This window comes from Streptomyces sp. NPDC127197 (assembly GCF_042672405.1).
Taxonomy (GTDB): Bacteria; Actinomycetota; Actinomycetes; order Streptomycetales; family Streptomycetaceae; genus Streptomyces; species Streptomyces flavusporus.
Genome location: NZ_JBHXVG010000015.1, coordinates 164,356 through 205,203 on the forward strand (window position 1 = coordinate 164,356; position 40,848 = coordinate 205,203).

Below are 40,848 nucleotides of genomic sequence, written 5' to 3' on the forward strand. Positions count from 1 at the left end.
GCCCGCCCCCCGTTGGTGGGGGGGGGGCCCGCGCACTTCTCCCACCCGGCCCCCCCCGCCCCCCCCCCCCCCCCCGGGGCCCCCCCCCCCCCCGGGGGGGGGGGGCCCCCCCCCCGGGCGGGCCCCCGGCCCCTGGAGATCGGTGACGAGCGATGCTCAGTCGGCGGTGTAGGCCGTCACGGAGCCGGAGGTCTTGAACTGATACCTGTACTTCACGTTGTCCTTTACGTCGCTCGCGATGACCTTCCACTGGTCCACATAGGCCACTTTGTAGCTGGACTGGCAGTAGTTGAGGGTGTCGTTGCTGTGGTAGAAGCACACGCGAACTTCGCGACTCGTGCCGCCGCCGTAGGTCATCTTCAGGTTGATGTCTTGGCAGGCCGACGAAGTCGTGAACACCTCGCTGAACGAGTGGTCGATGTACTTGGTGAACTTCACCGCCCCGCCATAGCAGGTCGCGGCACTCGCCGGACCTCCGGTGGCCACGCCGAGGCCAAGGCTGGCGGCGAGCAGTGCGACGGCGGAGACACAGGCTTTGGCGCCGGTAGCGACGGATCGCTTCATGAGTGGGATTCCCCCTGTAGACGTCGACTTGAACTGCGCAGACGCGTACCGACAGCAGGCAGTGGGTACGGGCCGCCGCTCAACTCTGACAGCGATCGAGACATAACGGGCCTGCAACTCTTGAGGTTGACTTTCTCTGCCCCAGCGTGCAGGCGAGGCGCCCGTCAGCTGTCGGCCTCTTCGCCCTCGGAGGCGTCGGCCGGCCTTCACTTCGGCATGGAACCCGGAGCCCCGACGCGGCCGCCCACCTCGTCGGCCGCCTACATCAACTCACCAAGCACAAGGCCGTCGACTAATCCGAGAGCATTATGCTGCTCGCGACTCAACTGATGACGTGCGAGGCGCCATTGAGCAGGCTGCTGGATGTTTTCGAGACCGTGGTTTCTCCAAGTTATCGCATCTTTGGGCTGGTTGACACGAGTGTCGATACGTATGCACCACATGCGGATCGCACGAATTGGCTCCTTTCCGCCCCTGGCATGGTCTATCTACAGGTGCCGCCCCAAGTAATCCGGGCGTCTGTGCGGTTGGAGAGTTGGTCAACCGTCCCTACGGCAAGCGATGCTCAGTGGTCCGGTGCGGAGGACGTGGAGGTGGAGCTTCCCGGCGGCGACCTCGCGCTGGAAACCATCGACGGGGGGCAGAAAGAAGTCCCCTTGATCCTGCCCTCGTCCGGCCTGTACGGGATGCGCTGGCAGTGGATATTCAATCGTGCAGGCGGGCCTTTCACCTCTCCGTTGGCGGGACGCCGGGAACCCTTGCCCATGCCGCCGGGGCACGAAGAGAAACTGAATGGCGCAGATCAATACTGCCTGGTCCAGATCTGGCGCACAGCCGCCAGTGAAGAGACTGAGTGAAAGAAATGCGGGGCCGGTCTGGTGGGCCGGCCCCGCATGATGACCATCTCAGACCAGATGTCCCGGTCAGTCGCCGATGACGACCATGAACGGGTCATGGCTCAGGATCCGGTCATTGTCGTACCAGGCGCCGAGACGCCGCCCGGCTGCTTGATTCTCGTCCGAGTCGATGTAGCGGACGGAGGAGTCGTCGCGGTACGGATCACCCTCGTACTGGTAGCGCGCGGCCCCCTGGTAACTGGAGGCGAAGGGGAATTCGTCGCAGTCGCGCTGTTCTCCCGCCGTGGGTCGACCCGGGACGGCGGCGTTGTTGCACGTGGAGGAGACGACGGAGCGGTTGGCGTCGTAGCGTGCCTGCTCGCTCGGCCCGAAGCCCGGTACGAGGCGGTGCATCGGGTTCAAGGCACTCCCGCCGGGCAGCTTCTTGTCGCTCTTCGTCGGGTAAGTGCTGCCCAGGTCGTCAAGAGCGTCGCCGATGTGGTCCGCGACCGCGGCTACTCCGATGTACGGCTCCACGGGAGCAGTGGGGTCGGACGTGTCGCTCCTGTCGTAACGCAGGGCGGGCGTGGCATCGGGAAAACAGAACCCGCCTTTGCTCGTACGTTGTAAGCGGCGCTGTCGAAGCGAATTTCCCCCTGCTCGCCCTCGGAGGGTATGACCTGGGAGTAGCCAGGGATCGTGAACTTGAGGATCGGGGTGAACAGGCCCGTGGCGATCTGATCGCCATGGGCGACATCGGGCAGCTTGGGCGCCAGTGACCATAGGTCGAACTTTGTGTCGCCGTTGTACTTCCACTGGCTGGGCGAATCACTGCGGCCGGTATAGACGCCAGGCTGGCAGGCGTCCTCGGCGATCAGTAGCAGTGCGGCGGCTGCCGCGAGCCGGTTGCGTCTTCTGCGTCTTGGCGCGGTGGGTTGGGTGGATGGATAAACGAAGTGCCGTGTCCTTCCCGCTAGATCGAACCCAAACTCCTGTGCGAAAACCGCACGGGCGGCAGAACTCTAGGCAGGAAGATCAACACCCATGGAGCTGATTTCAGTACGCGCGGATTCCGTTCAACTTCCCTGGCGGCAGGCGTCCTTGGTGGCAGGGGAATGTGCATGCCCAAACGTCGGATGGATCACAGCGGGCGCTCAGGGCGACGGGTCGCGGGACGCACCGCAGCGAGACGAAACGGTGCCGACACGGATACGGCCCCCATACCGCTGTGGCTGAAAACCGACCTTTCGGAGAAGTCGCCGGGTTCTGAGAGGGCGTCAAGTCCGTTTCTGGTAGATGCCGCGTCCGGGTGGGATGAGGAACCCTTGGCGGGTGAGGCGTCCGAGGCGGCTTCGAGTGACGTTCAGGGCCGGGTCGTCGGTCGGCATGCCGAGGAGTTCGTGTAGTTCGCGGACCCGGAATGCCTGGTCGGCGTGCTGGTTGAAGGCGTTCAGGATGGCCTGGTAGGCGGTGGTCGTCTCGGGCGGATCGGGTTCGTCTCCGGTAGGCGCGAGTTCGGCGATGACCTTCCGGGTGGTGGCCAGGTCGGCGAGGCGCGCTTCGGTCTCGGTGAGGGCGGCGGTGAGGTGCTCGATCCGGCCGCGTAGTTCGCCGGTCCGGGCGTTGGCCCCGTCCTGCCGGGCCTGGAGGTTTTTGAGGAGTTCGGTGATGTTCACGCGGCTACCACAAGACCGGCAAGATCAGCATCAAGACCGTCTACGCGGTCAACTTGATCCGCGACCACTGGAAAGTCGAGGCCCTGCACCATGTCAGGGATGTGACGTTCGTCGAGGATGCTTCCCAGCTGCGGACAGGCACCGCACGGCGCGCCATGGCCACTTGGCGTCATCTCGCCATCGGCGCCCTCCGCCTGGCCGGCAAGACGAACATCGCCCCCGCACTGCGGCACAACGCCCCCACACCCGCCGACCGCTCGCCCTGCTCGGACTCACATGATCCCGAACTGGACATCACAAGACTTTGCCGAAAGCCCTGGTCCGTGCGCCATTCAACTACGGGTGAAGTTCTGTTTGACGCCGGACCGCCTCCACGAGATGCGCCGGAATTGCCGTGGTGGGATTCTGATGGTACGGGGTTTACATCGACGCCCTCACCAGCGACGCGGTGCCCGCCCATCGAGGTGGGCTCTGATTTCCGCGAGGTTCGAAGATGAAGCTTGCACATGCCATGACGGCTGCAGTTCTGCTGACCCCCATCTCGTTCGCGGACATGACCAGCCCGCTGCCGCGGCTGCGCCGGCTCCCGCCATCCCGCCGACGGCCAAGTGCACGCTGGAGCTGGCGGCAGGAGGCGGATCGGTCACGGCAAACGGGACGGGATTCACCGGCGGCGCGCAGCTCCAGGTCGGAAAGCCGGATGGGACTCCGGGGACCACGGTGATCGCGGACGCCGCGGGGAATGCGACGGTACCGGAGCTCACCCCGCCGACTCCGCCGGCGAGCTGCTTTCTCAGAGAATCGGTGAACAACGAGGTGAAGCAGGACGTGCGTTGCTCGACGCTCAACCTGTCCCGGAGATGGAGGAGCTCCCCGAGCTCCCGGAGCAGGTGCCCGGAGAGCCGGGCCAGTCCGAGCAGGAGTAGGCCCGTGCGGAATTCCGGCAGGGGCAAAAGGACGGGTTCGCCCTCGGCCGGGAGCTGTGCGCGGCCGCCGGGCCGAAGAAGGGCGTCGCCGCCCTGGACCCGAACTACGAACGCGGCTTCGAGTCCGGGAAAGAGCGCGCTCGACCTCTTCTGCGACTAAAGGCGCGGACTTCCGCCGCTCGGGCATGGCTTCCCGCCCGTGCTGAAGCCGCCGCTGAGCCGGCAACGCGCCACGGGCGAATGACGGACACCCCACGTGGCGCTTCGGTCGAGGCGGCCGCCCTCAAAGAATCGAGAGACCGATGAAGAAGATCGCAGCGACTGTCGCTTCGGCCATTGCGCTGACCGGAGGTGTTTCCATTATCCCGGCTGCGTCGGCTTCTGCTGCCCCGAGCGCGACGTGCTCGGTAAGACCGGCGGGGAACGGCACCGTCTCAGTTGTGGGTTCGGGGTTTCCAGGTGGTGGGCCCTACGAAGTGGTAAACCGCAACGGTGCCACGGCTTCTTCCCGTTTCGCGGCTGACGGGAGTATCGACCACGCAAGCCTCCCGCCCGGCGATTATGCAGTTATGTATGACCTCGACACCACAGCTAAGCGTGCTGATTGCTCCCCGGCGGCCACCAAACCTGGTGAGACGAAGCCCGGAGAGCCGGGCCAGTCCGAGCAGGAGCAGGCCCGTGCGGAATTCCGGCAGGGGCAAAAGGACGGGTTCGCCCTCGGCCGGGAGCTGTGCGAAGCCGCCGCGCCGAAGAAGGGCGTCGCCGCCCTCGACCCGAACTACGAACGCGGCTTCGAGTCCGGGAAGAAGAGCGCAATCGACCAATTCTGCAACTAAGACGCGGACTATCGAAACACCGCAGCCAGTGCAAAACTGCATCCTCGCCGCTTTAGGGGAAACCATGAACAGAAAATGCACGGCCAGGCGAAGCGTCGCGCTGATCGCGCCAGCGCTGTTCGCCTCCCTGGCGCTCCCGCCGGCTTTCGCTGCACCGAGCCCGGCGGCTCATACCTCCGCGTCGGCCGCCGTCACGCAGGGCGACGGCGGCGATTTCGAAAGGGGATTCCGCGCGGGTTTCAAGTTTGGGAAGGAGCAGATCCCGAAGGCCTGTACGACCGAGGTTCCACTCAAGATCCTCACACCCAGCAAGGCCGAACGGGACGGCTTCATCGCGGGCTTCAACAACGCACTGGCCGCCTTCTGCCCTAAGGGAGCCAAGCCGGGAGAGCCCTCCGGGAGGGGGTCCGATGTTGCAAGGGCGTCCACCGCCGGCTTCCAGGCCGGGAAGGCGCGGATCCCGGAGGCTTGCAAGACGAGGACCCCGCCCAAGTTCCTCACCCCCAACCCGGCCGCACGAGACGCCTTCATCGCGGGCTTCAACAACGCGCTGAACGAATTCTGCCCGAAGAGCCGATGACCGGTTGGAACTGACGCGCCTCAGAGCGCCCCAGCGTGTGCGGACGGGCCTTCGGAAGCTCCAGGACAGCTATGTGGAGCTGTACAAGTCGACGGAGCTGTTGCGCGTGTACTCCCGGTCCTGGTACCCGGGCTGCTGCAGACCGAGGGGTATGCGCGGGCGTTGCTCAGCAGTAACGCCCGGCTCCTCGGCGTCCCCGACGACGCGGCCGAGGCGGCAGCGGCGCGCGTGCAGCGTTCGCAGATCATCCACGAGCCGGGGCACCGCTTCGTGCTGCTCATTGAGGAGGCAGTGCTCTACTACCAACTCGGCGACGCGGATGCGATGGCCGCACAGCTGGGCTACCTGCTCACTGCCGGCGCTCTACCGTCGGTCTCCTCCGGCATCATCCCGACATCGACGCAAGAGCGGGCACTGTGGCCGCAGGAGACGTTTGACGTGCACGACGACACGCTTGTGTCCATCGAACTGATCTCCGCCGAGGTGAACATCACGCAGCCCTCCGAGATCGCCCTGCACATCAGGGCCTTCGAGCAGCTGCGAGGCATGGCCGTGTACGGCGCCGAGGCCCGGGCCTTGATCGTGCGAGCGATAGAGGCACTGGGCTGACGGTCAGCCCGGCTGACAAGGAGCACCTGATGAACCCCCTCCGCCCCCACCTCGCCGCCGAACTCCGCGCGCGTATGTCCGAGGACCAACGCATTCGCACGCTGCCGCTCGCGGAGCGGCCACCGGACTACATCGATCAGTGGCGCGCCATCGACGCCGACAACACGTCCGCGCTGTGTCGCATCGTCGACGAACACGGGTGGCCCGGGGACCCGAAGGGCGGTTGAATATGCACCCCGTCGAAGATCCGGAGCACCTCGACGCCCGCCGTGCTGCCGTCGGCCTCGAACCCTGGACTGAGAACGAGGCCCGGATCCACGCGATGTACGACCACGGCAAGCTAGATGAATGAGTCCGATGTTTGTGCTGGCCGCGACCATGGCGAAGGGCGCCCGTTGGCTCGTGTGTGACGACAAACCTGGACGCCCTTCTGGCCGCACTGTACGTGTTCATCGACGACCACGTGGCGCCTTGTCGCCGGATCGGGCGACCCCCGAAACTGACGGATGCCGAACTGCTGTGCCTGGCGGTCGCCCAAGTCCTGCTCGGCTTCCCCTCCGCACGGCACTGGATCCGCTTCGCCCACGCCAGGCTCGGGCACCTCTTCCGCTACCTGCCCCAGCAGTCCGCTTACAACAAGCGTCTCAACGCCGCCGGGCCGCTGATCAGCCAGGTGATCGAGGCCCTGGCCCGACAGGTGCCGACCTGGCACGACGACCTGCGGCTGATCGACTCCACCCCGCTGCCGTGCGCGGCCTCCCTCGAGACTGTCAAACGCTCCGAGCTGGCCGGGCACGCCGGATACGGCTACTGCCGCAGCCATTCCCGCTTCTTCTGGGGATTCCGCCTCTACCTGCTGACCACCGCCGAGGGCATGCCGGTGTCCTGGTGCCTGGCCAACCCGAAACTGGGTGAGCGGGAGGTGATGACGGCCCTGCTGGAACGCGACCACCACCTGGTCCGCACCGGTCAGGTGATCCTCGCCGACAAGGGCTTCGCCGGGAGGGAGTTCGAGGCGTTCCTGACCGAGCGCCTGGGTGTTCACCTGGTGCGGCCGGACCGGAAGGACGAACCTGTCCGGCACGGCCGCCTCGCCCGCGTCCGCCAGTGGATCGAGGCCGTCATCGACACACTCAAGGGACAGCTCAGCCTGGAACAACACGGCGGCAGAACCCTGCCCGGAGTGTTCGCCCGAACCGGCCAACGACTCCTCGCCCTTGCAGCCGGCATCTGGCACAACTGGACCACCGGCGCCAAGATCAAAAGATCCCTGATCGCCTATGACCACTGAGAACATCGGACTCATTCATCTAGGGGCACCGGTCGCCAGTGGCCGCCCGAGCCGCGCGAGCTTCTGCGCCTCGCCCTCGCCCGGCCTGTGCGGCTCTACTGCCGGCGCGCGTATTCTTGTGCGGCTCGCAGAGGCCTTGCAGCACACGGATCTTATGCGGCTCGCAGACTCCGCGTGGCTTCCTCACCCCAGCGGTGCGCACAGTCTGTGGGGCTCGATCAGTGCGGACGCGCACACTCTGTGCGGCTTGATCGGTACGGACGCGCACACTCTGTGCGGGGCGCAGAATCCGTGCGGCTTCGTCACTCCCTTCGGCACGCGCCACCTGTGCAGGTCCCCACTCCCTGCGGCACGCAGAGTCTGTGCAGTTTGCGGTCAGAGCCGCGTCGTGGGGCAGGCCGGGCCGCCGGGCGCCAGGAAGCGGGCACCGACACCGTTCTCGGCCCCAGGTAGGAGCCCGTCCGACCTGGTCGTTCGCCTGGCGGCGCCGTCGTACGGATATAGCAACTGCCGGAGGTCCGACAGCAGTCAGAGCAGGTGACTACGCCCCGAGTCGTCGCGTTTGAGGACGGGAACAGGTCCCGGGATCACCTCGTCCGCCAGCGGCTCGAAGGCCGGCCACTGCCGGATCCCGCGCCACAGTGACATCGAGGGCGAGCCGGACTCGGGTCGGACCAGAGGCAGTTGACCGAGGACGAGCAACGCCGGGTCGCCTACACGACGGCCTTCTTCCAGCACGACCTCAACGGCGACACTGGCCAGGACGCGGCCCTGACCGGCAGGAAGCGCCCCACGTGGGCCCGACGTGGTCAAGGCCCACTACGCTGCGCCGGTCGCGTAAGGGCACATCTGTCCTCCTGTTCTCCTCAGCGGCACGGATTTTTTTGTTGCCTGCCTGTAAGAAGCCGACCGCCGCAGCCATTCCTTGGTGAATGAGCCGAGACGAGGAGAGGCGTGTGAGCCAAGCCCAACGCTTCCGGGAGGTCTACGAGGAGTGCTATCCGCGCGTACTCGCCTATGCCACGAGCCGGGTGGGCCGGCAGGTCGGTGAGGACATCACCAGCGAAACGTTCACCGTCGCCTGGCGGCGGATGCGGCACCTCCCGGAGCCCGCGCTGCCCTGGCTCCTGGGGGTGGCCCGCAATCTGGTGCGAGAGTTATGTCGCCGGGACAGCCGCCAGTACGCCCTGGCCGTCGAGGAAGCACAGCGCATCAACTCCGGCGGCCGGACCGACGTGGGCGACGTGGCCGTGGACGTCACCGACCGCGACGCCGCTCTGCAGGCGCTGGCAGGGCTGTCCGACGCCGACCGGGAACTGCTGACCCTGATCGCCTGGCACGGGCTGAGCCCCAAGCAGGCCGCACGAGTGCTGGGTTGCACCACCGCGACGCTGACCGTCCGGTTGCACCGGGCCCGCCGCCGTCTGGAACAGGCGCTGGCGGCCGTGTCCGTACCGATGGCCCAGAAACGGCAGCACCCGGTCCGTGCGCCCGCCACCCGCACAGGCAGCGCCGCCGGATGATCACGGCTGAGCCCGCTCAGCCGACCGACCGGAAGGAATACTCACATGAAGAAGCCGTACCAACGGGCCCGATCGCGCGACGTCATGACGGTGCTCGCAAACGCCCGGCCCGCCGAACTGGACCCGTCCCGCTTGGCGGGTACCCGACGGCAGCGCGAGGACCTGGCCCGGATCACGTTCGATGCGCCGGACGGAGCCAGCAGACGCATCCTGATGCGACCGCGTGCCTGGCTCGTGCCGCTCGGTGCCGTCGCGGTCCTCGCGACGTCCGCGGTCGTCGTGGGCGTTCCCGCCCAGCAGGAACCGCACGCAGGCGCGGGCGCATCGGCGCCGTCCGCAGGAACGACCGATCCGGGCGGCCGCCTCGAACTGCTCAGCGTGGCGGAGAAGGTGGAGGCTGCCGCCGCCGACGAGGGAACGTACTGGCAGGTGACCACGCGGACCGAGAACGTGGACGTCGTCGGCGAGCCGGGTCAGCGCTACTCCGTGCACTCGACCGGGACCAGCAAGTGGTCGGTGGGCGTGCACCCGGGAACCAAAAGCCTGATGGTCAGCAATCTGGACGCCAAAACCGGGCCCCGCACCGCGGAGGACAAGGCCCGCTGGCGGGCCGCAGGTTCCCCACGCACCGCGAAGTCCGTGAACGTGCCGGGCGGACGGAAGGCGCTGGGGTACCAGATGGGCACCCGCCAGCCGCTCGTCATGCGGACCGACTTCGACGGCAAGATCTACGCCCTCGGCCCAAAGAACGTCTCCTACCAAGATCTGCGTGAACTCCCCACCGGGCACACGGAGCTGCGTCGGCTGCTGGAGCGGTTGTACGAGCAGGCCGGCAGTGCCGAGACGGGCGCCGGCCGCACGGGCTACGTGTTCCAACAGGCCGTCAACCTCGTCACCATGCCGGTACAGCCTGCCGTACGAGCTGCCGCGTACCAGGTGATCGCACAGCTGCCGGGCATCCGCGCGCTGGGGTCCACCACCGACCCGCTGGGTCGCGAGGGCATCGGTTTCGCGCTCGCCACCAAGTGGCGGACGCCGCTGGGAAGCGTGGAGGAGCAGATCGTCGTGAACCCGTCCACCGCCGCGCTGCTCTCCAGGCAGAGCGTCCTGGCGGAACCGTCGGCCGAGTCGCAAGAAGCGGGGCTGAAGGCGGGCACGGCGATGAACTACGAGGCAACGACCCGAATGGGCTGGGCCGAGAAGCAGATCACGGTGCCGCAGAACGCGCGGCGCTGAATCCGGATGAGGCGAGACCCGGCACGCCCGAACTCCCTCTCCCTCTCCCTTTCCCGGCCCAGGACACCGATGCCTTGGGCCGGTGACGGAACACACCGCAAAGGAACGGATAGATGACAGCGTCCGCACGACTGCTGGGCTCACGCAGGGTCCGTATCGCCACCTCGATCGCGGCCTGTGCCCTCGCCCTCACCCCGTGGGCCGCCCAGGCGCAGACCGCGACCCAGGCCGCCCCCTCCGGGACACCCTGGAAGCTCGCCATGCCGCTGGCCCAGGCTCAGTCGAGCGACTTCTTCGATGTCGAGGCGACGAGCAGGACCGACGCGTGGGTGGTGGGCAGGACCATCGACGAATCCTGGACGGCGACCCCGCTGGTCAGGCACTGGGACGGTACCCGGTGGAGCGACGTACCGCCCGTGAGGACGGACGGCAGGCCCGCGCAGTTGGACGCGGTGGCCGCCTCGGGCCCGAACGACGTCTGGGTCGCCGGAACGTACAACGACGCCTTGGGGAGTACCACCTCCTCCGCGCGTATCCCGGACCACCTCGCGGGCCTTGTGGGGGACCGGCTCCGCAGCGGCGCCGCCCTCCCCGCGACGGCCAGCCCGATCGTGCTCCAGCACTGGAACGGCACCCGGTGGACACGGTTCACGCGTCCGGCGCCCGCCGAGGGCTGGATCCGCTTCGTCGCAAGACTGACCTCCATGGGCCCGGACTCCGTGTGGCTGACCACCTTGGACTGGAACCCGGCCACGAACGAGTACGCCGGGCAGCTGGAGCACTGGGACGGCGACACGTGGCGGAAGACGGCCCTGCCCCCGGCACCGGACGGCAGCCGGGTCGAGCCCTGGGCCATCACCGGCACCGGCCCCGACGACGTGTGGGTCACCGCCCGGGCCGACAACAACGGCACCGCGACACCCCTGCTCTACCACTTCGACGGCCGGCGCTGGACGGTGAAGACCGTTCCCACCCCCTCCGAGGCCGACGGCGGCTGGGTTGCCAACCACGCCGTGACCACGGAACGCGGAGATGTCCTCGTCTTCGGCAAGCCCAACCAGATGGGCACGCCGAGCAGTCTGCTGGCCACCCGGTGGGACGGCCACGAGTGGCACCCGGTACCCGTCCCCGGCGTCGACGAGGTGAACGCCGCGGGCACCGACGGCTCGGGAGCCGTGTGGGTCGCGGGCTGGCCCGTGGGCAACCCGCACACGGTGCTCTCCCGCTGGAACGGCACCGCCTGGACCGAGGAGCAGCTTCCCGCGGACCTCACCTCGACGAGCGAGGGCAGCTCGGTCTTCAACCTCGAGGGCATACCCGGCACGCGCGCCATGCTGGCGGCGGGGAACGCCGCATGCGACAGCACGACAGGCGCCTGCGGCCTGCTCGCATCGCGCGGCGTGCGCTGACGGACAAGCCGACACGCACGCACGCGACCAACGCAAGGCCTGTGGCCCGCTTCCGGAGGAGGCGGGCCACAGGCGGTCGTACGTTGTCTACAGCCTCCTGCGGATGTGGGCCGTGGACGGCGCGTGGGAGCGGGTGTTCACCGCGCTGATGGCCCAGGCGGATGCTTCGGCGGCGATCCCCGTCCCGACGGATCAGTGGGGCCACCGGCTGCGTCGGGGCAGCTGCGGCGGCAGGCCACCTGCCTTCGACCGCGAGGCCTATGAGCAGCGCAACACCGTCGAGCGGTGCATCAACCGCTTGAAGCAGTGGCGCAGCCCAGCGGGCTGCATCGCCACCCGCTACGAGAAACGGCGACCATCTGCCTGGCCGGACTCCACGTCGCGGGCATCTTCCTCTGGTCAGCCCGGTGATCCAAACGAAGCCGCCTAGATGAATGAGTCCGATGTTTGTGCTGGCCGCGACCATGGCGAAGGGCGCCCGTTGGCTCGTGTGTGACGACAAACCTGGACGCCCTTCTGGCCGCACTGTACGTGTTCATCGACGACCACGTGGCGCCTTGTCGCCGGATCGGGCGACCCCCGAAACTGACGGATGCCGAACTGCTGTGCCTGGCGGTCGCCCAAGTCCTGCTCGGCTTCCCCTCCGCACGGCACTGGATCCGCTTCGCCCACGCCAGGCTCGGGCACCTCTTCCGCTACCTGCCCCAGCAGTCCGCTTACAACAAGCGTCTCAACGCCGCCGGGCCGCTGATCAGCCAGGTGATCGAGGCCCTGGCCCGACAGGTGCCGACCTGGCACGACGACCTGCGGCTGATCGACTCCACCCCGCTGCCGTGCGCGGCCTCCCGCGAGACTGTCAAACGCTCCGAGCTGGCCGGGCACGCCGGATACGGCTACTGCCGCAGCCATTCCCGCTTCTTCTGGGGATTCCGCTTTGTCGAACATCCAGAAGTCCTGGACGCCCGCCAGAGGGTTTTCCCGGTCGGTCACGTCCATGATTCGGATGTCGTCGCCCGCCCAAACATGGGGGCGGTAGTACATGAACTCGTATTGAAGGTACGTGGTGAGGGGACGGGTGACGATGTGTACTCGTCCCTTGCTCTTGCCTTCGCGGCGCACCCTCTTGAGATCCTCGGTGTACGCATTCGAGTGCGTGTGAGGGTCGATACGTTCGCCGGACAGATAGGCCCGGATCTCCTCTTCTTCCTGAGGAACCCGGTACTCGGGCAGCGTTTCGAGCCGCCACGCCTCGTGCTGGAATTCTCGGAACTTCGCCCGCCAGGCTTCACCATCCAAGAGCACGAACGGCCTCCTTGAGTACCGATTCCGGGATCTCTACCAGGTTCTCGCACCTCGAGCCGCGGAGCCTGCTCCAGGTCCTGCCGTAGTACTTCAAGGGCCTGCTCCACTCCGAGTGCCTTTCCCCGATCGGCTGGCCCTGACCGCAACGGCCGCGATTACGCCGGTCACTGGTCCTGGGCCTCCCGCTTCAGCTGAACCGTGAGATGGATGCCTTCCTGCACTGCAATGTCGAAGTCAGGATTCTGGTAGAGACGGATTCTGCCCCAGTAGTCGACGATCACCGCAGCCACCGCGTTCAGGTCCGTCTCCGTCGACGTTTCCAGCGCATGCTGAAGATCCGCTTCGAAGAACTTACGGTAGCTGGGGAAGCCGTGCCCGGACCGCAGAGCCGCTCGAATGTCGCCGATCGCCCTCAATGACAACAGTGCAGGAACGGGCGTTTGCGCGTGCTGTGCGCTCACGATCTGCTCCTTGATCCTCTGTCCTACGGGCAGTGTCCTACAGATTCCACAGCCAGGATGCATCTTCCTTCAGCGTGCCGGATGCGCTGGGCCAAGGCCGCTGGGCAGGGCCGCCACGAAGGAACGCCAAGCCCTGCTTCCCACGGTTACCACCGGCCCTCCCGACAGCTTGGTGTCGCGCACGACGGCGCCATGCTCCATCAGCCGACACTCGACGCACTCCCCGCCGGCACCGTTGCTGTAGGACGACGTGAACCACACCAGACGGCTGGAACTACTGGGCTCTGCAATGCTCACCTTGCGTATTCCTTCAAGACCGTTTCGATCAACTGTGTCGAACGCTGAGGGCTCAGGGCCGCGGCGCGGAGGCCGTCGAACGCTCGGGTGTACTCACGAACATGATGCTCGCCCTCCAAGTAGACAGCATCGGTGATGCCGTCCCGGTAGACGACGTCGGGATCCTCAGGGGCGGGAAAGCCCAGCATGGTGAATGAGCCCGTGGCGGGATAGGTGCCCGAGTCGAAGGGGAGGACCTGCAGGGTCACGGTCGGCAACTGGGCTGTGTCCAGTACGTGTTCAAGCTGTTCGCGCATCAACGCGCGGTCCCCGATGACGTTGCGTAGAGTGCCCTCATTCACGATGAACCAGGCTTCGGGTGCATCGGGCCGCTGCAGCATGGCTTGACGCTCCAGGCGCACCTGTACAGCCCTGTCGATGTCCTCAGCAGACATGTGCGCACCGGTCTTGTGGAGCTCGGCGGCGTAGGCGCGGGTCTGCATGAGGCCGGGCACCAACTCGCACTGGTACTGCCTGAAGGTGGACGCATCCTGCTCCAGGCCGATGTAGATGTTGAACCACTCCGGAACGCCTGAGCCGTGGACCTGCCACCAGCCCCGTACCTTGGCCTGCCGGGCGAGCGACTTGAGGAACTCCCGCAGTTCGTCGCTGGTTCCGTAGAAGCGGCACAGGGCATCGATGTCGGACGGTTGTACCCGGCCGCTGCCCGTTTCCATGCGGTTGACCTTGGAGCCGCTCCAGTCCAGGGCCTCGCCGACCTGGGCGCAGGTGAGCGCGCTCTGCTCGCGGAGCTTCTTCAGTTCGATCGACAGGCGGCGCCGGCGTGCCGTGGGTGATCCGGCCATATCAACCCCGTTTCGAATAGCGGGCGTTCAGTCTCGTGCCAAGAGGTGTGCTTGCCAATCACTCGGAAGTGGGAATCCCGCCGTGCACATTGCACGAAGGGATGCGTAGGTCGCACTCTGATGGGGACGCAACTCAACGTGATGCCGCATAACTCTGCGTGGCTCATGGGGTGTCATCGCGACGAGAGGGGTTTTCATGGGCCAGGAAACGTGCGTGATGCGCAAGCCGTGGGACCTTGCCTTCACGGCCGAACCGACGGAGGTGGCCGGCCTGCGCCGGGTCATGCGGTTGCACCTGGGCATCTGGGGGCTGCACGGCGTCGCCGACGAAGCCCAGCTCTGCGTCAGCGAGTTGGTGTCCAACGTCATCACGCACGTCGGCCCGGGAACCCCGGCCACCCTCGCGGTCTCGATGAACGGCGTGCATCTGCGCATTGAGGTTCACGACCCCGACACCCGCGCCCTGCCCACCCTCCTCGACGCGAACGTCGACTCGGAGGGCGGCCGGGGCATGGCCCTCGTCGACGCGGTCGCCGAACGGTGGGGCGTCGAACTCGGCCCTGACCGCAAGGTCACGTGGTGTGAGCTGGCGACGGGCCTCGCTTCGCCGGACGGTCACGTGGAGGGTCCCGGCGTGCGGCGGGCGGAGGCACTGCTGGACTTCTATGCCGAGGTCGAGCCTCTTCTTCTTCTTCGACCCGGTGGGGGCAGGTTGAAGAGAGCCGTGGCCGAAGAGTCGGTGATCTCGGCGATCACGGACTTCCTTCATTGGCTTCATGTGCACGGATGCGACGTGGACGAAGCCTTGGACCGTGCTCAGACCCGCTACGACGCCGAACTGAACAGCTACGGCGAAGGGGTTGCCTCACGGGTCGAGCAGCTGATGGAAGAAACCCCGTGAGGCGTCCTCGGGCGTACCGGCCAGGAGAACTCGATCGAGGAGGCCGTTGTTCTGCTCGCAGCTGGTCTCGAGGAGTAGAACACAGTTGCCGTGTAGATCAGCGGGCCGGGGACTGGAGGCGTCAAGTGCCGGCAGTGGAGGGCACCGATCTGTGTCGGTGCTCCACTGCCAGCCGGATGTCACTGCTCCAGTATGTCCGCGAAGAAGCCCAGGTGAGGATCGTCCGGGGTGCCGACGAGCAGTGCGCGGTCGAGCAGGATGTTGTTGTGCTCGCAGCTCGTCTCGGGGAGCATCGCGCAGGCATGGCACGCGGCCAGGTTCGCGCCTCCGGTACCGGAAGACCGTGCCTCGATGCACAGAGGGTCGGCAGAGCACCAGGTGGCGCGCCTCAGTGCCGAGCGAAGCGCCTCGGCGAGGCGGTCGGGCTCACCCTGTGCCACCACGCCGCCGAGACTGCCAGCGGAGTCGCTCGTCGCCGTGTAGATCAGGAAACCGGCCATGGTGGCGTCCGTGTAAAGGCGCTCGCGCAGGGCCGCGGCCGGGTAACCGGCGTCCAGACTCCACTCGTTGATCAGCACGTGCGCCAGCGTGTGCAACAGCACCATGCGGGGCGTTGCGGGCGAGGAGGGCACCTCCGCAGGATCGGTGGCACGTTCCCTCAGCATGCGGTCGTGGTTGGTCCGCATGCGCTCGACGCGGGCCGCGACTGCGACCGACTCGGCCCAGTCGTCCAGCCGGTTCTCGTCGAGGCGTACGAAGACGCCCTCGCCGTGCACCTCCATCGCCGGGAGCCAGTCGGTCGGCGTCAGGGACAGGGCGGCCTCGTGGCCCTCGGAACTCGACTCCGGATCCGCGATGCGGGTGAACGCCTTGAGCGCCCGCACCTCGCGCAGGCGCTTGACCAGCATCGGCCTGCCGACGCCGAACGGATCGAGGACGGCGGGGTCCGAGGTCGGCGGCTCACAGATGAACTGCTCCTCCCGCCCCTTGTCCCGCAGAGCGTTGCCGGAACAGAGCCGCTCGTACTCCTGGCGGCGCAGCGCCTGGTAGCGGCTCACCGCACCAGCGTCCGAGTCGCTCTCCTGGGCAGGGTCCTCCTCCTGCTCGGCCGCCAGCAGCTCCATGACGGCGTCGACCGAGATCGAGTCGTCGCCCCGGAACGCCCCCTTGAGGTAGATCTCGATCTCCGTGCGGGACGAGTACGAACGCAGGTTCTCCCAGTGCTCCGAGAGCTTGTCGGCGAGGCCGTCGCTCCACGGGGGGATGGACAGGGCGGACTTCAGCACCGGCTGCCAGACCGCCGACGAACCGCGCTGGAGCGTACGGGGCGCCTGCGTGCAGAACTCGGCGGGTGCGTCCCTGAGCCAGGGCCGCCTGCCCTCGCAGCGCACGCCGAGGTCGGTCAGGGCCGAGCGGCGGAAGGCACCCTCCATCGACACCTCCGGCACGCCGCACGTGCACGAGACGAGGACGGAGCGCAGAGAGGCGCTCTGACCGGAGAAGCGCATGCTCATCTGCCCACCGCAGTGCCCGGTCGTGCCTTCCTCGCGGTTCTTGCGGTGCAGCCACTTCCAGTAGGGGAAATCGTCGAGGTGCCCGTCCTCGCAGGCCATTACGAATCGGGACGGCACGAGCGGCTCGTCGTCGCATTCCGTACAGACGTTCTTGCCCGGGGGCGGATTGAAGCTCCGCACGTGCTGCAAGGACTGGCACTTCGGGCAGGAGTGCCACAGCGGGAAACGCCGGACACGTACTCCGTCCTTGCTTGTGTCTTCGGAGGCCGGGGGCAGCCGGAAGTGGTTGACACCGAGGACTCGGGCGAGACGGTGCTCGTGGATGATCGGTGCTTCGTCGAGAGACCAGCTTCGGTGGGCGTCGTCGATGCCGGAGACGATGAACGACTCGTTGTCGACCGCGATCAGCGATCCGACGCCGTAGGTGGTGATCATCTGAGAGCGGCGGACCGACCCGCGGCGGGGAAAGGCGAGACGGGGAACGGCCGAGTCGCCGTCGGTGCGACGGCGGCGTCGCGGCGGGGGCGGGGTCATCGGGAAGCCTCCAGAAAGAGCGCGGACTCGGCGTCGACGTCGCGCAGGCTCCACAGGGTGGACCAGGCGTCGGCGTCCTCGGACTCGTCGTCGAACGGTTTGAGCAGGGCGGGAGCGGGGTTGCCACGAACCGGCTCGTACAGCAGGCCGCCGTACGCGTTTGCCTTCGCCTGCCACCACTCGACGAATTCGTCGAAGGCGTCGGAGGTGGCTTCCCGCTCTTCGGGGGCGACCTGGAGGACACGGCTCGTGAGCAACGGCTTGATCTCGGTGTTCAGGCGGTCCACATACGTGTCGATCCGACCAGCAGCGTCGTTCTCCCGGGCCTCGGGGATGAGGATGCGGGTCAGGGCCACGACCACGGCGTGCAGACCGCGGTCGCGTGACCTGGCGGAGAAAGGTGTCACGGATGTCGACTCCACCTCGCGGTAGAGCGCGGAATGGAAATGCAGGAAGTTCTCGTAGTGCGAACGGTCCCGGGAGCGGACGGCATTGAGCATCACGGCGACCAGGCCCGGATGGGCGCGGCCCACGCGGCTGGTGGCCTGGATGTACTCGGCCGTGGTCTGGGGTTGGCCCATCACGGCCATCAGACCGAGGCGGTCGACGTCGACGCCGACGGCGATCATATTGGTGGCCAGGAGGACATCGCGGACGTCGGGATCCGGGTACCGCATCTCGATCTCCTTGAGCCGGGCGGGGATCAGGCTTGCGTCGACCCGGCTCGTCAGCTCCGAGTAACGGTTGGAGACACGCACCTCTGTGCCGTCGCGGTCGGCGAGGAGCCGCAGATAGTCCTCGACGTCGTCGTTCACCTGGAGCTCGGCGGCCGACAGCAGGCGGAGACTGTTGAAGTAGCCAACCAACGTCCAGTACGCGTCCCGGACCTTGTCACTCGTCTTCGCGCACATGGCCTGGTGGAGCAGGGCCGCGTACGTGCGGATGAGAAGGGTCGACTGGCTGGTGCCAGGGGCGAGCAGACCCACGTAGCGGCGACTGGCCTTTGTCTTGCGGTCGGTCTCCACGGCGAACCAGGAGTCCCGCGCGTCCAGACCGGCCGGCGGAAACTGGCGTACGTCCCGGTCGAAGAGATTCCGTCCCTGATCGGCCGCGCGACGGATGGTCGCTGTGGAGGCGATCACCTTCGGCTGATCGGCAAGGGCGTCGACGGCCGTCTCGTACAAGCCGGTCAGGGTGCCCAACGGGCCGGAGATCAGGTGGAGTTCGTCCTGGACGATCAACTCGGGCGGCGGAGTCGCGTCACCACGCCGATCCCGGTTGAACAGCGATGCGGTCTGCTTGCGCCACGGCATGGAGGCGAACTTGTCGACCGTGGCGATGACCAGGGTCGGGCGGGCCTTGTAGACGGTCTGGTCCACCAGGTGCACCGGCAGGCCGGAGGTGAAGTTACAGTCGGGGCCGGGGCAGCGCACGTCCATACGGACGTCGTCCTCGTCCACCGTGTAGTTGTGGGCGTCCAGTGCCGTGCCGCACCAGGGGCAGGCGTGGAGCTGTACCGGGTTCTCCGTTTGCAGGCTCTGCCCTCCGCGCAGCTTGAGCAGCTTCTCCGCGGCCGTCTTCAGGTCGTTCGGCGTGGCCGACTTGCCGACCCACATGCCGATCGAGATGCCCTCGTCGCCCAGCCGCTCGGGAGCGGCCCGGCGCATCAGCTCCATTGCGCAGATCAGGATCGTGGCACGCTCGAACTGCTGGAGGGTGAGCAGGCGCAGCGTGTAGCGCATGAGCACGGTGACGCCTCCGCCGTCGGCCTCACGGCGCAGCCGGCGCAGGAACGTGGTGAAGGCGATCAGACCGAGATAGGCCTCGGTCTTGCCGCCGCCGGTGGGGAACCACAGCAGGTCCGAGATCTTGCGGTCGGGGTGGTTCGGATCGTCGATGCCGCGCAGGCACAGGAGCATGAACGCGATCTGGAACGGTCGCCAGCGCTGAGCCGACAGATCGGGCGTGCCGGCACGGCCACCCTTCACCCAGGCGCTGCGCGCACGCTGCTCCGCCATGGCCCGGTTGGCCAGCCGGAAGGCCTCCATCACCTCGGGCTTGTCCGCCAGGACCCGAATTCCCTCGCGCATTCGACCGAGGGCCTCGCGGCAGGTGTCGAGCTGCGTGTGCGCGGCCTCCTCGTAGGTGGTTCCGGCGAGAGTGGCGGCTTCAGACGCCTTGGCCTCGATCCACTGCTCGTAACCGAGGGCCAGTCCCCGCAACGCGCCGAGCACCTCGGCGTCGGGGCGCTCGGCGAGGCCGAGCATGCCGAGCGCCGAGCTGTCGATCTCCGGGTTGGAGTCGGTCAGCAGCACCTCGTGCGTGGGCAGGAACTCGGAGCGGATCTCGTTGATCGCGGCACGCTCTATGTCGGTCAGACCGACCTGCGGTGGCGTCCAGTCCCAGTGGGCGGAGCAGCCGTGACCCACCGCGAAGGTGGGAGCATGACGGTACAGCAAGCGGCTCGTGGCCAGTTCCGAGTCGGCAGCGGACAGAGCAGGCGGGCGTTCGACGAAGGCGGACGCGCCGTTGGCGGCCCTGACCTGGAGACTGGGCTGGAAAAGAGCGAAGGCATCCTGCAGTTCCCGTTCGCCCACGACATTTGCGTTGATCAGAGTGACCGTGACGGTGACTGTGCCGGAGGACACGCTGGCAGGTCGTACGAGGACATGCAGCTTCACCTCGTCGGGGACGAGATCCTGTTCGTGAACCCCGGGCTGTGTGACGTCGACCGGTATGTCCGGTAGCTCCAGTTCCCTGCGCCGCCAATGCTCGCGCTGGTCACTTGTGGTCCTGGCCTCCGCTCGCCGGGCGTCCACCCGGTGGCCCTGGGCGTCCACGGGGTCGTACACAGCGGCTCGCGCGGAGATCACGATCTCAGGGCTGATCTCGGGGGCCACGGCGAAGGTGAGGCCCATGGTCGACGGGCGGCGGTCACCGGATGCCGGCGGCTCGACGGCGCCTCCCGACTCCTCGGGGCTGTCGTTGCCGAGCAGCGGCGCCTCGTCGAGGCCCTCTTCCTCTGCTGCGTCCTCCTTCAGCCGCCGACGGGCCTCGCGGTCGGCGGCCCTCGGGAACAGCACACCGATGGGGTAGCGGGTGATCGGTGCGTCCTGGGTGAGGACCTCGACCGGGTCGTCGCCCGCCTCGACGTCCGGTCCGAGAAGCTCGCGGCGCAACCGGGCCACCAGTTCCTCACGGACCCGGTAGTGCTCGTCGTGCGGGGTTGTCCCGTGCGTCATCCTTGTTCCTCCCCGGCGCGTCCGCCGCGTCGATACTTTCCGATTCCGGTGATTCGAGGGGCGATCCACACCCCGTTGCCGCCGAGTCCCGCGTTGGCACCGGCTGCCGTGCTTCCTGCGACCGTCTCCAGCGTCTCCACCCGCAGACCGACGATCTCGGCGGGCCAGGCGATCTCCCACGAGCGCGCGACCATCTCCACCGCGTGCAGGTCTCGGCGGAAGCGCTCGGAGGCCTCGCCGATGACTCGGTCGCGGTGGACTAGGTCGTACGACGGACTCTGGTTCGGCCCGACGGGGAGCGGATGACGCATCCGAAGTGTCACGGCGTCGCCCGGACGAGCGTGCTCCAACAGGTACGTCTGCGTCTCAGCCGCGGACACGTCCGCGTCGTGCGAGCCAGGAGGCTCCTCGCGATGGATGTCTCCGGGCATGGCCTGGATGCCGTAGCGCTCGTACTTCTTCCAACCGCCCAGATACCAACGGCTGGTGGGGCGATGGCGTCGTATGCGGGAGGTGTCCGGTCCTGTCACGTGGTACAGGTCCTCGCGGGCCCGCGTCATGGCCACGTAGAGAGCCCGCGCCTCGGCCGGCACATCGAGATTCACGTGCGTTTTCCGCAGCTCGGCGATGGAGGGGGGCGACAGCAGCAGCACGCGGTCGTACTCCAGGCCCTTGGCGCGGTGCACCGTCGAGACGACCAGCCGAGCCGTCTCCGGGTCGCCCAACTCATCGGGGAAACGCCCCTCGGCCACCAGCCGCCCTACGGCGGCGACGTCGACGAGACCGCGGCCGGTGCGTCGGGTCGCGGCGCGCAACGACCGCCAGCACCGCTGGGGCTCCACGCCCGCCGGCAACGGTATCTCCGCGAGCAGCTCCAGGAAGCGCGCCTCGGTGAGCGTCAACGACTCAGCGCGGCGGAGCAGCTCGGCGACCCAGTACGGCACGGGCCGGTCCTGCAGTGAACGCTTCAGTGCGTGTTCCACCCCGTGCTTGTGCAGGAGTTCCGAGACGGCGAGCGCCTGACGGTTGTCGCGGGTCAGGACGGCGCAGGTGTCGGGGAAGGTCGTCAATGCCTTCAGCGCGAAGTCGCCGGCCAGGTCACCGAGGGTCGGCAGGTCGAGCAGCCGGTCGCGCAGCTCGGTGTGGAGCGTTGCGGCCGCGGTCTCCTGGCCGTTCGGGGAGTCGGCCAGGTTCTGTAGACGGGAGCCGAGGGCGAGAGCTGTGCGGGCTTCGAGGCTCCTCGCCCGGAAGTTCTTGGTCAGGCTGAGTTCGACGAGGTCGTCGTAGGACGTTCGCAGCCAGGCGAAGAACCGATCCGTCTCCCCTGCTCGCTCCGTCGGGTCGTCGATCTGGAAACCGTAGATGCCCTGGGCCGAGTCGCCGACCACGGTGAATCCGCACGAACGCTGGAATCGGTCGAGCAGAGTCTCCACCAGGTTCCGGCGGTCGCCCACCAAGTCCTGCGCCTCGTCGATCACTACATGCGAGGGAGCGCCGAGTTCACCGGCCTCCACCGCGCCCTTCTCGATCGCGTCCGTGGCAGCCCGGATGCGCTCGTCGAAGCTGTGGGCCGTCCACTCCTCGTCGGGGTAGGCCTGCACGAGCAACTGATACGCCCACGAGTCGAAGGTCTGGACGCGCACCCTGCGGGCGCGGTCGCCGTGTCGGGCGATCCGGTCCCGCAGCTCGCGGACGGCGGCACGGGAGAAACTCAGGACGAGAATCTCGCCGGCCTCCAGTGCCTCCTCGGGATCCTCGTGCCCCACCAGGGCGTCGAGGCGCCGTACGACGGTGTGGGTCTTGCCGGAACCGGCCCCCGCGGTGACCAGGAGGCGGGTGTCCCAGGGGAGGTCGACGACGGCCCGCTGCTCGTCGGTGAGCGGAGGGCTGTCGCCGTAGGCGTCGGTCACTTGCTGCTCCACAGGTGCTCGAACTGGGTGAAGGCCAGAGCGGTGTCGAAGTTCTGGATGTTGTCGCTGACGTTGAGGATCAGGCAGGTCTCCTCGCCACCGTTGAGAGGGCCGCGCAGGCCGCGCCCGATCATCTGCTGGTAAACGTTGGGGCTGTAGACGGGGCGGGCGACGACGACGGCTCGGGTGGCGGGGGCGTCGAAGCCCTGGGTGAGGACGCCGTAGTTGGTCAAGACACGGGTGCGGCGCTCCCGGAAGTCGTCGATACGTCGGCGACGGTCGTTGGCCGACGTGGTGGAGTCGACCGCGGAGGCGGTGATGTTCAGGTCGCGGAGCTTCGCCGCCAGGTACTTGGCATGGTCGACCGAGGTCGCGAACACCAGCACTGGCCAGTCCTCCGGCATGTCCGAGATCTCGGCCAGGATGCGGGCGTTGCGGTCGTGGTCGTCGGCCAGTCGCTGCTCAGCCGCCCTGGACAGGATGCTCAGCTGCTCGGCGCGTTGCTTCTCCTCACGGGTCAGCGTGATCGTGCCGCCTTGCAGGAGTCGGTGCTCGACCTGCGCCAACATGCCGAGTCGCTGCAGCTCGGCGTACGCGTCGCCGTCCGGGAACACACCATCGTCCAGACGCCGGCCACCGAATCGATTGATCAGGCGGCGCGTCTCCTCCTGGTTGGTGTTGCGGAACGGCGTCGCGGTGAGGCCAAGGAGGTGACGGTCGGTACGGGAGGCCGTCAGGCCCAGGTGCGCCAGGATCTCGGTGTAGCGGGGCGTGATGGCGGTGTGCGCCTCGTCGACGATGACCAGGGCGGCGTCACGCAGCCAGGCATAGGCGTCGGCGGCAAGACAGTTCGGCTGCTGGAGCTTGGCGTCCGTGGCGACGACCAGCTGCGGTCGGCCGGTGACGGGACCCGCCTCGTTCGTCGACCACAGCCGATTGATCGCCAGCGGCGTCTCGGCGCCGACCTTCTCCCAGACGAACTTCCAGCTCTGCACGGCCTGCTCGCACAACTCCTCGGTCTGAGCGATCCACAGGATCGGCCCGTCGAGGTGGCCCACCTGCTTCACCCAGCGGATCACCGCCTCGGCCGTGACACGGGTCTTGCCCGCGCCAGTCGGAAGGGAGAGCATGCCGCGCTGGGGGACGATCCGGTCCAGCATGGTGAAGACGTTGGCGGCCAGCCGCTCCTGGTAGTCGTGCAGACGAGGGAAGTACCGCGGCCCGTCCACGTCGATCCTCGGTTCCAACGACGGTGCCTGGAATCCGGCGAACGCGTCCGGGAAGCGGAGATCCGCCACGAACGCCACCGCAGTGGAGGCGCCCCTGAACGACGACGGGGCGTGGCTCGGGTAGAGGTTCTGCAGGTCACGGGCGTGGACCTGCAGGATGCTGTCTCCGTGCGCGTTGAACGCCATCTGCGCGATGCGATTGCCGTCGGGTTCGGCTCCGCCGTTCTCCGCGCGCTCACCGTCCATCAGGCCAGCCGGCAGACGCTCCCGCAGGGTCTCGGAGCCCAGCAGCAGCAGGAGCTTGGCCACCACGTCGTCGGCCTCACGCACGGCCTTCAGCGCGTTCTTGACCTTCTGATCCTGCTCCTGACGCTGCTGCGCCTCCAGAACCTGCCGGCAACCGGACTCTCCCATCCGCCAACGGAGTTCACGGTCGACCGCCATCAGGGCCTCGAGCACGTCGGCGGACTCGAGCACGAGGATCACGGACCCCTGCAAGCTGCTGTTCAGCGTCTTGGGACGCATGCCATTGGGGGTGCGTGTTACCTCTTCGAGAACCTTGCACCGCTGCAGCGTGTACTGGTCCACCTGCGAACCACGCATCTGCCGCAGCGTGGGGTACGCCTCCTTGAGCGGCACCGGCTCACCGGCGGGCTCGTACCGGGTCTCGCGGCTGATCACATCGGCGTACGGCAGCATCCCCCACTGCTTGACGAGCAGCGCGGCGTCCTCGGCCGACGCGGTCAGCAGGGCGGGCAGCCTCTCGGAACGCAGCGCCCGATACTCCTCCTGCGACGAGGCGACGGCGATCTCGCCGTCGGGGCGCGTGCCCCACTCGTTGCCGATGCGACACCGGGTGAGCGTGTCGTCGGGGAAGGACACCTCCAGGCGGGTCAGAAGCACGTAGGTGTTGCCGACGAAGACGTCGTCCTCGCTTCGCTGGAGCTTGTCCAGGAGTTGGTCCCAGAAGGAGTCGGGCACGTCCTCGACACTGGTGGCGAGACGAAGCTTGCGGGCCTTCTCGGCGCTGATCTGCGCGACCGGCAGCACGTCGTTGTACGCGGAAAGCTGGGGGCCGACCGACTCGGCGATGGGGCGGATGCCCTGCGAGGTCGGGACGAGGCCGTGCCGCTTGAGCATCCAGCGCATCGGCGAGGCCACCGCCCGACGGGTGCCGACCTGCGCCCCGACCTGCAGGGTCCAGTTGTCGACAAGGGCCTCCTCGGGCAACACCTTCAGGAAGTTGGCGCGGGCCTCCTGCGAGAGCTCGGGCAGCAGATGCAACGGTCCGCCGACCGCTGCGCCCTCCAGCTTCATCTTGGCGAGCGTCGGGCGGGACGCCTGGTTGGGCAGGGTCGCGCAGTACGCCTTGTGCATAGCCTCCCGGTACTGCTCGAACCACGGCTCCCCCTCGGGACGGTGTCCCCCCGTGGACCGGTCGCGCAGCCCCACCTCGCGGAAGAAGGCCATGTCGTCGGAGTGGAACCGGGTGTCCACGGCGATGGTGGGGTCCGACTCCGGCGTCACGACCGGGCCGGGCAGCAGGCAGTTCCGCATCGGTCGGCAGTGCCCGTCCGCGGTGCGCACGTACAGCGTCGACAGCGGGTCGGCCACCCGCTGGACCACCTCGTGCGACAGGTGGCTGCTGCCGGCCTGGTGGAACAGCTCCCAGAATCGGGTCCACTCCTGTGGGCCGTACGAGGTGAAGCCCTGCTCCAGGACGCTGACGAAGCGGCCCCGGACGTCGGCGTCGCGGATGCCGAGCATGGCGAGGGCGCTCGCGAGCGACGGATCGTCGGACAGAGCGGTGTCGACGTACACGAGGGACTCGCGCAGCCCGTCCTGGTCAGTGCGGCGGAACACCTTGCCGACGACCGGGGCCACCACGCCGTGCTCCTCGGTCAGCACGATCCGCGCGGTACGGGCCTCGTTCGCGTACGGCGAGGACGACTGGACCATGTCGGCGACGATGCGGATGGCGGTCGCGGACGCTTCGGCGGTGCCGTCGGTGACCAGGGCCTCCAACCACTCCCGCACCGAGGCACGTTCGCGCTTGGCGGCCTTGAGGATGTGCTCCACCTTGCCGGAGCGGAGGTCCGTGGCCTCGACGGACGGGTGCAGCCAGTTCGTGGGACGGCCGGGGTATGAGTTCCACAGGGTGAGCCAGCGGACCAGCGACTTGTTGTCCTTACCGAGCGACGGGTGGATGTTCAGGTCACGAGGCACCTGCAGCCGGCCGTCCTGGTCCGGCAGCGACGGACGATGGGCGGTGGCCTCCCAGATCCGTTCGGTGAGGTAGCGGTCTGCCCAACTGACGGTTTCCGACTCACGGGCTCGTCCGGGAAGGAGCGGGAGGTACGCGGCCGGGTCGTCTGTGGGGGCCAGCTTGGGCAGCGACTCGACCACCAGTCGGGCCGCGACCCGGATCATCTCCTGGTTGAACGGGGACGAGTCCAGCAGGTTCTGCCGGTCCTCGTTGGTCTTCCAGGCGCCGTTGAGTATTCCGCTCAGCGTCATCTCGTACTTGGTCGGGAAGAAGGACCAGAACCTTCCGCGCCCCTTGGGGGAGGACATGAGCCCGGTGGTGTCCTTCTCGTACTCGCGCACGGCCCACGAAATGTCGAGGGCGACACGGTCGTGCAGCTCGCCCGCGCTGGAACGGGCGGCGACGGTGGGCTCGTGGGTGAGAGTGAACACCCGCCATCGGTTGGCCGAGGGATGCCGGCCGGGGCGCTCCTCACGTACGGTGTGCAGGTCCTGGGCGCGTTCGACGGTGAGGGTTCGCCGCACGACAGGGCGCGGACGACGGTCCTCAAGGATCACCTTGGCCACGTGCGGTGAGAAGAGCTGAAACCCGACGGGGAACTCCTCCCGGCTACCGGCCGACTGCCCACCGTGCATGTCCTGCCCGAGTCGATCGGCAGCCCCGTCGAGCAGCGGAAGGCGCACGACGGTGGTGGCCCAGCTCAGGAGTTCGTCGAGTACGGGGTCGGCGGCGCGCTCGGCGGCTTCGTCCAACGGGCGGGCCATGCGCAGCACCGGAGCTTCGAACTCCTCGCCGAGACGGGCCGTGACCCCGGGGACGGAACGGATCTGCGCGTAGGCCCACTCGCGGTCGAAGCCGAAGGCGCCGTCACGGCTGAAGAACTGCGGGGTGTCGGTGACGACGAGCACGGACTTCACCCCCACCCCGAAGCGCCCGATCTGGCCGCCGCGCTTGCGAGACATGCTCATCCGGAGAATCGTCTCGGCGCCTTCCGGGGTGACGGGAGTTCCCTCGTTCGCGCAGTAGAGATGAGTGTCTGTGAGAACGACGTGGACGGAACCACCGGGCTCGGCGGCGATTTCGTCCGCGGCGTTCTGGACGAGCTCGAAGAGCTGCCGGTCACCGTATCCACCCTGGGTGATCCGTCTTTCTCCGTTCGCATGCTCCGGAATGAGGCCAGGATCGACGGCGTACGTCTTGAGAACGCGGGAGGACTGATCGACCACGGTCTTGAGCACGGGGGTCAGTTCGGGAGACACGGGACTCCGATCCTGGAGTGGTGGCCTGGTAGGAAGGAGCTATGACGACTGTTTGGGCCAAGCGAATTCGAAGTGACGTCATGTCAGGCAGCCTGACACCTGCGGGTGATGACACGGACGCGGCTGCAGTGACGATGGTTCCCGCGCAGACTGTCCCTGCGAGAAATAACCGATGGGTGCTGCTGTTCAACGCGGCCTGCACTTTCCGGTCGGTGAGTCAGCGAGAATTGCGCTGAGTGAACTGGGAAAGAGAATCGGACATGCGAAACCGATGTGCACGCCGATGCCTGCATGCCGTCGCGGAAGTTCAATGAGGAGAAGACGGCACACTTCTACCAGGGCGTCGGAGAAGTCATTCCTCCGAGGCGGGTGGGGCCGCGGAAAGGACGTTACCCGGCTGCGGCGAGGGTGCGCAAGGGAGTTCGAAGAACCGGTTCGGCGGAGATAAAATGGACGAAATGGGAGGAAGTTGGTGAATCCTGCCACAGGGTGAAGCCTGGTCGCTCCGGTTCCTGTCAAAGGTTGTTTGACAAGGGGTGCACTGTCAAAGGCGCGGGTATGGTGGGCTTGCTGTCCGACGCAAGTGGAGCACACCCGAGAGCAGGTGACCGTGGAAGCAGGCGAGGACTTCGGTCCATGGCTGGCGCGGCAGTTGAAGCTCGCCGACATGACGCAGACCGAGCTGGCCCAGGCCGTGGAGGTGACGCGCGCGGCGGTCTCGGCGTGGATCACCGGACGGGCCGCTCCCCGGCCCGAGACGATCGAACGTATCGCTCGGGCCCTGAACACCGATCTGGCCACGGTCCACACCCGCACCACCGACACTCAGGCCGGCCTCCCCGTCGGGTGGTACCACCGTCCCGGTCATGCTGACGGCGGCCGCGAGTTGGGCAACGCCGCAGCCTTCGCCTTCGACGCCGACGTGGAGGTGCTGGCTCGAGAGACCTGCCAGAACAGTCTCGACGAGCGCCTCACCACCAACGGGCAACCCGTGCGCGTGCGTTACACACTGCACGAGCTCACCGGCGAGACACTTGCGAGATTCCGAGAGGCCATCCAATGGGACGACCTCTTCCCGCACTACGAGGCCGCCGCAGCCCAGGAGCAGAAGGTCGGCCGGGTCATCAACGCGGGGCTGCGAGACATGTACGAGCATGACCGTCTCGTGCTGCTGCGAGTGGACGACTACAACGCCGCGGGCCTGACGGGCGACGACTACGACGACGGCCGCTTCGCGGCGGTGGTGAGGCGTCAGCTCGACAGTCACAAGTCCGGCAGCTCGGCAGGCGGTTCCTACGGCTTGGGCAAGGCCACGCTGTGGGCCACCAGTCGACTCGGCCTCGTACTCATGAACTCGACGCTGTCCGAACCGCATGAGGGCCGCACCGAGCGTCGCCTCATCGGACGCCTCGATCTGCCGTGGCGTCAGGTCCAGGGCAAGCCGTGGGCAGGGCCGGCATGGCTGGGGCGGCCTGACCCCGACTCACCGGGAGCTGCCGTGGCGCGGTCCTGGTGGGCGGACGAGGAGACCGTGGAAGCCCTTCACCTGGGGCGTGAGAGCGGTGAGCCCGGGACGTCGTTCCTCATCGTGGGGGCTCACGACGTGGCGAGCCTCGCGGACGACAGTTCCGCATCCGATGGCGACGAGGGTGAGGACGACGACAGCATCCAGCGGATGCATCGAAGGCTCGTGCGGGCCCTGGGCAAGAACTTCTGGGCCGCAATGACGGGCGGCGGCGACCAACTGCCGCTGCTGGAAGCTTCCGTGCGCACCCTGCGCAATGGTGAGGTGGTCCTTCCGGAGGAGCGCGTGGATCCCACGGTCACGCAGCCCTCCCGTACGCGCGCACTGAAGGCGTTTCTCGACGGCACGACCGTGGAGCAGCTCACGGAATCCGGGCAGGTCGTGGCGACCACCGTGCCCCTCAGCCTGCCCGCCAGGGGCGGCGCACGAGCCTCTCTGGGAGAGCACCGCGCCGTGCTCCTGGTGACGGATGCCGAAGACCCGGACGGCAAGCCCAATCGTGTCGTGGCGATGCGCGGCAACCGTATGACGGTGCGAGACGCCGCTGTTCCCGGCTTGCCGTTGTCCACCAACCCCTTCCAGGCTGTTCTGCTGGCAGGTGAGGCCGCAGGTACACAGGCCCCGTTCGCCGTCGAGGCCGAGGAGTTCCTACGCGCCGCCGAGCCCCCGGAGCACAACAAGTGGGGACAGACAGAAGAATTGACGCTCACTTACTCGCCCTCGGCGTACCGGCGGATCGCCTCCCTCACCCGGGAGACCAACGCGGCGATCAAGGAGCTGGTGGCTCGTCCCAAGAAGAGGCCCAAGGCGGGGGGAGGGCGCCTGGCCCCCAAGCTGACCGTCGGCACGGGAACGAAGAAGCGTCGGCTGTCGGCGGCGACGCTACCCGTCCTGGAAGAGCTGGACGCGCAGGTCCTCGAAGGCGGAGCCTGGCAGGTGATCGGTGAGATCAGGATTCCTGCCGGCGGCCACACCTGGCGGCTCGCCCCGGTGGCCAAGTTCGATGTGCGTTCCGGCCCGCGTCCCTCCATCGCGTGGGCCGAGATCGTGGGAGTGGACAACTGCCAGGTGGTGGATGGCACTCTGCGTTTCTCCGACGGAGCGCGCTCCGCGACATTCCGTGGCGTGACCGATCCCATGACACACGCCGTCAGGACCAGCCTGAGCGGTCTCGTCGTCGAACTGCGCACCGGTGAAGGGGAGTCGCTGTCGTGAAGGTGTTCCCGTACCCGCGCCTGCGCGGCACGGTCTCCCTACGAGTGGACGCGGCCAGGGTCAAGGCACCCGAGCAGCCTCGCGAGCAGCTCGACTCCCGTGCGCGCTCCGTGGTCGAGCGTGTCGTCGCGCTCGGCTTGGCGGAGACGGAGGACTGGGAGACCGCCACGCTGACCGTTTCGGCGACGATCCCTTCCAAGGCCACCGAGCCGGGCGGCCCGTGGTCCGATGTCGCGGTTGTCGCGGTGCTGACGGACCGGACAACCAACACCCGAGTCACGTCGAGGCTCGTCCCCGAGGCGGAAGGCGGCCGTGAATGGCGCGGTGAACTACAGGTGCTGCGTGCCGACCTCTTCGACCGGGCTACGCTGACGGTCCAGGTGGTCGCAAACGTCGACGGCGTACCTGGACGGATCATCGCGGAAGCGGCTGACGACTGGATCGTCGACGCGAGGAGTGACACCCCGACACGGGAGCAGAGCTTCGACATCAAGGAAGTCGGGTTCGCCAAGGGCCCGAGCTGGCTGCGGAACTTCACCGACGTCCCGTGGATCGTGAACGCGTCGGGGACACTGCCCACCGTGCACATCAACACCGACTTCGAGGGCATGACGGACGTCCTCAGCGCTGAGGGACGTGGCCCCGAGGGACTGGTCAACGAGCTGATGGTGTCCCAGATGGCCGCCGACGTGTGGATCGCCGTGTTCCATTCGGCCATCGGCGACCTGGAGGTCGAGGAGGACGGCACTCCACTGTTCCCGCACGGTTGGCAGGGTGAGGTGCTCAGGGAGATGCTTCCCGACGTCGTGCCCGACCGGACTCTCGAGGACGCCTTGCGTGAGGTGCACCGCCGTCGTGTGGGCGCGACGGGATGGACCGAACTGCAGCCGCGCATCCAGTACGCGGCGATGCGCAGGGCCGAGGTCCCCAGGGCGCTGTCGGAGACGGTACGCGGCCTGGACAAGCTCAAGCGTGAGGACGAAGTATGACGGAGAAGCCCGAGCACCTGCCCGAGTACCTGGCTCAGCTCGCCGACGAGAACGCGGCGCGGTTCATCACGGACGGGTTGCTGTCCGGCAAGGACAACGTCCCGGCGATCGCCCTCCACCAGGCTGCCGAGCCCCTGCCAGAGAGCCCTCGGACGCGGCTTCGTGCGATACGGGACCTGATCGACGACGCGATGTACACGTACCAGGACGACAGGCCGACGCAGGTGGACGCCTGGCTCGCTCCACGTCTGCATGCGATTCTTCGTCTCACGCGCGCGGAGGCCGCGGATCCCGCGCTGTGGAACTACCTGGCCCTCGGCGTCGCTCCCGACTTCGTGGTCTGGCGGCACCTTTCCGAATCGAAGAAAACCGTCAACGCCCGGTACTTCAAAGGCCCGTATCACAAGCAGGCTTTCGCCCGACTCTGGTGGTCGGCCGAACTGTTTCGGAACGGGCCCGACTATGAACCGGTCGTCATCGCCTGCGGTAACCAGGACATGTTGAACACGGTCCTGAGGTTGGACGTCATCGACCACCGGCCCACGGCGCAGGCGTTGGTCCGGCTTTTGAAACGGGACGTGGTGCGGACGGGACGTGATGCGAACGCGCTGGGCAAGGCCGTCAACACAGCGGGAGCGACCCTGATGTACGACGTCATCGCGCCGGACACGGAGCGGGATGCCGGGGCCGTGCAGAGATGGATCGACGAGGGGGAAGCGGGCCTCTCCGTGCACCACCGCCCTCTTCCAGTCGGTCCTGCCGAGGAGCCCGCCCCCGAAGAGTCGGTGGAGCGCCTGACGGACCACTTCGCGGAGCTGTTCGCGGACGCGCCGGTGCGGGGCAAGGAAGAGAGAGAGGAGACATCGGAGGAGGGCTGATCCGAACGGCCTCTCTACCGCTGGCGGGGAGGCCGCCAGGCCTTGAGTGCTTTGATCGCACGGTTCTTGCGGCTCTTGTCCAGTCCCAGCGCCGTGCACAGCACGTGGACGGCGAGGAGCGGCGGGATCGCGTTGCCGATCTGCTGCGCTACATCGGTGCCCCGCCAGGGGTACTCGGCCGGAAACGTCTGCAGCAGGCCGGCCTCGCGTAGCGTGAAACGGTCCTGCTCCGGACCCAGTTCAGGCTCGCCGTTCGCGTCGAAGCCCTTGAGGTCGTACACCTTGTTGCGGCGCACCTTGCCTGTGACGGTGGCGGCCGGCTGGTTGGAGGTGCGGAGTCCTCGTTTCTTTGGGTCTCCGCCCGATCCGTAGTTGGAGCGGACGACGAATTCGGTGGACCGTGAGTCCTCGAGGGCGTCGCCCATGGAGACCCAAGGCTGCTTCGGGATGGGAGCAGGGGCCGGCGTCTCGAATGGCAGGTCCTGCTGGAGGTCCCTCGTGGGCGTGCTTTCCTGGGCGGCGGAGAGGCGTTCCGCTCCCTTGCGGTAGCGCTGATGCGTCAGAGTCGGGAACTCGAGCCCCTGGCCTCTTTTTCCCGTGTATCGGGCGATCAGCACGGCGCGGCGACGTGTCTGCGGCACCCCGTAGTCCTCGGTGTGCAGGATGTGGCAGTCAGCGTCGTATCCAAGCTCGCGAAGGATGTCGCGGTACTTCGCCCAGACGGGCAGGACGGTGGGTACCTGTTCCAGTACCACCACCTCGTACGGATCGGCCTTGAGCTTCTTCTCGACGATCCACCGCAGGGGTTGGAGCACGAGACCGGTGCGCTCGTCTGTCCACGACAGCTCGTGGGCCCTCTGCTCGACGGTTGCCCAGGCCTTCTCCAGCCTTCCGACGGTCTCGCTCCGCCCCACGCGCTCGGCCAGATCCTTCACCTCTTCGAGGGCCTTGTGACCCTCGCGATTGCCCGCCACCGAGTAGGTCTGGCAAGGCGGGCCTCCGGTGAGGACTCTGGCTGTGGCGACCTCGGGGTCGAGCGGGTTCACCTTTGCCACGTCCGGTTCACTGGTGGTGCGTAGGCCCGCAGCGCGTCGGGTCGCCCGGGTCGATTCCTCCCATTCCACGCCGATCGTGGGCAAACCGAGCACCTCGGCCGCGATGTCCAGGCCGCCCGGTCCCGCAAAGAGGTCCACAATGTCGGGTTGGGTCTGGTTTGCGTCCGGATGAGGTGCTCGGGTCATGAGGTGGAAGTGTAGCCAGCGTCGGCTCGCAGGCACCGCCTGAGCCGTGCGGCTGGGTGCGAGCCTGCAGTTTCTGCTGTGACCTGGCGATTCTTCGTTCAGGAGCGAAGCGCCCGGGCGATGGCCCGGCCGAGCGCCTCGCCCACCGGAGGTGGGGAGGCGTGGCCGATCTGCCGGTAGCGGGCCGTCTTCTTTCCGGTGATCTGCCAGTCCTCCGGGAAGCTCTGGAGCAGGGCTGTCTGGTCGACTGTGAGCCGCACCATGCGGTCCTTGCCGAGCTCCGGTGCCCACACGAAGTCCGGTCCGGGGATCTCGTTGCCCAGCGAGTGGGCGTTCACCCCCAGCTTCTCCCACTTCCGTTTGGTTCCGGCTGGCCCCAGATCGGCGCCGCCGCGATTCTTCGACCCGCCGACCAGCGTCGGAGCCACGGTGGCCGCTTGGGCCGCCCATCGGCTGGCGTCCTTCCAACCACGCGACCGCATGGAGGGCGCCAGGGCCTCGCCGACCGACACATGATCCGGCACGGTCGGGGACGGCGCCCGAAAGGCGGAGAACCACCGCTTCTTGAGCGCCACGAGCACCCCCTGCTTACGGTCCTGCGGCACTCCGAAGTCGGCGGCGTTGAGGACGAACCAGCTGAACTCGTAACCGAGATGCTCCAGTTCGGCGCGGGCGAACTCGCGGAAGTCGTGGAACTTGTCCGAGTCCGCGAGGGCAGGCACATTCTCGATGAGTATGGCCCGAGGTTTGACCGCGTGGGCGAGGTAGACCGCCGCCTTCAGCAGCCGCTCCTCCTCGCCCGACTCGGCCCGGGCGGCCGTGGCGTTGGACTTCACCCGCGGCAGCCCCGCGGACAGCAGGTCCACGTCGTAGCTTTCCGGGTGCTCGCTCGGGTCGAGGTCCAGAAGGTCCCCCTGAAGCACGTTCCAGTGTGGTCGGTTGGCCCGTAGGGTCCGGCAGGCATCAGCGTCCTCGTCCAGGAGCAGCGTCGGCTCGAAGCCGGCCCGCTCCAGTCCCAGGGCCAGCCCACCCGCCCCGGAGCACACGTCCACAAAGGTCAGCGCGCTCATCAAGTCGTCCCCCGTCCCCGTTGGGCCCTCCGTCGCGTCACCGCCTCTGCGACGCGCAGGGCCACATCCTCCGGCGCTTCATGCTCCCAGAACCGCAGGACTTCCCACCCGGCGGCCACGAGGTGCTCGGTGGTCTCCGCGTCGCGCGCCATGTTGCGGTCCAGCTTCTGCCGCCACCACTCTGCGTTCGACTTCGGCTGCGTGGCGTGTTGAGGGCAGCCGTGCCAGAAGCATCCGTCGATCAGGACGGCCACCTTGACCGAGGTGAAGGCCACGTCGATCCGGCGTCGGGCCATGCCGGGCACCGGGTACTCGATGCGGTAGCGCAGCCCGGCCGCGTGCAGTAGGCGACGGACCGCCAGTTCGACGGCCGTGTCCTTGCTGAGCTGTCTGCTCATGCGTGCCGAGACGGCGGGCGACGACGGCTTCATCGTGCTCAAGCGGCAGTGCCTCACAATCGTGACTCGGTCCGTTCGATTGACCGCCGAGTCCGCCTGGCCCGAGTCGATCGCCTGGGGCTGCACAGGGTCCGCCCCACCCCTTGGACGAAGTGGGCATGGCGAGACCGAACGACATCACAAGCCCGACGCGGATCGATCGAGCCGTTGGACTACGGCTGCGGTGTCGATTCCATCACGGGGGCAAGCCCAACCGCACCAGGTCCCCCTGGCGGGGGTGAAGCCGAACTCCACGGCCATCGGTCTCAAGATGTCGGCCCGGTGGCCGGCCTTCAGGTCTCCGGGTTCCCGTGGCAGGCCTTGTACGAGTTCCCGGACCCACACCAACACCCCGCCCCCTTCTGCGGCGGCCAGGCAACCGCCCTCCCCCTCGCCGCCAGCGTCGTCGCATACTGCGGCAGCAGGTCCGCGTCCGAGGGAGACGAACCCTCCGACGCCGCGAACGCCTCATACGACGGCACCGTCCCCGTCACGATCCCCAGGTTCGGCGTCCCGGACGACGCCAGCTCCCTCAGCGACGCCTCTATCGTCGCCAGGTGCTCCTCATGCGAGGGATACTCCATGGCCAGCGACGGATACGCGGCCACCAGCTCCGCCAGTTCCCCCGCCGGCCAATGCAGGACCGCCACCGGGAACGGGCGGGACAACGCCTCCCGGTACGCCCCCAGCTCGGCCCTCAGTCGGGAGATCTCCGCCTCCAGCTCCGCCGGGTTGTTCGAGCCCAGGGACCAGATGCGCTTCGGGTCGTGGAGCTCGTCCAGGGAGACCGGCATCGAGTGGAGCGTGTCCGCCAGCAGGTCCCAGTCGTCGTGGGTCAGGCCCAGCATGCGGCGTACTCGATGGCGGCCGAACAGCAGGGGACGCGTCGAGTGGGGCGGTTCCGCGCCGTCCGTCAGGAGCAGCCGTGCCCCTTCCGTGAACGTCTCCTGCGCCGCATCCAGCTCGTCGTGGGACTCCAGGGCCTCGGCGATGATCACCCAGGGGGCGGGGTCCCGGGGCGAGGCAGTGCGGATGCCCTCGATGATCGCCCGGGCTTCCGCCTCGTGGCCGTACTCCCACAGGTTCGAGGCCTTCAGGGCTCGGACCAGGGAAGGGTTCTCCAGGGCGTCGGCAGACAGCAGGCGGTCGTAGAGCACGGACGCGGCGGGGCGGTCGCCGGCCAGTTCCAGGTGGGCCGCGGCCCTCAGGAGCAGGGCCTCGGCGTCCTCGGGGTACAGGCCAGCGGTTCGCTCCAGGCGGGCCGCTTCGGCGTGGTGGTCGACATTCTCGGCGGGCGTGTCGGGGCGCATGGGGGACACCGTACTGCCGGTCAGTGACAAGCGTGAGATATCTGCAGGTCGGCGACTGGCCGACTACACCGTCACCCCATCCACCTGCAACGTCTGCACCGCCCCCGCCGCGAACGGCACACTCACCGACTTGCCGGAGAGGCGCGTGTCCGAGTACGCGCGGTAGCGGTCCGAGCCGGACGTCGCCGTGTTCCAGCGGGGGACCAGGCCGCCCGATCCGCCGGTCACCGTCGAGAAGCGGGAGAGGTCGAAGGTCAGGGTCTGGGCCGACGTCGAGGTGTTCACCGCCACGATCACCAGGCGCCTCGACGATGCCGAGTACGCCGCCGCCGCGTAGCTCACGCCCGTGTCGAGGATCGTCATTCCGGGGCGGATGTGGCGGCTGAACTGGGCCATGACGTAGTACTTGGGCTGGACCGTCGTCGGCTGCAGCGTGTTCGCGTCGTACGCGATCATCGCCCAGCCCGTCGTCGGGTCCATCACCTGCCAGTAGCACCAGGCCGTCGGGTGCAGCCAGCGGAAGTCGTAGCAGAGGTTCGACGCCATGGTCAGGCCCGAGGCGTCGCCGTCGCCCGTTTCGGAGTTCCAGAGCTTCTTGCCGGACGTCGTCACCACGTCCGTGTACAGCAGGTCCCGGCGGCCGCCCGAGCCCTGGTAGCCGTGCACGTTCACCTGGGACACCAGGGCCCTGGTGGAGGAGCCGAAGGAGGCCCACGTCGAGCGGGCCGTGTCGTAGTTCGTCTCGTCGGAGGCCGAGATGCGGACGCCCGTCAGGCCTCGCTTGTCCAGCTCGCTGCGCATGTGCGGGAGTACGGCGGCCTGGACCGCCGGGTCCATGTGGCAGCCCTCCTGGGTGCCGGTGGCGGTCCACCAGCTGGACGCCGGCTCGTTGAACGGGTCCACCGTCGCGAAGTTCACGCCCCAGTTCGTACGGGCGTACGCCGCGACCGCGGCCAGGTGGGAGGCATGCTGGCGGTAGTTCCAGGTCTGGAGGTTGTTGCCGCCGTCCGCCGCGCCGGACGGGTTGTGGTTGTAACACATCCACCACATCGGTGAGTTGGCGAAGAGCTCGGTGATCGCTCCGCGCTGCACGGCCTTCTGCAGCATCGCGCGCTGGGCCGCGTCCGCCGTCCAGTCCCAGGCCGAGGACGTCGGGTCCTCGTTGTTCCAGTCCTGCCAGAAGCCCTCGATCTGCTTGAAGGCGGGGATGTTGGGGGACTCCGCCATCGACTCGCCGTTCACGCTGTTCCAGCTGCACGCGCCCAGGTTGTAGCGGGCGATGTTGAGGCCGAGGCCGGGGAGTGCCGTGCCGTTGTACGTCACCGAGTTGGTGGTGAAGAAGAGGTCGGCGAAGTCGTTCCGGTTGCCGAAGACGTTGGCCCACCAGGCGAGGGACGTGCCCCAGCCCTCCCACGTGCCGTACCTCGTCGACGGGTTGACGGCGATCGTGGCGTCCGCGTGTGCGGTGCCGGTCGCCAGGGCGCTGCCGAGGAACGTGCCGCCTGCCGCGGCCAGCAGGGTTCTGCGTCGGATCATGGCTTCTCCGCCTCCATCAACTGCCGGGTGGTCGAACCGGCGTCGGGGCCTGTCCCGCTCATGCCGTCAGGAAGCATCGGCTGTGGCGGGTGGGGTTGTCGAGAGGTGTGACAGCGCTTTCTGCCGCTTTCCCGAACCCCTTTCTCAAACCGGTGGAAGAAGGGTGGGCAGGAGTGTTCGAGGGGCGGACGCGTATGGGTCTGGTGACCTCGTGGCGTGGCGCTTATCGTGCGGGCGGCCCACGTGGAGGAGGCGTCCGCCATGCGCGTTCCCGTCGTGCAGCACGGCACCCGGCGCCGGCGTGCGCTGCGCCGGCGTGCCCTGTGGACCGGGGGTGAAGCCCTCGTGACCGTCGGCGTCGTACTTCTGCTCCTCGTCGTCCACCAGCTGTGGTGGACCAACCGTCAGGCCAGAGCGGGCGCCGAGCGGAAGGTGGAGGCGCTGGAGCGGGAGTGGGGCAGTGGAGGGCGGGGAGGTGAGGAGGGTGGCGACGGCCAGGGGGCGGCGGTCTCCGCGGGGCCTGCCGAGGAACCCGCGAACGAGGAGCCCGCCCGCCGGCAGCGTGCCGACCAGCCGCAGTCGCCTGCCCCGGACCCCACCCCCTCCCTCGCCTACGCCATCCTCACCATCCCGCGTCTCGACCTCCGCGTCCCCGTCGCCGAGGGCATCAGCAAGCCGGACGTCCTCAACAAGGGGTACGTCGGCCACTACCCCGGCACCCAGCAGCCCGGCCGCGCCGGCAACTTCGCCCTCGCCGGGCACCGGAACACCCATGGCGAGCCCTTCCGCTACCTCAACCGGCTCGACGACGGCGACCGGATCCTCGTAGAGACGCAGGACGCCGTGTACACGTACGCCGTCGACCAGACCGTGCCGCAGACCTCCGCGCGCGACACCGGTGTCCTACGGCCCGTGCCCCGCAGCCTCGTCCACCCCGCCCGCGGCTATCGCGAGCCCGGGTACTACCTGACCCTCACCACCTGCACCCCGGAGTACACCTCCACGTACCGGCTGGTGGTGTGGGGGACGCTCACCTCCATGCGGCCGGCCCAGGACCGCTGAGCGCGGCACCTTACGGTCCAGTACGTGAACCGGGTCTTGCGGACTGGAACTCGACCTTGGAGGATCAACCAGTCCTCCGATGGCTGCGTCTCCCGCCGCACCCGGGCCGCGGCCGATCGGAGGACCGCCCGCGATCGAGGGAGATTGTGCTCATGAAGCTGCTGCGAGTCGGTACGGTCGGGGCCGAGCGGCCCGCGCTGCTCGACGCCGAGGGGGTTCTGCGGGACCTGTCGGGCCTCGTGCCGGACATCGACGGCGAGCTGCTCGCCGACGACGCGTCGCTCGGCCGGATCCGGGCAGCCGCCGACGCCGGGGAGCTGCCCGTGCTGGACGCGGCGGGGCTGCGGATCGGGCCGCCGCTGGGGCGGATCGGCAAGATCGTGTGCATCGGGCTGAACTACCACGACCACGCCCGCGAGACCGGCGCCGAGCCGCCCGCCGAGCCGGTGATCTTCTTCAAGGCCGCGGACACGGTGGTCGGGCCCCACGACACGGTCCTTGTGCCGCGCGGGTCCGGCAAGACCGACTGGGAGGTGGAGCTGGCGGTCGTCATCGGACGTACGGCTCGCTATCTGGAGTCGGTGGAGGACGGGCTCGCGCATGTCGCCGGGTACGCGGTGGCCCATGACGTCTCCGAGCGGGAGTTCCAGATCGAGCGGGGCGGGACCTGGGACAAGGGCAAGAACTGCGAGACGTTCAATCCGCTGGGGCCGTGGCTGGTGACGGCGGACGAGGTGCCGGATCCGCAGAAGCTGGCGCTGCGGCTGTGGGTCAACGGGGAGCTGAAGCAGGACGGGACGACAGCCGAGCAGATCTTCTCCGTGGGGGAAGTCGTGCGCTACGTCAGCCAGTTCATGACGCTGTATCCCGGCGATGTCATCAATACGGGGACGCCGGCGGGGGTTGCGTTGGGGCAGCCGGAGCCGAAGCCGTATCTGCGGGCCGGGGATGTGGTGGAACTGGAGATCGAGGGGCTGGGACGGCAGCGGCAGGAGTTCAAGGACGCCTGACGGGACTTCGCGGGGATCAGGTCTCTGGGAGGTTGTCGACGAGGGTTGCGGGCGGGGGATTCGGGGGCGTGGGGACCTGGATGAGGAACGGGACGAAGACGATCTGCCCGTCTTTGTGTATGGGTCTTTGTGAAACCCGGTAGCACACAATGGTGTTCGGGTCGCGAATGGTGTTGTAGCACTTGAGAAGCTTCGGTGGCGCGATCTGGGAATGCTGCGGCAAGGGGCTGGCCTCACTTGCCGGGGCGCACCATGCGCAGGCCGCCAGGCAGCAGGAGGTTGCTGCTGCGACGGTGGTGATCCGTTGAAGTGCTGTCATTTTCCAGGAGCTTCAGCTGAGTTGACCGGGCGGCGGTCTCGGAATCATGCGTGAGGGGAATTGTTGAAGGCTGGCCACAACTTGTCCGAAGCGGCCAGTGGGCCACCGGTAGTTGAATTCGGCTTCTAAATCTTCTGAATGAATCCACGCTACCAGTGCGTAGTAACGCCTGCGACTTCAGATGCACGAACGGAGCAGCAGCGTTAGGTTGTTGGAGTCCGGGCTTATACGTCTCCAGTGCCGGTGAGGCATTTAAAGGCAGAGGAGAATTCCGTGACTCGCAAGGTCGCATTGAGCGCCGCAGCGGTAGTTGCCCTAGTCGGAGGGATGGTTGGTACCAGCGTGCAGCCAGCCTCCGCTGCACCGAACCAACCGAACCAGACACCGAACCAGTCGTGCCGGGTGGTAGGAAACACTCTGACAGGCGAAGGTTTCACTCCTCGTGGAACGTTCAACGTCACGCCCGGAGGGGCGGCGCCTGCGCTTGCAACATCCGACGGCCGCATCGGACCGCTCACCGTTTCGGGCACGGGGCCGGTCCGCGTGGGTTCCGTGGTCTGCGCCGGGGCTGCAGCGGCATCGACAGGGAGTGAAGCTACCGCCGTAGCTATCGCAACGAGTACAGCACGACAGGCGATAAGCAGAGGCGCCTCCCCAGCAACAGCGAAGGCGCAGGGCTTGGCAGCGGCACGAAGGCAGCTGGGACCAGCTGCGTCGCAGACGACGATAAACAACGTCTTCACTCAGGTAAACAACAACGTCAACCAAATCATCGGCTCGACAATTTTCGGCGATGTCAGTCAGCAGGCGGGGGGCGTCCAGGAGGGCGCTGAGGAAGAGGGCGCCGAGGAGGAGGGCGTCGAGGAGGAGGGCGTCGAGGAGGAGGGCGTCGAGGAGGGCGCTGAGGCCGGTGCCGAGGAGGGCGCTGAGGCCGGTGCCGAGGAGGGCGCTGAGGCCGGTGCCGAGGAGGGCGCTGAGGCCGGTGCCGAGGAGGGCGCTGAGGCCGGTGC

31 protein-coding genes and 4 pseudogenes are annotated in these 40,848 nt (G+C 67.7%); 19 read left to right on the forward strand and 16 right to left on the reverse strand.

Annotated features, from left to right (window positions below; genetic code table 11):
* Positions 1-156 precede the first annotated feature (156 nt).
* Positions 157-564, reverse strand: a complete 408-nt coding sequence (locus tag ACFVJQ_RS23980) for a hypothetical protein (RefSeq protein WP_385786626.1) — start codon at positions 562-564, stop codon at positions 157-159.
* Positions 565-872: 308 nt separating this feature from the next.
* On the opposite strand from ACFVJQ_RS23980, the gene ACFVJQ_RS23985 reads away from it, so the two are divergent.
* Positions 873-1,421, forward strand: a complete 549-nt coding sequence (locus ACFVJQ_RS23985) for a hypothetical protein (RefSeq protein WP_385786628.1) — start codon at positions 873-875, stop codon at positions 1,419-1,421.
* A gap of 66 nt (positions 1,422-1,487) precedes the next feature.
* Here the strand turns inward: ACFVJQ_RS23985 and ACFVJQ_RS23990 are convergent, their stop codons facing one another.
* Both ACFVJQ_RS23990 and ACFVJQ_RS23995 read right to left on the reverse strand, forming a co-directional pair.
* Positions 1,488-1,937: a NucA/NucB deoxyribonuclease domain-containing protein gene (locus tag ACFVJQ_RS23990; protein WP_385786631.1), complete on the reverse strand. Its 450-nt coding sequence runs from the start codon at positions 1,935-1,937 to the stop codon at positions 1,488-1,490.
* Positions 1,938-2,677: 740 nt separating this feature from the next.
* Positions 2,678-3,076 (reverse strand): hypothetical protein, encoded by a 399-nt coding sequence (locus ACFVJQ_RS23995; RefSeq protein WP_385786633.1) that lies wholly within the window; start codon positions 3,074-3,076, stop codon positions 2,678-2,680.
* Positions 3,077-4,571: 1,495 nt separating this feature from the next.
* On the opposite strand from ACFVJQ_RS23995, the gene ACFVJQ_RS24000 reads away from it, so the two are divergent.
* The 11 genes and pseudogenes from ACFVJQ_RS24000 to ACFVJQ_RS24050 all read left to right on the forward strand — a co-directional run.
* Positions 4,572-4,838, forward strand: a complete 267-nt coding sequence (locus ACFVJQ_RS24000; RefSeq protein WP_385512816.1) for a hypothetical protein — start codon at positions 4,572-4,574, stop codon at positions 4,836-4,838.
* Between the two features lie 28 nt (positions 4,839-4,866).
* A complete protein-coding gene (locus tag ACFVJQ_RS24005) occupies positions 4,867-5,418 on the forward strand; it encodes a hypothetical protein (RefSeq protein WP_385512817.1) in 552 nt (183 codons plus the stop codon).
* A gap of 31 nt (positions 5,419-5,449) precedes the next feature.
* Positions 5,450-6,027 (forward strand): annotated as a pseudogene (locus ACFVJQ_RS24010) (DUF5753 domain-containing protein); the annotation flags it as partial.
* A gap of 29 nt (positions 6,028-6,056) precedes the next feature.
* Positions 6,057-6,254, forward strand: a complete 198-nt coding sequence (locus ACFVJQ_RS24015; protein ID WP_385512818.1) for a hypothetical protein — start codon at positions 6,057-6,059, stop codon at positions 6,252-6,254.
* A gap of 2 nt (positions 6,255-6,256) precedes the next feature.
* A complete protein-coding gene (locus ACFVJQ_RS24020) occupies positions 6,257-6,379 on the forward strand; it encodes a hypothetical protein (protein WP_385786638.1) in 123 nt (40 codons plus the stop codon).
* 54 nt (positions 6,380-6,433) lie between these two features.
* Entirely contained in the window at positions 6,434-7,318 is an 885-nt protein-coding gene (locus tag ACFVJQ_RS24025) for an IS982 family transposase (RefSeq protein WP_385786641.1), read from the forward strand.
* Positions 7,319-8,274: 956 nt separating this feature from the next.
* Positions 8,275-8,841, forward strand: a complete 567-nt coding sequence (locus ACFVJQ_RS24030) for an RNA polymerase sigma factor (protein WP_385518463.1) — start codon at positions 8,275-8,277, stop codon at positions 8,839-8,841.
* Between the two features lie 45 nt (positions 8,842-8,886).
* Positions 8,887-10,077 carry a CU044_5270 family protein gene (locus ACFVJQ_RS24035; RefSeq protein ID WP_385786645.1) on the forward strand — a complete coding sequence of 397 codons (1,191 nt, stop codon included), beginning with the start codon at positions 8,887-8,889 and terminating at the stop codon, positions 10,075-10,077.
* A gap of 113 nt (positions 10,078-10,190) precedes the next feature.
* Entirely contained in the window at positions 10,191-11,486 is a 1,296-nt protein-coding gene (locus ACFVJQ_RS24040; protein ID WP_385786648.1) for a hypothetical protein, read from the forward strand.
* A gap of 205 nt (positions 11,487-11,691) precedes the next feature.
* Positions 11,692-11,897: pseudogene (locus tag ACFVJQ_RS24045) on the forward strand (IS5/IS1182 family transposase); the annotation flags it as partial.
* 81 nt (positions 11,898-11,978) lie between these two features.
* Positions 11,979-12,419: pseudogene (locus tag ACFVJQ_RS24050) on the forward strand (IS982 family transposase); the annotation flags it as partial.
* Positions 12,420-12,476: 57 nt separating this feature from the next.
* Here ACFVJQ_RS24050 and ACFVJQ_RS24055 read toward each other — a convergent pair.
* The 4 genes and pseudogenes from ACFVJQ_RS24055 to ACFVJQ_RS24070 form a co-directional block, all read right to left on the reverse strand.
* A pseudogene (locus ACFVJQ_RS24055) lies at positions 12,477-12,788 on the reverse strand (DUF6879 family protein); the annotation flags it as partial.
* Positions 12,789-12,952: 164 nt separating this feature from the next.
* A complete protein-coding gene (locus tag ACFVJQ_RS24060) occupies positions 12,953-13,249 on the reverse strand; it encodes a hypothetical protein (protein ID WP_385786651.1) in 297 nt (98 codons plus the stop codon).
* Between the two features lie 69 nt (positions 13,250-13,318).
* Positions 13,319-13,546, reverse strand: coding sequence for a DUF397 domain-containing protein (locus tag ACFVJQ_RS24065; RefSeq protein WP_385510095.1), 228 nt, complete (start codon positions 13,544-13,546; stop codon positions 13,319-13,321).
* A complete protein-coding gene (locus ACFVJQ_RS24070) occupies positions 13,543-14,391 on the reverse strand; it encodes a helix-turn-helix domain-containing protein (RefSeq protein ID WP_385510097.1) in 849 nt (282 codons plus the stop codon). Before ACFVJQ_RS24070 ends, ACFVJQ_RS24065 begins: the two co-directional genes overlap by 4 nt.
* A gap of 196 nt (positions 14,392-14,587) precedes the next feature.
* Here ACFVJQ_RS24070 and ACFVJQ_RS24075 point away from each other — a divergent pair, with 196 nt between their 5' ends.
* Entirely contained in the window at positions 14,588-15,292 is a 705-nt protein-coding gene (locus ACFVJQ_RS24075) for an ATP-binding protein (RefSeq protein WP_385786654.1), read from the forward strand.
* A 179-nt stretch (positions 15,293-15,471) separates the two neighbouring features.
* Here the strand turns inward: ACFVJQ_RS24075 and drmB are convergent, their stop codons facing one another.
* The 4 genes from drmB to ACFVJQ_RS24095 are packed head-to-tail and all read right to left on the reverse strand — an operon-like array spanning position 15,472 to position 27,246.
* Positions 15,472-17,340, reverse strand: coding sequence for a DrmB family protein (drmB, locus tag ACFVJQ_RS24080; protein ID WP_385786657.1), 1,869 nt, complete (start codon positions 17,338-17,340; stop codon positions 15,472-15,474).
* Entirely contained in the window at positions 17,337-20,582 is a 3,246-nt protein-coding gene (locus ACFVJQ_RS24085; protein ID WP_385786660.1) for a helicase-related protein, read from the reverse strand. Before ACFVJQ_RS24085 ends, drmB begins: the two co-directional genes overlap by 4 nt.
* Entirely contained in the window at positions 20,579-22,492 is a 1,914-nt protein-coding gene (locus ACFVJQ_RS24090) for a UvrD-helicase domain-containing protein (protein ID WP_385786663.1), read from the reverse strand. The genes ACFVJQ_RS24085 and ACFVJQ_RS24090 overlap by 4 nt, the downstream gene beginning before the upstream one ends.
* Complete coding sequence (locus tag ACFVJQ_RS24095) at positions 22,489-27,246, reverse strand: DEAD/DEAH box helicase (protein ID WP_385786666.1); 4,758 nt, start codon at positions 27,244-27,246, stop codon at positions 22,489-22,491. The genes ACFVJQ_RS24090 and ACFVJQ_RS24095 overlap by 4 nt, the downstream gene beginning before the upstream one ends.
* A gap of 610 nt (positions 27,247-27,856) precedes the next feature.
* Between ACFVJQ_RS24095 and ACFVJQ_RS24100 the strand changes: the two genes are divergently transcribed.
* Genes ACFVJQ_RS24100 through ACFVJQ_RS24110 form a run of 3 tightly spaced genes read left to right on the forward strand, consistent with a single transcriptional unit; the run spans position 27,857 to position 31,853 of the window.
* Positions 27,857-29,986 carry a helix-turn-helix transcriptional regulator gene (locus tag ACFVJQ_RS24100; protein ID WP_385786728.1) on the forward strand — a complete coding sequence of 710 codons (2,130 nt, stop codon included), beginning with the start codon at positions 27,857-27,859 and terminating at the stop codon, positions 29,984-29,986.
* Complete coding sequence (locus ACFVJQ_RS24105) at positions 29,983-30,975, forward strand: hypothetical protein (RefSeq protein ID WP_385786669.1); 993 nt, start codon at positions 29,983-29,985, stop codon at positions 30,973-30,975. The genes ACFVJQ_RS24100 and ACFVJQ_RS24105 overlap by 4 nt, the downstream gene beginning before the upstream one ends.
* Positions 30,972-31,853: a DUF6339 family protein gene (locus ACFVJQ_RS24110; RefSeq protein ID WP_385786672.1), complete on the forward strand. Its 882-nt coding sequence runs from the start codon at positions 30,972-30,974 to the stop codon at positions 31,851-31,853. The genes ACFVJQ_RS24105 and ACFVJQ_RS24110 overlap by 4 nt, the downstream gene beginning before the upstream one ends.
* A gap of 14 nt (positions 31,854-31,867) precedes the next feature.
* Here the strand turns inward: ACFVJQ_RS24110 and ACFVJQ_RS24115 are convergent, their stop codons facing one another.
* From ACFVJQ_RS24115 to ACFVJQ_RS24135, 5 genes are all read right to left on the reverse strand, one after another.
* Positions 31,868-33,130, reverse strand: coding sequence for a DNA cytosine methyltransferase (locus ACFVJQ_RS24115; protein ID WP_385786675.1), 1,263 nt, complete (start codon positions 33,128-33,130; stop codon positions 31,868-31,870).
* A 62-nt stretch (positions 33,131-33,192) separates the two neighbouring features.
* The gene (locus ACFVJQ_RS24120) at positions 33,193-34,164 is read right to left on the reverse strand and encodes a DNA cytosine methyltransferase (RefSeq protein ID WP_385786678.1); all 972 of its coding nucleotides are present in this window, start codon (positions 34,162-34,164) and stop codon (positions 33,193-33,195) included.
* A complete protein-coding gene (locus tag ACFVJQ_RS24125) occupies positions 34,164-34,562 on the reverse strand; it encodes a very short patch repair endonuclease (protein WP_385510395.1) in 399 nt (132 codons plus the stop codon). The genes ACFVJQ_RS24120 and ACFVJQ_RS24125 overlap by 1 nt, the downstream gene beginning before the upstream one ends.
* 332 nt (positions 34,563-34,894) lie before the next feature.
* Positions 34,895-35,911, reverse strand: coding sequence for an SEC-C domain-containing protein (locus ACFVJQ_RS24130; RefSeq protein WP_385786681.1), 1,017 nt, complete (start codon positions 35,909-35,911; stop codon positions 34,895-34,897).
* Between the two features lie 63 nt (positions 35,912-35,974).
* Entirely contained in the window at positions 35,975-37,447 is a 1,473-nt protein-coding gene (locus ACFVJQ_RS24135) for a beta-1,6-galactanase (protein ID WP_385786684.1), read from the reverse strand.
* Between the two features lie 261 nt (positions 37,448-37,708).
* On the opposite strand from ACFVJQ_RS24135, the gene ACFVJQ_RS24140 reads away from it, so the two are divergent.
* From ACFVJQ_RS24140 to ACFVJQ_RS24150, 3 genes are all read left to right on the forward strand, one after another.
* Positions 37,709-38,509 (forward strand): class E sortase, encoded by an 801-nt coding sequence (locus ACFVJQ_RS24140; RefSeq protein ID WP_385786687.1) that lies wholly within the window; start codon positions 37,709-37,711, stop codon positions 38,507-38,509.
* Positions 38,510-38,661: 152 nt separating this feature from the next.
* Positions 38,662-39,519, forward strand: coding sequence for a fumarylacetoacetate hydrolase family protein (locus ACFVJQ_RS24145; RefSeq protein WP_385786690.1), 858 nt, complete (start codon positions 38,662-38,664; stop codon positions 39,517-39,519).
* A gap of 997 nt (positions 39,520-40,516) precedes the next feature.
* Positions 40,517-40,848, forward strand: a 332-nt coding sequence (locus ACFVJQ_RS24150) for a hypothetical protein (protein WP_385786693.1), incomplete at its 3' end; no start/stop codon positions are given.

What these genes read in the sequence shown, in the direction of transcription:
- ACFVJQ_RS23980 (WP_385786626.1), bottom strand. Translation starts at nt 564, where the DNA reads ATGAAGCGATCCGTCGCTACCGGCGCCAAAGCCTGTGTCTCCGCCGTC.
- ACFVJQ_RS23985 (WP_385786628.1), top strand. Translation starts at nt 873, where the DNA reads ATGCTGCTCGCGACTCAACTGATGACGTGCGAGGCGCCATTGAGCAGG.
- ACFVJQ_RS24000 (WP_385512816.1), top strand. Translation starts at nt 4,572, where the DNA reads ATGTATGACCTCGACACCACAGCTAAGCGTGCTGATTGCTCCCCGGCG.
- ACFVJQ_RS24015 (WP_385512818.1), top strand. Translation starts at nt 6,057, where the DNA reads ATGAACCCCCTCCGCCCCCACCTCGCCGCCGAACTCCGCGCGCGTATG.
- ACFVJQ_RS24020 (WP_385786638.1), top strand. Translation starts at nt 6,257, where the DNA reads ATGCACCCCGTCGAAGATCCGGAGCACCTCGACGCCCGCCGTGCTGCC.
- ACFVJQ_RS24035 (WP_385786645.1), top strand. Translation starts at nt 8,887, where the DNA reads ATGAAGAAGCCGTACCAACGGGCCCGATCGCGCGACGTCATGACGGTG.
- ACFVJQ_RS24040 (WP_385786648.1), top strand. Translation starts at nt 10,191, where the DNA reads ATGACAGCGTCCGCACGACTGCTGGGCTCACGCAGGGTCCGTATCGCC.
- ACFVJQ_RS24070 (WP_385510097.1), bottom strand. Translation starts at nt 14,391, where the DNA reads ATGGCCGGATCACCCACGGCACGCCGGCGCCGCCTGTCGATCGAACTG.
- ACFVJQ_RS24075 (WP_385786654.1), top strand. Translation starts at nt 14,588, where the DNA reads ATGGGCCAGGAAACGTGCGTGATGCGCAAGCCGTGGGACCTTGCCTTC.
- drmB (WP_385786657.1), bottom strand. Translation starts at nt 17,340, where the DNA reads ATGACCCCGCCCCCGCCGCGACGCCGCCGTCGCACCGACGGCGACTCG.
- ACFVJQ_RS24085 (WP_385786660.1), bottom strand. Translation starts at nt 20,582, where the DNA reads ATGACGCACGGGACAACCCCGCACGACGAGCACTACCGGGTCCGTGAG.
- ACFVJQ_RS24110 (WP_385786672.1), top strand. Translation starts at nt 30,972, where the DNA reads ATGACGGAGAAGCCCGAGCACCTGCCCGAGTACCTGGCTCAGCTCGCC.
- ACFVJQ_RS24120 (WP_385786678.1), bottom strand. Translation starts at nt 34,164, where the DNA reads ATGAGCGCGCTGACCTTTGTGGACGTGTGCTCCGGGGCGGGTGGGCTG.
- ACFVJQ_RS24125 (WP_385510395.1), bottom strand. Translation starts at nt 34,562, where the DNA reads ATGAGCAGACAGCTCAGCAAGGACACGGCCGTCGAACTGGCGGTCCGT.
- ACFVJQ_RS24130 (WP_385786681.1), bottom strand. Translation starts at nt 35,911, where the DNA reads ATGCGCCCCGACACGCCCGCCGAGAATGTCGACCACCACGCCGAAGCG.
- ACFVJQ_RS24135 (WP_385786684.1), bottom strand. Translation starts at nt 37,447, where the DNA reads ATGATCCGACGCAGAACCCTGCTGGCCGCGGCAGGCGGCACGTTCCTC.
- ACFVJQ_RS24140 (WP_385786687.1), top strand. Translation starts at nt 37,709, where the DNA reads ATGCGCGTTCCCGTCGTGCAGCACGGCACCCGGCGCCGGCGTGCGCTG.
- ACFVJQ_RS24145 (WP_385786690.1), top strand. Translation starts at nt 38,662, where the DNA reads ATGAAGCTGCTGCGAGTCGGTACGGTCGGGGCCGAGCGGCCCGCGCTG.